Below are 40,703 nucleotides of genomic sequence, written 5' to 3' on the forward strand. Positions count from 1 at the left end.
CGCCGCAGATCTTCGCGCCCAGGCGCATGTAGGCCTTGAGCAGCGGCGGCAGCTCGGCGGTGAGGTTTTCCGGGACGTCCAGCGGCGGCAGCGGGTTCTTCGGCTCGGCCTGCAGGTAGTCGGTGCACAGGTAGCGTTCGCGCAGCCGCTGCATCACCGCCTTGGCCTGCATACCGCCGTCGCGCATGGGAATGCTGGCGCAGCCCATCAGGTAGCGGTAGCCGCCCTCGTTGAGGACCTCGGCGAGTTCGCCCCAGAGTACCGCGATGGTGGCGCCGTTGCGGTATTCGGGAGCGACGCAGGTGCGGCCGATCTCCAGGACCGGGCCGTGCAGGGCGTCGAGGCCGGAGAGGTGGAACTCCTCTTCGCTGTAGAAGCGCCCGAGGCGTTCGGCGGCGCGATGGTCGAGCAGCCGGGTGGTGGCCACCAGGGCGCCGCTGTCGAGGTCGCGGACGCCGATGTGTGCGCAGTGACGGTCGTAGTCGTCGCGGTCGAGGCCGTCTTCGGCGCCTTCGAGCTTGGCGTCGAACTCGGCGCTGAATACGCGGTAGCGCAGGGCCTGGGCCTCGCGCAGGGCGCGGGCGCCGTTCAGGCGCTCGGCCTTCAGGCGGCGTCCGGCGACGGGTTCGCGGGTAATGGCGGTCTGGGTCATGCCTGGGCCTCCTTGGGCCGGCGCCGCGGGTTGCGGCCGCTCGGCTTTGTTGTGCAAGCTCAGGCTAGGAAGGCGCGGTGTCACCCCTGTGACAGGGGCGTGATGCTTGTATGACATTGTCGCCGGATGTAACGCGCCGTTGTTCAACGCTGGCACCCTCGGCAGGATGCCGGTTCCGACACATTCCACACTGGAGTCCGCCATGTCCTGGCAACGCTTGCTCGGCCCGCTCGACCGCCTGCCCACCGAAGGCTCCCTGGAAGACTGGCACGCCGCCGCCCTGGCGCGCGCCGACGGTCTTGGCACCCTGGAGCGGGCGGTGCTCGGCGGACGATTGGCGGCGAGTCCGGGCCTGGCCTTCCTCGCCGGCTACCAGGCGGCCCTGCGCGCGCTCTGGCCGGCGGCGCCGGAAGGTCTCGGCGCGCTGTGCGTGACCGAGAAGCGCAGCGTGCGCCCGGCGGACCTGCAGACCCGCCTGGAGGGGCTGGTCCTGCATGGACAAAAGGATTTCGTCACCGCTGGCGACAGCGCCTCCTGGTGGCTGGTGGCCGCCCGCGACGAGGCACCGGGGCAGCCGCCGCGACTGTCGATGACGGTGGTCCTGGCCGGCGCCCCGGGGGCGCGCCTGGAGGCGTTGCCGGCGCTGCCGCTGATGCCGGATGTGCCGCATTCCCGCCTGTTGCTCGACGGTGCCCATTGCGAGCGCCTGCCCGGCGATGGTTGGGACGACTACGTCAGGCCGTTCCGCCTGCTGGAGGATGTCCATGTGCTGGCGGCGCTGGTCGGCTGGCTCTATGGGGTCGGCCATGAATGCGGCTGGCCCTCGCCGCTGCTGCTGCGCCTGGCCGGCATCCTCGGCGGCTGCGCCGAGGTCGCGCGGCATCCGGTCGCCTGCGTCGGCACCCAGGCGGTACTGGCTGGGCTGTTCGAACAGTTCTCGGCGCTGGAGGGGCAACTGGATGCCGCCTTCGCCGCCAACGCCTCGACCTGGGAGGCATTGTGGCAACGCGATCGCGGCTTGCTGGCGATTGCCAACGGGGCCCGCAAAGTTCGCCTGGAGAAGGCCTTGACCCGCCTCGGGCTTGACCCAGGTCAGTGAGGCGCCGCGCCGCAGGCGCTTACCCTGCGCAGCATCCGGCGAGGAATGCTCCTCGGCGCCTGCACAGAGTAGATTTCACCGACCATGCGACGCGAACCGATCGTGCTGTTCGACAACGGCAGCCACCAGTGCCTGTGTTTCGATGACCTCGTCAGCGGCGAAGGGGTCCAGTCCAACCAGTTCCTGATCGTCGACAACGGCCAGTACCTGCTGCTCGATCCCGGCGGCGACCTGACCTACACGCCGCTCTCGCTGGAATTGTCGAAACGCTTTCCGCTGCAGGAGCTGGACTACATCTTCGCTTCGCACCAGGACCCGGACATCATCGCCGCCCTCGACAAGTGGCTGCTGCACACCCGCGCCCGGGTGATCTGCTCCAAGCTGTGGGCGCGCTTCCTGCCGCACCTGACGGCCAACTACCTGGCGGTCAGCCATGGCATCAACACCTACGACCGGGTCATGCCGTTGCCCGACCGCGGCCAGGCGATCGCTCTCGGCGACTGCTCGTTGAAGGCGATCCCCGCGCATTTCCTGCATTCGGTGGGCAACTTCCAGCTCTACGACCCGGTGAGCAAGATCCTTTTCTCGGGCGACATGGGCGCCTCGCTGGTGGACGACGCCGCGCCGGTCAGCGATTTCGCCGCGCATATCCAGTACATGGACGGATTCCATCGCCGCTACATGGCGGCGAACAAGATCTGCCGCCTGTGGGCGCGGATGGTCCGGGACATGGATGTGGAGATGATCGTGCCGCAACACGGGCGGCCCTTCGTCGGCAAGGAAATGATCAGCGCCTTCCTCTACTGGATCGAGAACCTCGAGTGCGGCATCGACCTGCTCGGTCCGGACGACTACCGCATGCCCGGCTGAGTCCGCGCTTCCTGGCGTCATCGACGCCATGCTAGGGTTGCCCCTCGACCGTCGAGAGGGCCCGCCGATGCCCGCTTTGCCGTTGTCCCGCCGCGCCCTCGCCGCGCTGGCTCTGGTATTCGCCCTCCCTGCCCTGGCCGAAGACTGGCCCGACACCGACTGGCCCCGTGCCCAACAGCCCGCGGGGCCGGCGCTGGAGGCATTCGAGCGCTATGTCTTCGGCCGTCGCGACGATGTTCGTCGCAAAGGCATCCGCACCGACGCGGTAGTGGTGATCCGCGACGGTCGCCTGCTCTATGAGCGCTACGCCGGCCCGAGCCGTGCCGAGACCCCGCACCTTACCTGGTCGGTGAGCAAGAGCCTGCTCGCCACGCTGCTTGGCGTCGCCGAGGGCGAAGGGCGCTTCCAGCTCGACGACCCGGTGGCGCGCTACTACCCGCCGTTCGCCCGTCATCCCCAGGTGACGTTACGCCACCTGCTGAACTGGTCTTCCGGGCTGGACTGGCAGGAGGACTACGAGTTCGCGCCATTGAAATCCTCCGTGGTGGCGATGCTTTACACCCGTGGGCGTGACGACATGGCCGGCTTCGTCGCCGAGACCCCGCAGGCCCGGCCGCCGGGCCGGCGTTTCCGCTACTCCAGCGGCGACAGCAACGTGCTGGCGGCGGCCCTCCACGGCATGCTCGGCGCGGACTATGCCGAGTACCCCTGGCGCGCGCTGTTCGAGCCGCTGGGCATCCGTTCGGCGGTATGGGAGCGAGACGCCGCCGGCACGTTCGTCGGCTCGTCGTACGTCTACATGAGCGCCCGCGACCTGGCGCGCGTCGGCCTGCTGATGCAGCGCCACGGGCGCTGGCGCGAGCGGCAACTGCTGCCGCTGGCATGGGTCGAGTTCAACCTGACGCCCTTCGCCCGCTACCGGCCGAGCGCGGAAGAGGAGGGCGAGGCGGTGCCGGGCGGCCAGTGGTGGTTGAACCGTGCGGTGAAAGGCGCGCGGGCGCCCTGGCCGGACGTCGCCGAGACCGCCTTCGCCGCGCTCGGCCACTGGGGCCAGGCGCTCTACGTGCTGCCCGAGGAGAAGCTGGTGATCGTGCGCTACGCCGACGACCGCGACGGGCGTTTCCGTCACAACGAATTCCTGCGCCTGGCGCAGGCGGCGTTCGTCGGGGAGGCGCGGCCATGATCCGTCGCCATCCCTTGCTCTTCCTGTTCGTCCTGGGGCTGCTCGCCGCCCTCGCGTGGGCCTGGCAGAACCGCATCCACCTGGCGGCCTTTCCCGCCATCATCGGCGCCTACACGGCCAAGGAGTACTGCTCCTGCCGCTACGTGATGGGGAACTCCGCGGACTATTGCCGGGCCTATACCCAACAGTACGTGCCGATCAGCGGCTTCTTCGACGACGAAGCCCGCCGCCGGGTGACCGCCCGCGGCCTCGGCAGTACGCAGACGGCCGCCTGGCTGGGCCCGCGCGAGGGATGCCGGCTCATGCCCGAGGCGGACAGGCTGCCGGACTGACCGGCGGCGCATGTCGGGGCGCGGGGCGAGGGACGGCGCCGGCCCGAAGCCGGAGGTGGAATGCCTGTTGTATTGTGTGTCCTGTTGTTGCTCCTCAGCCCGCTGCTGTCGGCGGCGGAATGGCAACTGGAGCCGGATTACTCGCGGATCAGCTTCGTTTCCGTGAAACGCGCGAAGATGGCCGAGGTGCAGCGCTTCGACCGTCTCAGCGGCCAGATCGACAAGCAGGGCGTCGCGCGCATCGTGGTGCCGCTGGGCACCCTGGACAGCGGCCTGGCCCTGCGCGACGAGCGAATGAAGGACAACTTCTTCGAAACCTCGCGCTTCCCCGAGGCCACCGTGGAGAGCCGCCTGGACATGGCCGGCTTCGACGACCTGCGGGTCGGTCAGTCGCGGGTCGAGAAGCTCGACTTCACCCTCGACCTGCACGGCCAGCAGCGCCGCCTGAAGGCCGACGTGCTGGTCACCCGCCAGGGCGAAGGGCTGGTCCAGGTGGCGACCCTGGAGCCGGTGCTGCTGAAGCTGCTCGACTTCGACCTGGAAGAGAAGCTCAAGCCCTTGAAGGACATGGCCAATATTCCCTCGATCACTCCCGAGGTACCGGTGTTCGCCGTGCTGAACTTCCGCGAAGTGCCGCCGGAACAGTTCTGACGCGCCGGCGCAGGGCGGCGCGGGCCTTGGGTTCCACCCAGTGGAACCGCCTTCCGTTGTCCTTCGCCGCGCGCCGCGCTTAGCTGTGACCACGCCCGGCCGGCCTTGCGTCCGGGCCTCCCGCCAACAAGACCGGAGCGCAATCCGGCCAGAGGAGAGACGGCATGGCTCGACATCGACACATCGTGGCCTGGCTCGAGGAGGTCGCCGACGACCTGCGTAGCCTGCGCCAGGACATCCACGCCCATCCCGAACTGGGCTTCGAGGAGCGACGCACCGCCGCGCTGGTCGCCGAGTGCCTGCGCGGCTGGGGCTACGAAGTGCACGAAGGGATCGGCCGCACCGGCGTGGTCGGCGTCCTCCGCCAGGGCGACGGTACGCGGCGGCTCGGCCTGCGGGCGGACATGGATGCGCTGCCGATCGTCGAGGCCACGGGGCTCGGCTACAGCAGCTGCCACGGCGGGCGCATGCACGCCTGCGGCCACGACGGACACACCGCGATGCTGCTCGGCGCGGCACGCTACCTGGCGGCGACGCGGCGTTTCGACGGCACCCTGGTACTGATTTTCCAGCCCGCCGAGGAAGGCCAGGGCGGCGCCGAGGCGATGCTAGCCGACGGGCTGCTGGAGCGCTTTCCCTGCGATGCGCTGTTCGGCATGCACAACATGCCGGGACTGGAGGCCGGGCACCTGGGCTTCCGCGCGGGACCGATGATGGCTTCCCAGGACCTGCTGAGCGTCACCCTGGAGGGCGTCGGTGGCCACGGTTCGATGCCGCACTTGAGCGTCGATCCGCTGCTCGCCGCGTCGAGCGCGGTGATGGCCCTGCAGAGCGTGGTGGCGCGCAACGTCGATCCGCAGAAGGCCGCGGTGGTCACGGTCGGTGCATTGCAGGCCGGCGAGGCGGCCAACGTCATACCCCAGCGCGCCGTGCTGCGCCTGAGCCTGCGGGCGCTCGACGGCCAGGTGCGCGAGCAGGTGCTGCAGCGGGTTCGCCAGATCATCGAGTTGCAGGCCGCCAGCTATGGGTGCCAGGCCAGCATCGAGCACTACCCGGCCTATCCGGTGCTGGTCAACAGCGTCGAGGAAACCGAGTTCGCCCGCCAGGTCGGGGTCGAGCTGGCCGGCGCGGAGCAGGTCGACGGCGACACGCCGAAGCTGATGGGCAGCGAGGACTTCGCCTGGATGCTACAGCGCTGCCCCGGCAGCTACCTGTTCATCGGCAACGGCAGAGGACGGCCGATGGTGCACAACCCGGCCTATGACTTCAACGACGACATCCTGGTCCGGGGCGCGGCCTATTGGGGCGCGCTCGCCGAGACCTGGCTGGCCGCCCCCGCGGCGTCCGGCCTTCGACTGACTGCCGCCAATAACGGCGCGGCCTGAGTCGCGCCGGCATTCCCCCGGTTACCAGGAGATTCCCATGCACGCTTGCCCGAGCGGTACCTCGCGTACCCGCCAGGTGGCGGCTGCCGTGATCGGCAACGCCCTGGAGTGGTACGACTTCATCGTCTACGGCTTCCTTTCCAGCCTGATCGCCAGGCTGTTCTTCCCTTCCGGCGACGAGTACACCTCGCTGTTGATGGCCCTGGCCACCTTCGGTGTCGGTTTCTTCATGCGTCCGGTCGGTGGGGTCCTGCTCGGCCTGTATGCCGACCGCAGGGGACGCAAGGCGGCGATGCAACTGATCATCCTGCTGATGACGCTGTCCATCGCGATGATCGCCTTCGCCCCGACCTACGCGGCGATCGGCGTCGGCGCACCGTTGCTGATCGTGATCGCGCGAATGCTGCAGGGTTTCGCCACCGGCGGCGAGTACGCCAGCGCCACGGCTTTCCTGGTGGAAAGCGCGCCACCGCACCGGCGCGGTCTCTACGGTTCCTGGCAATTGTTCGGCCAGTGCCTGGCGGTGTTCGCCGGTGCGGGGATGGGCGCGCTGGTCACCCATTGCCTGGACGCCGAGGCCCTGGAGAGCTGGGGCTGGCGGGTGCCGTTCCTGTTCGGTCTGCTGATCGGTCCGGTGGGATTGTGGATCCGCCGCTACATGGGCGAGACCGAGGCCTTCCTCGAAGCCATCCGGGAGCCCGGCGAGCGCCAGGGGCTGCTCGGCGTGCTGCGCGAATACCGGCGCAGCGTGCTGGTGAGCATGGGCCTGACGGTGATCGGCACGGTGTCCTTCTACGTGGTGCTGGTGAATATGCCGACCTTCGCCCACAAGCAGTTGGGCCTGCCGCTGGACGAGGTGTTCATGGTGCAGATGGCTGCGGTGGCGCTGATGACCCTGGTAATCCCGTTGGCTGGGGGACTCTCCGACCGGGTCGGGCGGCGCCCGGTGCTGTTGGTCGCGACCCTGGCCTTCATGTTCATGGTCTATCCGCTGTTCGCTTGGGTCGCCGCGGCGCCGAGCCTGGGGCGCCTGCTGCTGATGCAACTGTTGCTGTGCACGGCGATCGGCGGCTTCTTCGGCCCGGCGCCGACCGCGGTGGCCGAGCAGTTTCCGGTGCGGGTGCGTTCCACCGGCCTGGCGGTGGCGTATAACCTGGCGGTGATGCTGTTCGGCGGTTTCGCTCCGTTCATCGTCACCTGGCTCACCGAGGTCGGCGGCTCGCCAGTGGCGCCGGCGTTCTACGTGCTCGGCGCGGCCTTCCTCGGGCTGCTCGCCACCCTCTATCTGCGGGAGGGCGCGACGCCCGCCCCGCGCCCCCGTGAACCGGCCCTGGGCAAGCCGGCAAGGAGTCTGTGAATGAGCGCCACCCGCCATCGAAGCGACGGCCACGAGGAAATCGTCGCGCTTGACGCGCTGCCGCTGTCCGCGGCGATCCGCCGACGCGAACTATCCTGCCGCGAGGTCATGCAGGCCTACCTGGCGCAGATCGAACGGTTCAACCCGCGGGTCAACGCCATCGTCTCGCTGCAGGCGGAAAGCCGTCTGCTCGCCCAGGCCGACGAGCGCGACCGGCAACTGGCGCGCGGCGAACGGCTGGGCTGGATGCACGGCATGCCGCAGGCGATCAAGGACCTCGCCGCCACCTCCGGCATTCCTACCACCCTGGGTTCGCCGCTGTTCGCCGGGCAGGTGCCGGAGCACGACGCAATCGTCGTCGAGCGGGTGAAGAGCAGCGGTGCGATCGTCATCGGCAAGACCAACGTACCGGAGTTCGGGCTCGGCTCGCAGACCTACAACCCGCTGTTCGGCACCACCCGCAATGCCTACGATCCGGCGCGGATCGCCGGCGGCAGCAGCGGTGGGGCGGCGGTGGCGCTGGCGCTGCGCATGCTGCCGGTGGCCGACGGCAGCGACATGATGGGTTCGCTGCGCAACCCCGCCGCCTACAACAACGTCTACGGCTTCCGCCCGTCCCAGGGACGGGTGCCGCACGGCCCGCAAGCGGAACTGTTCGTTCAGCAACTGGCCACCGAAGGCCCGATGGGGCGCAGCGTGGCCGACCTGGCCCGGCTGCTGGCCACCCAGGCCGGCTACGATCCGCGCTGTCCGCTGTCGTTGCGCGACGATCCGCGCAGGTTCGCCGACGACCTCGGGCGCGACTTCCGCGGAGCCCGGCTCGGCTGGCTCGGCGACTACGCCGGCTACCTGCCGATGGAGGAGGGCGTGCTGGAGCTTTGCGAAGCCGCGCTGGGCGATTTCGCCGAGCTGGGCTGCGACGTCGAGGCGTGCCTGCCGGACTATCCCCTGGAGCGCCTGTGGCGCACCTGGCTGGTCCATCGCCAGTGGCTGGTGCAGGGCTCGCTTGGCGAGCTTTACGCCGATCCCGCACGGCGCGTCCGACTCAAGCCGGAGGCGCAGTGGGAAGTGGAGTCCGGGCTCGGCCTCGGCGCCGCCGAGGTCTATCGCGCCTCGCTGGATCGCAGCGACTGGTATCGGGCGCTGGCGCGTCTGTTCGAACGTTACGATTTCCTCTTGCTGCCCAGCGCCCAGGTGTTTCCTTTCGATGCAGAAACGGCGTGGCCGCGGCAGGTCGCCGGGCGGCCGATGGACACCTATCACCGCTGGATGGAGGTGGTGATCGGCCCGACCCTGGCCGGTTTGCCGGCGATCAGCGTACCTATCGGCTTCGGCGCGGCGGGCCTGCCGATGGGATTGCAGATCATCGGCCCGGCGCAGGCCGACCTGGCGGTGCTGCAACTGGCCCATGCCCACGAGGGCCTGACCCGTTGGGTCAGCCGCCGTCCGCCGGCGATGCTCGAGGCTCCAGGGGGAATCGACTAGGCCGCGGAGCAATGCTGCCGTATTCGCAGATTCTTCCTACATGACCTGGGCCTGCATCTTGCTTTGCCATAACGGTCTGTCGACGGTGGAGGTGTCGTCATGCCGGAAAGAGAAGAGGCGGGAACCGTGCGTTCGGTGGAGCGGGCGCTGGCGATCCTCGATCTGCTGGGCCAGCACCAGGCGCTGGGGCTCGAGGAACTGCATTACCTGACTGAGCTGCCCAAGGCCACGGTGTCGCGGCTGCTGCATACCCTGCTGGAGCAGGGCTGGCTGTACCGCGGCTTGACCGACCGGCGCTACCGGCTGCGTTCCACCCGCCTCTACGGTGACGCCGCCGAGCGCTTCCGCTGCCAGGTGGTGGAGCGTTCCGCGCCGCTGCTGGTGGAGTTGAGCGAGCGCACCGGGCTGGTCGCCGATTTGTCGATTCTCGACGGCGACCGCCTGCTGGTGGCGGAAAGCTCGGTGCCCGGCGTCCTGCGCAAGCGCTACCCGGCCAACCGGCTGGTGGTCGGCCAGCACGCCAGCCTGTTCCATTCGGCCATGGGCAAGGCCTGCCTGGGCGAACTGGCAGACAGCGAGGTGCGCCGCCTGGCGCGCCAGCACCAGGTAGACGAGGACCTCTGGCTGCGCACCCGCGAGCAGGCCCACGGCCAGGGCTACGGCGAGCGTACCGAGGGACACTGGGAGTATCCGGTGCGCCTGCCGTTCCTGATCCGCGCGGTGGCCTTGCCGGTACGCGCCCAGGGTCGCCTGCTCGGCAGCGTGGCGCTGCACTGGCCGCGCGACCAGGATTGCGTCGAACGGGTGCGCCGCCGGCATCTGGGAACCCTGGCCGATACCGTCAGTCAGTTGCAGCACGCGCTCGACTGACGCGGGAGTTTGCCTGCTCCCAGGCGGCCGGTTTAAGGTGGCGCCGGACGCAAAGGGAACCCTCATGCACAAGTTGATCTGCCTCGGCCTGGCCCTCCTGGCCTTGCCGGTCCAGGCCGCCTGGTACCTGGACTACGAGTCGTCGCGACTCAGTTTCATCTCCACCAAGAACGCTACCCTTTCGGAAGTCGGCCGCTTCCTGGTCATGCACGGCAAGGTCGACGACAAGGGGCAGGCGCGCCTGCGCGTCGAGCTGGACTCGGTGAGCACCGACATCCCGCTGCGCGACGAACGCATCCGCGAGCATCTGTTCGAGACCAAGCGCTTCGCCGAGGCGGAGATCACCGCCCAGCTCGACCTGGCGCCGATCGTCGAGCTGGCCGACGGCGTGCAACTGGAAATGCGCCAGCCGGTGACCGTCAGCCTGCACGGCAAGCGCAAGAGCTACGCCAGCGACCTGTTGGTGACCCGCCTGGACGAGCATCGCTTCCAGGTGGTGACCCTGTCGCCGCTGGTGCTGGACGCCGCCGACTTCGACCTCGCCCCCGGCATCGAGACCCTGCGCAAGCTGGCCGGCGCCGGCAGCATCGGGCTCTCGGTGCCGGTCGGCGCCGTGCTGATCTTCACTTCGCGGTGAGCGGCCCGGTCTTTCCCTGGCGCAGCGACAACCGCTTCGCCCTGCTCAATGACGGCGTGCGGTTCTTCCCGCGCATGCTGCTGGCCATCGAGGCGGCGCAGCGGAGCATCGAGCTGGAGCTGTACCTGGTGGAAGACGGGCATTGCGCCGAACTGTTTCTCGTCGCCCTGCTGGATGCCCGCCGCCGGGGCGTCGCCGTGCGCTGCCTGTTCGACGGCTTCGGCTGCCTAGGCCTGGGCAGCGCCTGGATCCAGCGCCTGCGCGAGGCCGGCGGCGAACTGCGGCTGTACAACCCGCTGCGCTGGAAGCTGACTGGCGGCAATCTCTACCGCGACCATCGCAAGCTGCTGCTGGTGGACGGGCGCCTCGGTTATGTCGGCGGCGCCGGGATCACCGACGAATTCTGGGAACCGGTCAGCGACGTCAGCGCCTGGCGCGAGGTGATGGTCGAGATGGACGGCCCGGTGGTGGCGGACTGGGCGGCGCTGTTCGAGCGGCAATGGCTGGCCTGTCTCGAAGAGAAAGCCTGGAAGCCCCGCGAGGGCATGACCCTTACCCGCCTTCCGCCGCAGCCGGGGGCGGCCCGTGGGTTGGGCCGGGTGGCCTACGCCGACGCCCGCCAGCACCGCGACATCCTGCAATCGCTGGTCCGCGCGCTGAACGGCTCGCGCCGACGGATCTGGCTGGCGACGCCGTACTTCCTGCCGACCTGGAAGGTTCGCCGGGCCCTGCGCAAGGCCGCCCAGCGCGGCGTGGAGGTGCGCCTGCTGCTGGCCGGGCGGCTCACCGACCACGCCCCGGTGCGCTATGCCGGGCAGCGCTACTACCCGCGCCTGCTGCGCGCCGGCGTGCGCATCCACGAATACCAGCCGCGCTTCCTGCACCTGAAGATGGTCATGGTCGACGATTGGGTGAGCGTCGGCTCCTGCAACTTCGATCATTGGAATCTACGCTTCAACCTCGACGCCAATCTCGAGGCCCTCGACCCGGACTTCACCAATGAGGCGGCGGCGAGCCTGCTGGCGGACTTCGCCGACAGCCGCGAGGTGACCCTGGCGATGTGGCGCGCGCGACCCCTGTGGATGCGCCTGCACCAGCGCCTGTGGGGTTGGCTGGACCGGGTAGTGGTGAATTTCCTCGACCGCCGGCGCTAGGGCGCGGCCGTTCGTAGCCGCTGGCCGGCCCGGTGAAACTTGCCGGGGAGCTTGCGGGTCTACCCCGGACCGCCCATTACAATGACAAAGGAGAGATGCGTGGCAACGCCCGACTCCAAGGAACGTTTCATCGGACTGGAATGGTTGCGCTTCCTGCTCGGCCTGTACGTGGTGGTGTACCACACCCTGCATACCTATCCGAAAGAGCAGAAGTTTCCCGGTCTCGACGAACTGACCAGCCTGGGGTTCTTCGCCACCAGTACCTTCTTCGTGCTTTCCGGCTTCCTCCTGGCCCATGTCTACGCACGCAGCGGCCGGTTGCGCGAAAGCGCCCGCAGCTTCTGGACCAAGCGACTGTCCAATCTCTATCCGCTGCACCTGTTCTCCCTGCTGCTGTCGATCCTGGTGCTGCTGGCCCTCAGCCACCTGGGAATCGGTCCCGAGCTGGACAAGGCCACCCCGCGCTTCGTCATCTACGACACCAACGAAGTGCTCGGCCGCACCCACCCGGAACTCTTCCTGCACTGGATGAGCAACACCGAACTGTTCGTCAACAGCATCCTGCAGATCCTCCTGCTGCAGGCCTGGAATCCCTATTACCTGACCTTCAACGCGCCGTTGTGGTCGCTGTCGACGCTGATGTTCTTCTACCTGGCGTTTCCCTTCGTCGCCCCGCGGCTGATGCGCAGCCGGCACAAGTGGAAGGTGCTGGCGCTGGTCTGGCTGGTCTACCTGATCCCGCCGGCGCTGGTAGTGGCCAGCGAGAGCTACGGGATCCCCTGGACCGGCCTGCTGCACCGCAATCCGTTGCTGCGCCTGCCGGAATTCCTTGGCGGCATCCTGGCCTACGGGTTGTTCCGCGGCTACCGCGACCGCGGCATGGTGCCGGGACGTGGCCTGCTGGCCGCGCTGGTGGCGCTGGTGGTGGCGGCCTTCCTGGTGGCCGACTACCTGTTCACCCAGGGCGCCAAGCATTGGTACTTCCTGCTGCACAACGGCCTGCTGCTGCCGGCCCAGTTGCTGCTGGTGTGCCTTTGCGCGCTGCCCGCCGACCCGAAGAGCGCTTTCGTCCGCCACTGGTCGCCGCGCCTGGGGGCCGCCTCGCTGTCGCTGTTCGCCCTGCATGTGCCGATGTTCACCCTGTTCTCCCGTAGCGAGCGCCTTATCGCCGTGCCGGGGCGTTGTCTCGACGACTGGCGCGCCTGCACCGAGGCGGCGGCCGCGCTGCCATCGTCGCTGCTCTACTACCCGCTGTTCCTGGTCCTGCTGGTGGCGTTCTGCGTACTGTTCCAGGAGCGCGGCGTGGTGCCGGTGCGCAAGTGGCTGGTGCGCCGGCTGATGCCGACGCCGGCGCTGGCCAAGGTGCCGCGCCCGGCCTGAGGCCGTTCTCCCGGAGAACCGGACTTTCGACGGGTGGCAGGCCCGACCCGGCTGGTTATGCTGCGCGGATAACCATAAGAAGAGGGATGGAGCATGCTGCGCAGCCTGTCGCTGGCCCTGTCGATCGTCGCGAGCCTGGTCGGCTGCAGCACGCCCGGCGCGTTCTTCGGTGCGGTGGACGGACCGGCCTTCGTCGCCCATCCGAGCGCCGATGCCAGCCACGCCACCGTCTACCTCTACCGTCCGCGGAGCCAGTGGGCGGACGAGGAACTCGAGGCGCCGGGGATCTTCCTCAACAACGAACTGATCGGCAGCCTGCCGAGCAACGGCTACCTGGCGTTCGAGTTCGAGACCGGCAGCTACAAGCTGGAAATGCGCCGGCCGCTGGCGGGCAGCTTCTGGACCCTGTTCGCCGACGGTCCGATGGATTTCACCCGCATCGCCAGCTTCATGCTCGAGGCCAGGGCCGGCTCGGTCTACTACCTGCGCTACGACGAACTCAACCCGCCACCGAAGAGCGAGAACCCGGCGGGTGAGGGCGATGGCCCGCTGCAATTGGTGGCGGCCGATCTCGGCGCTGCGGAAATCGGCGCTACCCACCAGGTCCAGGAGCCCATGCAGTTCGCCGCCAGCGGCTACCGGAAACGCGTGCAGCGCTCGTTCTGGGAAGGCGTCGGGCGGGCCCTGGACAAGATCGGCATCTGAACCCGGCACGCGTGTAGTAACCGTCTATTACCCGCGTCCCCCTGCGGATTGGCTACCTTAGGTGCATCCCCGGTATGACCGGGCCCTGCCCGAAGGAGTGCGCGTGATGGCTGCGAAGAAGATCCTGATGCTGGTCGGCGACTATGCCGAAGACTACGAAACCATGGTCCCGTTCCAGGCCCTGCAGATGGTGGGCCACCAGGTGCATGCGGTGTGTCCGGACAAGCGGGCCGGGCAAAGCGTGCGCACCGCCATCCACGATTTCGAAGGCGACCAGACCTACAGTGAGAAGCCGGGCCACAACTTCACCCTCAATGCCGACTTTGCCCAGGCCCGCGCCGAGGATTACGATGCCCTGCTGATCCCCGGCGGCCGCGCCCCCGAATACCTGCGCCTGAACGAGCAGGTGCTGGCTCTGGTGCGTGCCTTCGACGCCGCGCGCAAGCCGATCGCCGCGGTCTGCCATGGCGCCCAGCTGCTGGCCGCCGCCGGCGTCCTGCAAGGGCGGGCGTGCAGCGCCTATCCGGCCTGCGCCCCGGAGGTGCGGCTGGCCGGCGGCGAGTACGTCGACATTCCGTCGGACCAGGCCCACGTCGACGGCCACCTGGTCACTGCGCCGGCCTGGCCGGCGCATCCGGCGTGGCTGGCGCGCTTCCTTGAGGTGCTCGGCACCCGTATCAGCCACTGAGACCCAGGAGACCCCCGCGCATGTGCGAACTCTATGTGAAAGCCGACCCGATCCTCTATGAATCGCGCTCGCGTTCCTTGCGCATCCGCGGGGTGGTGACCACCCTGCGCCTGGAGAACCAGTTCTGGGACATCCTCCGGGAAATCGCCGAAGGCGAGGGCCTGAGCACCAACCAGTTGATCACCAAGCTCTACGAGGAAGTGATGGACTATCGCGGCGAGGTGCTCAACTTCGCCTCCTTCCTGCGTGTCAGTTGCACCCGCTACCTGGCGCAGCGGCGCGAGAAGGTCGCCGAGCTGAGCCTGGTCGGCCAGCGCGCCCAGGCCTGAGGGGAGGGAAGACGCGACCGGGGTGAAACGTTTAGGCTGGTCGCACTTCCTCCCCGATCCGGCGTCGCCTCGTGAAATACTCCCTGCCCACCACGGCCACCGCGCCGTTCTGTCCCTCGGCGGTCAGCCACAGCGTGGCGGTGCCGGCCGACGCCTCGCCGCTGCGCAAGCTGGCGCTGTTCGTCGGCCCCGGCCTGCTGGTCTCGGTCGGCTACATGGACCCCGGCAACTGGGCCACCGCCATCGAGGCGGGCTCGCGCTTCGGCTACGCGCTGCTGTTCGTGGTGGTGCTGGCGAGCTTTTCCGGGATGCTCCTGCAAAGCCTCTGTTCGCGCCTGGGGATCGCCACCGGCCGCGACCTCGCGCAGCTCTCCCGGGAGCGCTATCGCCCTGGCGTGGCGCGTGGCCAATGGCTGCTGGCGGAACTGTCGATCGTCGCCACCGACCTTGCCGAGGTGCTCGGCGCGGCGCTGGCCTTCCACCTGCTGCTGGGCGTCTCGATTACCACCGGGGTGGTCCTCACCGCCTTCGATACCCTGATCGTGCTGGCCCTGCAGGGCGCCAACTTCCGCCGCCTGGAGGCCATAGTGCTGGGGCTGATCGCGACCATCGGCGCGTGTTTCTTCGTCGAACTGGTGCTGATCGGCCCCTACTGGCCGGATGTCGCCGCCGGCCTGCGGCCATCCTGGGACACCCTGAGCAGCCAGGAGCCGCTGTACCTGGCGATCGGCATCCTCGGCGCGACGGTGATGCCGCACAACCTCTACCTGCATTCGTCCGTGGTGCAGACCCGGGTCAGCGGCGACGACGCGGCGAGCAAACGCTCGGCGATCCGCTTTTCCCGGCTCGACACCATCGGCTCGCTGTCCCTGGCGCTGCTGGTCAATGCGGCGATCCTGATCCTCGCCGCCGCGGCTTTCCACGGCAGCGGCCACACCGAGGTGGTGGAGATCCAGGACGCCTACCACCTGCTCGACCCGCTGGTGGGCGGCGCCCTGGCCAGCTTCCTGTTCGGCTTCGCCCTGCTGGCGGCGGGGCAAAGCTCGACCTTCACCGGCACCATTGCCGGGCAGGTGGTGATGGAGGGTTTCCTCCGGGCGAAGATTCCCTGCTGGCAGCGGCGCCTGATCACCCGCGGCCTGGCCCTGGTGCCGGCCTTGATCGGCGTGCTCTGGCTGGGCGAAGGCGCGGTAGGCAAGCTGCTGGTGCTCAGCCAGGTGGTGCTCAGCCTGCAATTGCCGTTCGCCCTGTGGCCGCTGATTCGCTTCAGCAGCGACCGGAACCTGATGGGGGAGTTCGTCAACCCGCGCTGGGTCAGCGCGCTGGCCTGGTCGTTGTTCGGCCTGATCTCGGCGGCGAACCTGACCTTGCTGTATTTCTGGTTCGGCTGAACCAAGGCGCCTGCGGCGCTGCCAGTCCAGGCTCCGGCCAGTGGCCGTACGAAAAAGCCCGGCGCGGGGCCGGGCTTTTCCAGGGACGGAGCAGGCTTACTTGACCTCGACCGCCAGGCTTTCGGCGATCTTCTTCTGCCAGACCGCCGGGCCGGTGATGTGCACCGACTCGCCGTTGGTGTCAACCGCGACGGTGACCGGCATGTCCTTCACCTCGAACTCGTAGATCGCTTCCATGCCCAGTTCGGCGAAGGCCAGCACCTTGGACTTCTTGATTGCCTGGGCGACCAGGTAGGCGGCGCCGCCGACGGCCATCAGATATACCGCCTTGTTGTCCTTGATCGCCTCGATGGCGATGGGACCGCGCTCGGACTTGCCGATCATGCCCAGCAGGCCGGTCTGTTCGAGGATCTGGCGGGTGAACTTGTCCATCCGGGTGGCGGTGGTGGGACCGGCCGGGCCGACCACCTCGTCGCCGACCGGATCGACCGGGCCGACGTAATAGATGAAGCGGCCTTTCAGGTCCACCGGCAGCGTTTCGCCCTTGTTCAGCATGTCGACCATGCGCTTGTGCGCGGCGTCGCGGCCGGTGAGCATCTTGCCGTTGAGCAGCAGGGTCTCGCCCGGTTTCCAGCTTTGCACCTCTTCCGGGGTGATCTTGTCCAGGTCGACGCGGCGCGCGGACGGGCCGGCTTCCCAGACGATCTCCGGGTAGGCGTCGAGCGACGGCGCTTCCAGTTCGGCGGGGCCGGAGCCGTCGAGCACGAAGTGGGCGTGGCGGGTCGCGGCGCAGTTGGGGATCATGCACACCGGCAGCGAGGCGGCGTGGGTCGGGTAGTCCATGATCTTGACGTCGAGCACGGTGGTCAGGCCGCCCAGACCCTGGGCACCGATGCCCAGCTGGTTGACCTTCTCGAACAGCTCCAGGCGCAGTTCCTCGATGCGGTTCTGCGGGCCGCGGGCCTTCAGTTCGTGGATGTCGATCGGGTCCATGAGGACTTCCTTCGCCATCACTGCTGCTTTCTCCGCGGTGCCGCCGATGCCGATGCCGAGCATGCCCGGCGGGCACCAGCCGGCGCCCATGGTCGGTACGGTCTTCAGCACCCAGTCGACGATCGAGTCGGACGGGTTGAGCATGGCCATCTTCGACTTGTTCTCCGAGCCGCCGCCCTTGGCCGCGACATCGACTTCGACCTTGTCGCCGGGAACGATGGAGTAGTGGATCACCGCCGGCGTGTTGTCCTTGGTGTTCTTCCGCGCGCCGGCCGGGTCGGCCAGGATCGAGGCGCGCAGGACGTTCTCCGGCAGGTTGTAGGCGCGGCGCACGCCTTCGTTGATCATATCGTCGACGCTCATGGTAGCGCCGTCCCAGCGCACGTCCATGCCGACCCGGACGAACACCGTGACGATCCCGGTGTCCTGGCAGATCGGGCGGTGGCCGGTGGCGCACATGCGCGAGTTGATCAGGATCTGCGCCATGGAGTCGCGGGCAGCCGGCGATTCTTCGCGCAGGTAGGCCTCATGCATGGCCTGGATGAAATCGACCGGGTGGTAGTAGGAGATGAACTGCAGGGCATCGGCGACGCTCTGGATCAGGTCGTCTTGCTTGATCACGGCCATGGAGCACGGTCCTCTTCAGGCGGGTAATTCGGATGCGGGGCAGGGTCACGGAGCCGGCCGCAGCCGAGGAGCGCGCCGGTCAGGCACCGGCGCAAAAAAGGCGCGACAGTATAGCCGTTCCGGCGAGACGGGCGCACGCGCCGACGATCAGACCTTGGTCGGCCAGCCGGCTGGTCGGCCGATAAATCCGCGGTCCGCTAGCTGGCAGTTCGTTCGACTAGGCAACCCGCAGGGGGCAGGGTACATTGCGGCCAGGTGCCATTACGGGACGGAGCCCATGCGCACAGACAAGCCTCCTCTGAAACAGCGTGCGCTGCAAAAGCTCTTGCTCCGCCGGTTCGGCATGGCCGCAGGCACCTACCTGCTCGGCCTGGTCCTGCTCTGGCTGGCGCTACTCAGCGGCTTCTACCGCGCAGCGCCGACCACCGCGGCAGCCAGCACCACCCTGGTGGTGGCTTGCCAACTGGCCTTCCTCTGGCTGTTCGCCAGCGGTCGCAACCTGCGTTACGCCGATCCCAGCCTGACCGAGCCGCAGGTGCTGGTGGCGATCGCCTGGCTGACCTATTTCCTCTATCACGTCGACAGCCTGCGCGGCACCTTCATGGTGTTCTACGTGCTGGCCCTGCTGTTCGGCGTGTTCCAACTGCCGCCGCGGGTCTTCGCCCGCTGTGCGGCGCTGGCGTTCATCGCTTTTTCCGGCATCTACCTGGTAGAGGCCTTGCAGCAGCGTCTCGAGCTGCCGGGCCGGGCTGCATTGCAGGTGCTCGTGATGTTCATCGTAATGGTCTGGCTGAGCCTGTTCGCCAGCTACATACAGGCGATGCGGCAACGCATGCGCCAGCGCCGCTATGCCTTGCAGGCGCACCAGGACACGCTGCGCGGCATGATGCGCCAACTGGAAGACCTGGTGGCCACCGACGAACTCACCGGGCTGTTCAACCGCCGGCATTTCATGCGCCTGGCCAGTCGGGCGCTGGAAGACCTGCTGCCGAACCGGCAGCACGGCCTGGCGCTGATCGACCTCGATCACTTCAAGCGGATCAACGACCGCCACGGCCACGCCGCCGGCGATCGGGTCCTGCAGACCTTCGCCGCGGTGGCGCGTTCCTGTCTGCGCGATGGCGACGTCCTGGCCCGTTACGGCGGCGAGGAGTTCGTCCTGCTGCTGCCCCACGCCGACGCGGAACAGCTGGAAAGCTGTTGCGAACGCCTGCGCCTGGCGTTCGAACAGGCGGAACCGGTCGGGGTCACGGTGGATACCCTGAGCCTTTCGGTGGGCATGACCCTGCTGTATGCCGACGACGATCTCGACGAGGCCTTGCAGCGGGCCGACCAGGCGCTCTACCGTGCCAAGCGTGGCGGACGAAACCGCTGCGACGCCACCTGGGAGGTCACCAGTGCCTGACATACGGGTCGGCGAGCGACGCCTTGCCGTCGCCGCCGGCAGCAACCTGCTGGATGCGCTGCTCGCCGGCGGCATCGCCGTGCCCCATAGCTGCCGCGCCGGCAGTTGCCACGCCTGCCTGGTGCATTGCCTGCAGGGCGAGGTGGAAGACACCCTCCCGGAGGCGCTCGATCCGGTACGGCGCGAAGCGGGCTGGCGGCTGGCCTGTCAGTGCCGGGTGCTCGGCGACCTCATGTTGCAGCCTTTCGATCCTGAGCGCGACGGGCTGCCGGCCAGGGTCGTCGCCTGCCACTGGCTGGGCGATGTGCTGCGCCTGCGCCTGGAGCCGGAGCGGCCCTTGCGCTATCGCGCCGGGCAGCACCTGCTGCTGTGGAGCGACGATGGCGTGGCGCGTCCCTATTCGCTGGCCAGCCTGCCTCACGAGGACCCATGGCTGGAGTTCCACATCGACTGTAGCGCTCCCGGCGCGTTCTGCGACCGCGCCCGGCGCCTGGCGCCTGGCGCGCTCCTGCGTCTGGGCGAGTTGCGCGGCGGGGCGTTGCGCTACGAGCCGGACTGGCAGGAGCGACCGCTGTTGCTGATGGCCGCCGGCACCGGGCTGGCGCCGCTCTGGGGGATACTTCGCGAAGCCTTGCGCGCGGAACACCAGGCGCCGATCCAGCTGCTGCACCTGGCGCGCGACCACTACCTGGCGAGCGAGTTGGCGGAGTTGGCCGGGCGTCATCCGCAACTGCGCGTCAACCTGGTGTCGGCGGCGCAGTTGCCCTCTGCCTTGGCCGATCTCCGCCTTGTTCCGCGGCGCAGCATGGCCTTACTCTGCGGCCAACCCGTCAGCGTCGAACGCTTCGCCCGGCATCTCTACCTGGCCGGCGTACCGCGTAGCCAGACCCTGGCGGACCTGTTCCTGCCCCACGCCTGACGCGGCGCCGGTGGCGGTGCCTTGCAGTCATTGCCGCGGCCTTGCGCCGCATCCCTGGAGTGACGATGAGCGAGCTGATTCGGGTCGAACGCGAAACAGGGCTGCTGACCCTGCGCCTGGACCGCCAGGACAAGAAGAACGCGCTGACCCGCGCGATGTACAGCCGGATGGCCGAGGCGCTGCTGGAGGCGCAGGCCGATACGGCTGTGCGGGTAGTGCTGATCACTGGCGGCGATGCCTGCTTCACCAGCGGCAACGACATCCTCGACTTCCTCGAACAACCGCCATCCCTGCGCGACAGCCCGGTCGGCCGCTTCATGAGCGCCCTGCTGGAATTCCCCAAGCCGGTGATCGCCGCGGTGAACGGACCGGCGGTGGGTATCGGCACCACCCTGCTGCTGCATTGCGATCTGGTCTTCGTTGGTCGCAACGCGCGATTGAAGATGCCGTTCGTCAACCTCGGCCTGACACCGGAGTTCGGCTCGAGCCTGATCCTGCCGCGCATGCTCGGTCATGCCAGGGCTGCGGAATTGCTGATGCTTGGCCAGGACTTCAGCGGCGAGCAGGCGGCGGCCTGGGGCCTGGCCAATGCGGCGCTGGAGGATGGCGCCACGGTGCTGGAGCACGCCCGCGATGCGGCCCGGCGCTTCCTGCACCTGGCGCCCTCGGCGGTAGTGGAGAGCAAGCGCCTGATGAAAGCGCCGTTTATCGAGGAGCTTCGCCGGGTGATCGCCGAGGAAGGCGATATCTTCAGTACCCGACTGCGCTCGCCCGAGGCGATCGAGGCGCTCAGCGCCTTCATGCACCGGCGCCAGCCGGATTTCTCCAGGTTCGCCTGAGCACACCGCTGTTGGGCCAGCGGAGCGACGATCCGTAGGGCGGATAACGCCCCAGGCGTTATTCGCCGCGATGCGGCTGAAACGGCGGATAACCGCGTAGCGGTTATTCGCCCTACACCACGTTGAGTTAGCGGAGCGCCGGTCCGTAGGGCGGATAACGCCACGGGCGTTATCCGCCGCGACGTGCGCTTATACCAGCAGGTCGCCGACGTGCAGCACCTTCATGGTGTTGGTGCCGCCCTGGGCGGTGTAGCTGTCGCCCTTGGTCAGGATCACCCAGTCGCCCTTGGTCACCACGCCGCGCTTGAGCAACTCGTCGACCGCGGCCTGGCTGACCTTCTCCGCCGGCAGCGCCGCCGGGTCGAAGGGGATGGTTTCCACGCCGCGGAACATCGCCACGCGAGCCTGGGTCTCGCGGTGCGGGGAGTAGGCGTAGATCGGTACCGACGAGCGGATGCGCGACATGATCAGCGGGGTGAAGCCGCTTTCGGTCAGGCAGATGATCGCCTTGATCCCCGGGAAGTGGTTGGCCGTGTACATCGACGCCAGGGCGATGCTCTCGTCGCAGCGGTCGAAGGTCTGGCCGAGGCGGTGGCTGGATTTCTGGCTGGTCGGGTGCTTCTCGGCGCCCTGGCAGACGCGGGCCATGGCTTTCACCGCTTCCACCGGGTACTCGCCGGCGGCGCTTTCCGCCGAGAGCATCACCGCGTCGGTGTAGTCGAGCACGGCGTTGGCCACGTCGGAGACTTCCGCGCGGGTCGGCATCGGGCTGTGGATCATCGACTCCATCATCTGGGTCGCGGTGATCACCACTTTATTGTTGCGGCGAGCGTGCAGGATGATCTTCTTCTGGATGCCGACCAGCTCGGCATCGCCGATTTCCACGCCGAGGTCGCCACGGGCCACCATCACCGCGTCGCTGGCACGAATCAGGCCGTCGAGGGCGTCGTCGTCGGCGACCGCCTCGGCGCGCTCGATCTTGGCCACCAGCCAGGCCTTGCCTCCGGCCTCGGTGAGCAGGCGGCGGGCGTATTCCATGTCCTTGGCGTCGCGCGGGAAGGAAACGGCCACGTAGTCCAGGTCCATGTCCGCGGCCAGCTTGATGTCGGCCTTGTCCTTGTCGGTCAGCGCCGGCGCGGTGAGACCGCCGCCGCGGCGGTTGATGCCCTTGTGGTCGGACAGCGGGCCGCCGATCAGCACCCGGCAGCGCAGTTCGTCGGCGGCGACTTCCTCGACCACCATCACCACCCGGCCGTCGTCCAGCAGCAGTTCATCGCCGACCCCGCAGTCCTTCACCAGGTCCGGGTAGTCGATGCCGACCACTTCCTGGGTACCGGCGTCGCGGGCGTGGCTGGTGGAGAAGCGGAACTTGTCGCCGACCTGCAATTCGATGCGCTTGTTGGCGAACTTGGCGATGCGGATCTTCGGTCCTTGCAGGTCGCCGAGCAGGGCGACGAAGCGGCCGTGCTTGGCCGCCAGTTCGCGCACCAGCCTGGCGCGGGCGCGGTGTTCATCGGGGGTGCCGTGGGAGAAGTTGAGGCGGGCGACGTCGATCCCGGCCAGGATCAGTTGCTCCAGCACTTCCGGGGAATTGCTGGCTGGGCCGAGGGTGGCGACGATTTTGGTGCGGCGAACGGACATGCAAAGGACTCCTTGGATAACGCTGGCGTGCAGGCTACCACCGGCGAGGCTCGGCGGCGACTGCGGAGTCATACTATCTGCATCAGATGTCATTTGTCGGTTTGAGCACCAGCAGGTCGCATTCCACCTCCTCCAGGACGCGTTCGGCGGTTTGCCCGATCAGCGCGTTGTCCAGGTGCCCCCGGGCGACCGCGCCCATCAGCAGCAGGTCGATGTCGTTGGCCCGGACGAAGTCGGGGATCGCCTGCTCGGCATAGCCGGCCAGCAGGTGGCGGCGCTCCGCGGCGATCTCCGGGTAGGCTGCCAGCAGGTCGTCGAAGGCCTGGCGGTGACGTTCCTCATGTTGCAGCACGAAACGCTCGTAGCCGGCGAGCATTTCCGCGTCGAACAGCAGGCTGCGCGGCATCGCCGCGTGGGTATGCAGGTAGTCGGCGCGCAGCCCCAGGCTGGCTTCGAGCTGGCGGGCGGCGGCGATCAGCCGGTGATCGAGGGCGGCCGGCTTGTCGCTGGCATGCAGCGGGTCGAGCGCCGCGCACAGGCGCTGGCCGCGCCAGGCGTCGTGATGGACCAGCCAGAGCGGCTGCGGGCAGTGGCGGATCAATTGCCAGTCGCTGTTGCCCAGTAGCAGGCGGCGCAGCAGGTTGTGCTTGCGGGTGCTCTTGAGGACCAGGTCGGGCCGGGTTTCGCCGACCCGTTGCAGGACCATCCGGTCCAGCGGCTTGCCCCACTGGGCCTCGACCTGAGTGCGGATGCCGGCCTGCTGCAGCGGCATGGAAAGCTGCTCCAGCCAGGTGACCCGTTCGTCCAGGTAAAGGTCGCGGGCACGCTGCAGCGAGTGACTGTCGAAGAACAGCCCGCCGTCCAGCGCCGGGTTGAAGTCGCACAGCAGCAACTCGACGCTGGCGCCGCTGCGTTCGGCGATCCACTGGGCACGGGTAAGGGCCGGCTGTTCGTCGCTGCTCGGGTCGACGACCACCAGCAGGTTATGCAGGTTCATGGCAACGCTCCTGGCACTGGGCGGGAATGCCATTGCAGACCAGGCGCCGCGACGGGCGCTTGATCTGGGTCAGTCCGGCGGGGATCAGCGAGGTTGCACGTTGAGCGCCTGGTCGAGGTGCCGGCTGGCCTTGTTCGACAATTCGCCTTCAGGATAGTCGAGCAACTGGCGGCGCAGGTATTCGATGGCCTTGTCGCGGTTCGGGTGCGGGTTGTCCGGCGCCAGGTACATCAGGCCGAGCTGGTAGAGGGCCTTTTCCTTTATACCGGCAGGAATCGCCGGATCGTTGACCGCCAGCAGGTAGAGCTCGGCGGCTTCGTCGACGCGATCCTTGAGCACCGCGCGGCGCGACAGCAGGGTCATGTCCGGGTCGAGGCTGGTCTTGTAGAGGTCGAGGTTCTGCTGCGGCTTCCAGGTGGCGAGCAATTCGCGGGCGCTCTTCTGCACCGGCTCCCTGGCTCGCTGGCGCATCGCCAGCAGGCGCGCCTGGGCATGCTCGGCGGCGTGGGTGCCGGGGAACTCGCGGACCACGCGCTGGAAGTAGTCGGTGGCCTTGGCGTCGTCGCGCTGGTCGTTGTAGCGGCTCATGTAGATCAGGCCGATCTGGTACAGCGAGATACCGCGCACCTCGGCGCTGTAGCGGCTATTGTCGTAGCCGGTGAGGTAGAGCTTCTCCGCCTCGGCGCTCCTGTTGTCGCGGATCGCCATGGCGCTGTAGGTCAGCAGGTCGCCTTCCTCCTCGATGGCGGCGGTCATGCGGTTGCTCTTCATCTGCTTGTATTCGGCGACTTCGCCAGTGGTCACCTGGGCGACGAACAGCGGCGTGGTCGGCGAACAGGCGGCCAGCAGCGACAACAATGGGAGCAGGACGAGACGGCGGGCGAAGCGCATGGCATCTCCTTGGCGCCAGGGCGAGAGCCACCCCAGTCTAGTCAGGCCCTTCAGTCACGCCAATACGCGCCGATACAGTTCCCAACGGAGGATATGCCTATGCGAAGCTTGATCGTTGCCTGCCTGGCGCTGAGTGCCACCGGTTGTAACAGCTGGTCGCTGAACAGCGACCTGAACGGGGCCTACCGCGCCTACGACAAAGGCGATTGCGCACAGGTGATGCTCGACCTGTCGCGGGCCGAACGGCGGATTCGCGCGCGGCCCTACCTGCAGCCGGAAATCTCGCTGCTGCGCGGCCAGTGCCTGGAACGCCAGAGCCTGTTCGTCGACGCGGCGCAGACCTACCACTTCATCATCGCCCGTTACCCCACCAGCGAATATGCCTACCGTGCCAAGGCGCGGCTGGAGACCTTGCGCCAGCTGGGCCGGCTGAATGAGACGCCGGCCTCGGCCAGCGCCGTGCCGACCCGCCTGTAGGCGGCCGGGAGACTGGACGGGCGTTCAGGCTGACCGTCGGTCGCATGGGACCCCGGTCGATCCGGTAAGCTTCGTCCTGGATTTCACGGAGGAGGTTCGCATGCGTGCCCTGTGGTTCTGTGTCGCCCTGATGCCCGTGCTGGCACAGGCGGACATCTATCGCTGGACCGATGCCCAGGGCAAGGTACACTTCTCCGCCACGCCACCGGCCGGCGCGCAACGCGTCGAAGTCAGGCCGCAGGTGGTGGAACGTGACGCCGCGACCCGCCAGCGCGAGCAGCGCACCCAGGAGTATTTCGATGCTCGTCGCGAGGAACGCACCGCCGCCGCCGAACGTGCCGGCCAGCGCCAGGCTGCGCTGGCCGAGGAATGCGGGCGCTTGCGGCAACAGTTGTCCCAGCTCGAACGCGGCGGCCGCTTCTATCGGCAGGACGCCGGCGGCGGGCCGGTTTACCTGAGCGATGCCGAGCTGGACGCCATTCGTCGCGAACTGGCCTCGCGGGAGTCCGAACGCTGCCGCTGAGCTTGTTCCCCGAGCGCCGGCATCGTCATACTGGACTGCAAATCATAGCGAAATGCCATTATGGGTCTTCAACGACATATCCAGCGCCATCAGTTGCCCAGCTACCTGAAGGTGTTCAATCGCATCACCGACAAGCCGATGGGCTACATCGGCAACGTCTCCGAGGACGGCCTGCTGCTGATCAGCCAACTGCCGATGCTGGTCGGCGCGCGTTTCGAACTGCGCCTGAAGGTTCCGGGACTGGGCGGTCGCCCGCAATGCATCGATTTTTCCGCCGACTGCCGGTGGACCTGCGAGGACGTCACGCCCGGTCATTTCGATTCCGGCTTCCACCTGCTGGCGCCGCCCGCCGAATTCCTCGAACTGGTGGAGGCGCTGCGCCGCTACTTCAGCTTCCCCCGCCAGCCGCAGTCGGTCTGATCCGTCAAAGCACGCCGGCGCGCTTCCAGCCCAGGTAGCGGCTGATCAGCTCCGGCCCGAGTTCGCTGGGACGCGCATCGAGCACTGGCACGCCGTGGGCCGCGAGCTTCTCGTGGAGGCCGTTGCGCGCATTCAGGTAGTCGATGGTGCCGGTGTAGGCGAGCGCCTGCTCGTAGCGGGCGACCGGCTCCTGGCGCAGGGTGTCGAGCACTTCCTCGCGCAGGCTGGCGACCAGCACCCGGTGTTGGCGGCCCAGGCGTTTCACCGCGCCGAGCAGTTCTTCGTCGTCCTCGTCGCGCAGGTTGGTCACCAGGATCACCAGGGCCCGCCGCCGCTGGCGGGACAGCACCGCCTGCACGGCTTCCGGGAAGTCGGCGGGACGCTGGCTGGTCTGCAGGTCGTAGACGGTGTTGAGCAGCGCGCCGAGCTGGGCGCTGCCCTTGCCCGGCGGGAGGTGCCGGCGGTCGTCGCCGGCGAAGGTCATGGCGCCCACCGCATCGCCCTGGCGCAGGGCCACGTAGGCCAGCAGCAGGCTGGCGTTGAGGGCATGGTCGAAGTGCGACAGGTCGCCGTCCTGGCTGCGCATGCGGCGGCCGCAGTCGAGCAGGAAGAGGATCTGCTGGTCGCGTTCGTCCTGGTATTCGCGGGCGATCGGCGTGCGTTTGCGAGCGGTGGCCTTCCAGTCGATCTGGCGCAGGGTGTCGCCGTCGCGGAATTCGCGCAACTGGTGGAACTCCAGGCCGAGGCCGCGGCGCTGGCCGCCGCGTACGCCGATCTGGTTGAGCCAGTGGTCGACCGCCATCAGTTCGGCGCCGTAGAGGCGGGCGAAGTCCGGGTAGACGCGGGTCTCGCCACGTGCTTCCAGGTAGCGGCGCTGCCGCCACAGGCGCAGCGGGCTGGGCAGTTCCAGCTCGCAGCGGGGAAACACGAAGTGACCGCGGTTGAGCGGCCGCACCCGGTAGCCGACCTCGGTGCTTTCGCCCGGGCGCAGTTCGACCTCCTGCGGCAGGTACTCGAAATCCATGCCGGCCGGCAGGTGATCGAACAGGGTCAGGCGAACCGGACGCCGATAGGTGTGCTGCAGATGCAGGCGCACTTCGCTCCAGCGCCCCAGCGGCAGGTTGCCGCTGAGCTGGCGGCTCAGCTTCGGCACCGCCTGGCGGCGCGCCCACAGGGCGTCCAGCAGGCCGAGCAGGAGCAGCGCGGCGAGCACCGCCCACCAGAATGTATGCAGTTGCGCAGGCAACCGCTGGCCGAGCGCCGACAGGCTGCCCAGGCCGATGGCCAGCAGCAGGAGCGCGGCGAACAGCGCCAGCAGGGCGCGCGATGGCTTCATACGCGGGGGGCCGGTACCTGGTCGAGCAACTGTTGCAGGACCTGGTCCACCGACAGCCCCTCGATGTCCAGCTCCGGAGACAGCCGGACCCGATGGCGCAGGACCGCCAGGGCACAGCCCTTGATGTCGTCCGGCACCACGAACTCGCCGCCGCGCAACAGCGCCCGCGCCCGGCCGCAACGGACCAGGGCGATCGACGCGCGAGGTCCGGCGCCGAGGGCCAGGCCCGGCCAGTTGCGGGTGGTGCGGGCCAGGCGCACGGCATAGTCGAGGACCTGGTCGTCGATCGGCAGGTCGCTGGCGATCCGCTGCAGGGCGAGAACGTCTTTGTCCTTCAGCAGCGGCCGCAGGTTGGCCACGTCGAGCATGTCGCTGCGCGCGGAGCGGGTCACCTGGCGCACCAGGGTCTGTTCCTCGGCTTCGGCCGGGTAATCGATGCGCAGCTTGAGCATGAAGCGGTCGAGTTCGGCTTCCGGCAGCGGATAGGTGCCTTCCTGCTCGATCGGGTTCTGCGTCGCCAGCACCATGAACGGCTGCGGCACCGGCAGGGCGCGTCCTTCCAGGGTGACCTGGCGCTCCTGCATCACTTCCAGGAGGGCGGCCTGGGTCTTGGCCGGCGCGCGGTTGATCTCGTCCGCCAGCAGCAGGTGGGTGAACACCGGCCCCTTGCGCAGCTTGAACTGCTCGCTGGCGAGGTCGTATACGGCGTGGCCGGTGACGTCGCTGGGCATCAGGTCGGGGGTGAACTGGATGCGCGCGAAGCCGCCGTCGAAGCAGCGCGCCAGGGCGCGTACCAGCAGGGTCTTGCCGAGCCCCGGCACGCCTTCCACCAACACGTGGCCGCCGGCGAGCAACGCGGTGAGCACATCGTCGATCACCGCGCCCTGGCCAATCAGGGCTTTCTGCAGTTCGCTGCGCAGGGCCTGGGCCAGCTGGCTGGCGCGCTGGCGCTGGAGCGCCGGGTTGGGCGCGGTGCTCGGTTGTTCGGGCGTCTGTTCGCTCATAGGGCATTCCTGAGGCTTTGCAGGTGGGCGACCTGGCGGGTGAAGTCGGCAGCGGAAAGGCGCTGCGCCGGATATGGGCGCATGGCCTGGCTGATGGCGCTGGGTGGCAGGCGGGTCATGCGACCGAGGATCTGCCATTGCTCGGCGACGCCGAGCTGTTCGAAACCGGGGTGGCGACGCCGCGCCCTGCGCAGGATGTCGCGTTGCAGACCGTGCAGCAAGGCGACGTGGCCGCGCTGGCGGAGGAGGAAGTCGGCGCCGGCGCGCAGGTGTTCCTCCAGTTGCCGGCGCGAACGGCTGGCCACCGGCTGCAAGGGACCCTGGCGCAGCCCTGCGCGCCACAGGCCAGCGAGCAACAGCAGCAGCGCTGCCGCCAGGGCCTCGGGGAAGTGGCGGGCGAGCAGGGTGGCGAGGCTGTCGCGTTCGGCGCGGTAGAGCAGGGTCACCTGGTTGTCCTGGGTCAGGTACCAGAGCAGCCAGGCGTTGTCGTACTGCTCGATGTTGCGGTTCTGCCAGATCCAGGCGTCGGTGAGCACCGTGACCAGGCCCTTGCCGTGCTGCATCTGCAACAGGTGGGTGGCGTCGCCGCTGTTGGCCCAGGCGTAGGCGTGGTTCTGCGGATCGTAGAGGTGGTAGTCGGGATCGAAGCCGATGTAGGCCGGCGAGCGCTCGTTTTCCAGGTACAGGCGGGTCAGTGCGGAATAGTCCGGCACGCTGTCGGCGGGCTCTTCTTCCTCGCCGGCGGCTTCCTCCGGCGGCGCTTCGGTCGCATGGTCGTCGACGCTACCTTCGTCGGCGTCGGCGTCGGCGTCGGCGGTTTCCTCTCTGGCCCGGTCCTGGCTGTCGTCGAAGTCCTCGGTCAGGTACTGGCGGATATCCAGGCTGTCGAGCAGCAGGTCGCCGCTCTTCTTCTCGTCCTCGTCCCACAGGCGTTCGGCGATCAGCACCAGATGCCCGCCCTGCTCGCTCCATTGCAGCAGGCGGCGCGCCTGGCCGGGAGTCATGCCGGAGCGGCTGCCGAGCAGGAGCAGGGTATGCCCGGAGGGCGGCAGTTCCTTGAGGACCTCAAGGCCGTCGGCGCGGCTCACCGTGACCCCCTGCTTGCGCAGGAACAGTTCGGCGGCCAGGTAGGGATTGCGCCGGGCCTCCGGCGATGGGCCGAGGTCGATCGTCTCCGTATAGGGTTGCAGGCGGCTGGCCAGGAAGATCGCCAGCAGCCCGGCCAGCAGCAGGAGCACGGCAAGCAACAGGAAGCGCGCGCGCCGGCTCATCATGGCTTGGCTCCCGCGGCGAAAAGGCTGCGCCAGCCATCGCAGAGGCGCTGGCGAGCGTCGTCGGCCGGCAGCCGGTGGCCGTAGGCGAGCGCCTGCCATTGGGCGGTCAGCAGTTGGCTGTAGTGCAGCAGCGGCCGTTGTTGCTCCAGTCCTTCGACCAGGCGCAGGACCTCGCCCTCGGTATGGGAGCCCTTCAACGGCAGGCGGTAGTCATGCAGCAGTCGGCTGAGCAGCCCGCGGTAGAGCAGGCCGAGGGCTTCCCGTGGTTTCTCGTTCCAGAGCCGTTCGGCGTTGCCGGCGATGTCGTCGGGCAGGCTTTCCGGACTGAGATCGAGGCCGAACATCACCGTCGGCGCTTCGCGGCGGGCCCGTTGCGGCAAGCCCAGGTTGCCGACGAACAGGCGCAGCCATTCTCGGTAGCGCCAGACCAGCAGGAACACCGCGCTGAACAGCAGAGCCCAGAGCAGCACTTCGATGACCTGCGCCGCGTGACGGAACGGCACCCAGTTGGCCAGGGCCTCGAAGAATGCCTTGAGCCGCTCTTCGTCCTCCTTGCGGCTGTCCTTTTTCTCGGTCTTGTCGCCGAAGCGCCAGCCCGTAACGGTCTCGCTGTTCTTGAACGGCGCGCCGTCGACGATCGCCCGGATCTGCTTGCCGGCCTGTTCGCTGTTGAGTTTCTGCCGCAGCAGGCGGGCCTGCTCGGGCGGCAGCTCGGCGTCGCCGGCGCTGGCGGCGCTGGCGGCGGCCGCCGGCTCGGCGTAGGCGGAAGGGGCGGGCAGCCAGGCCAGCGAAGCGGCCAGGCCGAGCAGCAGGACATAGGCGCTGCCGACCAGACGCTGGCGCAGGCGGCGGAACACCAGCTCGATGTCCCAGGCCTCCAGTTCGGTGCGCCGGTTCAGGTAGAGGGTGAAGCCGCAGGCCACGTAGATCGGCTCCCAGACTACCAGCACCAGGACGTAGAGCAGGTTCGAGAGGTGCTCCAGCCAGAGCCACTCGCCGGCTTCCGGGTCGAGCAGGCTCTGCCAGTTCCAGTCGATCTCGTTCTGCGCCGGGATCAGCAGGTAGAGAAGCATGGCGAAGCCGGCCCAGAGCGCCATTTCCAGGTGCACGCCGACCACGGTCAGCCAGGTCGCGCCGCCGGCGTTGCGCTGGGACAATACGATCAGGCGCTGGCTGCGGGGCTCCCCGGCGAGCCCTTCCAGTTGCAGGACCGGCAGGTCGAAGCTGCGCGTCGGACTGAAGCGGCGCCACAGCAGGCTGGCCGGCAACTGTTTCCTCAGCAGGGCGGGATAGGCGCGCAGGGCCTGCTTCAGGGTTGGCGTATCGCCGAACAGGGCGTGCGAGAGAATGTACAGCGGCAGTCGTTCGAAGGCCGGCTTGAGCCACCAGAAGATCAGGATCGCCAGGGTCGGATGCTGCCACAGCAGGAGGCTGAGCACGGCGAACAGCGGCAGGGTCAGCAACGCCCAACTGCCCATCAGCAGGCGCGCATGGCGATGCGCCAGGAGGATGCCGAGGTCGAGCGCTTCCCAGGCGCTGCGCGGTCGAATCGCCACGCTGGCGTCAGTCAGGCGCATGGCGGCTCCGTCCGGCGAACAGGAAGTAGCTGCCGACCAGCAGCCAGAGGACCGCGCCGACCGCGTACTTCACCCGCGGCTCGAAATGACTGATGGAAGACCAATAGGCCTCGGTGAAGGCCGCCAGCAGCAACAGCACGATCACCCCGGCGATCAGTTGCACGCTGCGCCGGGCCGCCAGCCGCAGGGCTTCGCCGCGGGTCAGGCGACCTGGCGCGAGCAGCGCCCAGCCGAGCTTAAGGCCGGCGGCGCCGGCGAAGGTGATGGCGGTCAGTTCGAACGCGCCGTGGCCGATGACGAACGGCCAGAAGGTCTGCACGTAGCCGATCTGCGTCAGGTGGCCGGCCACCGAACCGATCATCAGGCCATTGAACAGCAGGAAGAACAGGCTGCCGAGTCCCAGCAGCACGCCGCTGGCGAAGGTCTGAAAGGCGATGCCGATGTTGTTCATGATGTAGAAGCCGAACATTTCCCAGTCGTCGCTGGTGTCGCGTGCCCCCAACGGACCCAGGCGGGTGGTTTCCGGGGCGTACATAGACTCCATCTCGCTGACCTTGTCCGGGCTGACCACGCTGTAGATCAGGTCGGGAAAGTGATAGACCAGCAGCCCCATGAGCAGGGCGCTGCCGTAGAACAGCAGGCTGGCCACGGCGATGCTGCGCCATTCCTCGCGGACCAGGCGCGGCAGGCCGGCGAGCAGGAAGCCGAGGGTGCGGCTGCCGAGCTGGCTGCGGTGCCGGTAGAACTGCTGGTGGCCGCGCATCGCCAGTTGCTGCAACTGGTCGATCAGGTGACTGCTGTAGCCGCGCTCCTGGGCCAGCGCCAGTTGCTGGCAGAGGCGCCGGTAATCGGCGGCGAAGTCGTCGCTGGAGCCTTCCAGCTTCTTGCCTTTCTCGAGAAAGGCGAGGCGTTTGTCGAAGCGTTGCCAGGCGGCCTGGTGGCGCTGTTCGAAGAGGCTCTGTTTCATGCGCTCTCCTGACGCAGGCCGAGAAAGCCGCGGGCGATGCCGTTGATCTCGGCCTGGGCGCGTACCGGCTCGACGCCCAGCGGTTCGGCGAGAATGCCCGCCAGTTCCTCGCGGCGTGCCGAGGAAAGCGCCGCGCCGCGTTCGGCGAAACCGAGGAAGGCGCGCTGTTCTTCCAGGCTCATGGGGAAGGGCGGCAGTTGCGGCTCGACGTCAGGCAGGCTGGGCCGGCTCAGTTCGGGTTCGCGGTAGACCACCAGGGTGCCGGCGGCGATGTCGCCCAGGCGCTTGAAGGCCGGATGGTTCAGGCAACAGAGCAGACCGAGGGCGTAGCCGAAGGGCAGGATGTCGGCGAAGCGCAGCAGGTTGCGCAGCAGCGACGCGGCCCAGCCCACCGGAGTGCCGTCGTCGTGGACGACGCGCAGTCCCATCATCTGCTTGCCGGGCGAGCGGCCCTGGTTGAGCACCTCGAAGAGGACCATGTACCACCAGGTCATGACGAAGGTCAGCAGCAGGCCGAGGCCGGCGCCGAGCTTGCCGAGGAACGCCAGGCCGAGCATCAGCACCAGCATGATCAGGCCGCGGATGCAGAGGTCGATGGTATAGGCCAGGGCCCGGGGGACGACGCCGGCGGGACGCAGGAGCAGGTCGATGCCTTCCGGCGTTTCCACGTGGTAGTGGGTGTCGAGGACCTCGGCGCCTGGCCGGGGGGCGGGCGCGACGAGGCGGGCGGCTGCGTTCGGTGGCATCGGGGGGCCGTGTCGGGGAAAGTCAGATGCTAGCCAGCGTGGCGTCATCAGGCAACCGGGCCGCCGCGACGGCCCGGTCTGCACCTCAGTTGCCCAGCGGGCGAACGCCGAAGATGGTGCGGTAGAGAATACCCATGGAAACGACGAACAGCGGGCCGGTCCAGATCAGGCCGATGAACAGCGGGATCATGCTCACCAGCATCAGCAGGCTCAGCACCAGCAGCAGGCCGAACACCTTGAACCAGTGGCGGCTGATGGCCTTGCGCGAGGTTTCCAGGGCCTGCCAGGGCGTCAGGCCGCGCTCGGCCACCAGCGGCAGGGCGAGCATGTAGGCGACGCTCAGGTAGAGGCCGGGGATGATCAGCAGGAAGAAGCCGACGTAGACCATCAGCATCATCAGCAGGCCGGTGAGCAGCAGCGGCACCAGCATGCCGAAGTAGTTGAACATTTCGTTGAAGGTCGCCGGCTGGTCGGCGGCGCGGCGGATGCCGATCATGGTCAGGCCGGTGAAGAACGGGTAGCCCACCGCCGTGGCGACCAGGCTGGCGATCATCTGGCCGACCGCGAAGGCGATGGGATCGGCCTCGCTCATCAGGCCGATACCGCCGAAGAGCAGGGTGAGGATGAAGGTGATGGTCTGGATCACCACGCTGTAGACCACGAAGGCGCCGATCAGGATGCCTTTGACGCCCTTGATCTTGGCCCAGGCTTCGCTGATCACGTCGCCGATGCGGAAGTCGTAGTCGCCGATGACCGGCGGCACCGCCTGGGTCGGTTGCAGGGCGCTGGCGGGGGTGGCGTAGGGATTGCTGGTGTCGTTCATGGTGCTGTCCTTGTCAGTGAAACGGGCATCCGTGCGAGCGGAATGCTAGCGAGGGCGGAGGGGACAACGCAAGGTTCGGATGGCAGATATGCGCACTGACGCGCCCTGGCGGGCTGTGCCTACGGCGCTTTCCGTGAGTTCGTTGGAAAACCTGGAAATCCCCGAAGTGGGTCGCGAGCTTCGCGGCAGTCACTGGTAGACTGCCCGGTGCCGCCAGAAAGGGAATGACCGTGAACGCGAGTATTTTTTGGTACGACTACGAAACCACCGGCATCGACCCTCGCCGCGACCGGCCGTTGCAGATCGCCGGGATCCGCACGGACGAGGCGCTGAACGAGATCGGCGAGCCGATGAACCTGTATTGCCGTCCCAGCGACGATATCCTGCCTCACCCTATGGCTTGCCTGATCACCGGCATCACTCCCCAGCGGCTGGCCGAGCGGGGGCTGTCCGAGGCCGACTTCATGACCCGGGTACACGCCCAGCTGGCGCAGCCGGCGACCTGCGTGGCCGGCTACAACTCCCTGCGCTTCGACGACGAAGTGACGCGCTACAGCCTGTACCGCAACTTCTTCGATCCCTACGCCCGCGAGTGGCAAGGCGGCAATAGCCGCTGGGACCTGATCGACATGGTCCGTACCGCCTATGCCCTGCGCCCGGAGGGCATCCAGTGGCCGCAGCTGGACGGCCGGCTGTCGCTGAAGCTGGAAATGCTCACCGCGGCAAACGGCCTGGAGCATGGCCAGGCCCACGACGCGCTTTCCGATGTCCGCGCCACCATTGCCCTGGCCCGCCTGATCCGTCAGCGCCAGCCGCGCCTGTACGATTACCTCTACCAATTGCGCAGCAAGCACAAGGTGCTCGACCAGGTGCGCCTGCTGCAGCCGCTGGTGCATGTCTCCGGACGCTTTTCCGCGGAGCGCCATTTCCTCTCGGTGGTCCTGCCGCTGGCCTGGCACCCGCGCAACCGCAATGCCCTGATCGTCTGCGACCTCTGCGCCGATCCCGCGCCGCTGCTGGAGTTGTCGGCCGAAGACTTGCGCAGGCGCCTGTATACCCGTCGCGACGAACTGGCCGAGGGCGAGTTGCCGGTGCCGCTGAAGCAGATCCAGGTCAACCGTTGCCCGGTGGTGGCGCCGCTGTCGGTATTGCGCGCCGAGGATCGCCAGCGAACCGGCATCGAACTCGAGGAGTGCCAGCGAAAAGCCGAGCTGTTGCGCCAGCATCAAACCGTCTGGGCGGACAAACTGACAGCGCTATATGGCGAAGAAAGTTTCTCCGCCAGCGACGACCCCGAGCAACAGTTGTATGACGGATTTATTGGCGATCGAGATCGACGCCTTTGTGAACAGCTGCGCCTTGCCGAACCGGAGCAATTGGCCAAAGAACAATGGCCCTTCGACGATGCCCGTTTGCAGGAGTTGTTCTTCCGCTATCGTGCGCGAAATTTCCCGGAAACTTTAAATGTGGACGAGCGCCAACAATGGGAAAGCTTCTGCCGCAATCGTTTGTCCCATGAAGAATACGGCGCACCGAATACTTTGCCGGCCTTCGAGGCGGCGCTGGAGGCTTGTCGGCAAGAGCAGGGCGGCACATTGCCGGCGGTACTTGCGGCCTGGCGCGATTACGCCGCGGAACTGCGTCAACGCTATTCGCTGGAGACTTGAGGACGCAGGCAGAGGAGTCGGTACGATCCGGCGGAAATGAAAAACGCCAGCACTGGGCTGGCGTTCTTCGTGGAACTGACTGGTTTAGCCGAGCAGGGTGGCCCAGCTCTCGACGGCCTCGGGGCCCCACTTGGCTTTCCACTCTTTCAAAGTCTTGTGGTTGCCGCCCTTGGTCTCGATGACTTCGCCGGTGTGCGGGTTCTTGTACTGCTTGACCTTGCGCGCGCGCTTGCCGGCAGGCGCCTTGGCGGTGCGGGTGCTCTTGCCGATCTTGGCGTCCGGATCGAGCAGGGAAATCACGTCACGCAGGGACTTCTGGTAAGTGCCCATCAGCGTGCGCAGCTTCTCTTCGAATTCCAGTTCTTTTTTCAGTTTGTCGTCTTGTTCCAGGGACTTCAGGCGCTCCTGAAGTTCCTTGATGGCTTCTTCCGTGGCGCGATATTCGTTGATCAGGGACATGTCAGGTACCTTGTCTGTGCTGAGTGGCGGTGGCGGGCATGTAAGTAGATTCAATAATAGTCAGGGCGAAACTGTAAGTAAACCGCGATGAAAACTTTTCTCGATGAAATTCAAAGTAATTAATTCCGCATCGGGATTGCCCTGTTGTGCGGGTTTATTCTCTCGCGCAACAGCCTGTCGAAAGGCCTTCGCCGAGGCTGAACTTTTCCCGCCATGCCGCTAGAATGGCGGCCTTTCGCGATGTTTCTGGAGTATACCCATGCGCACTTTTCGGCTGGTGATCGCCTGTCCCGACGGGGTCGGGATCGTTGCCAAGGTGAGTAACTTCCTGGCCACCTACAATGGCTGGATCACCGAAGCCAGCCATCATTCCGACAACGATAACGGCTGGTTCTTCATGCGCCACGAGATCCGTGCCGACTCTCTGCCGTTCGACCTGGATGGCTTCCGCCAGGCTTTCGCCCCGATCGCCCGCGAATTCTCCATGGAATGGCGGATCACCGATTCCGAGGTGAAGAAGCGCGTGGTGCTGATGGCCAGCAAGGAGTCCCATTGCCTGGCCGATCTGCTGCACCGCTGGCACAGCGGCGAACTGGACTGCGAGATTCCCTGCGTGATCGCCAACCACGACGACCTGCGCAGCATGGTCGAGTGGCACGGTATCCCGTATTTCCACGTTCCCGTCGATCCGCAGGACAAGCAGCCGGCTTTCGATGAAGTTTCCCGGCTGATCGACGAACATGGCGCCGACTGCATCGTCCTGGCTCGCTACATGCAGATCCTGCCGCCGGACCTGTGCCGCAAGTACGCCCACCAGGTGATCAACATCCACCACAGCTTCCTGCCGTCCTTCATCGGCGCCAAGCCGTATCACCAGGCGTCGAAGCGCGGGGTCAAGCTGATCGGCGCGACCAGCCATTACGTGACCGAGGAACTGGATGCCGGTCCGATCATCGAGCAGGACGTGGTGCGGGTCACTCACCGCGACAACGTCGAAGACATGGTGCGGCTGGGCAAGGATGTGGAAAAACTGGTGCTCGCGCGCGGACTGCGCTATCACCTGGAAGACCGCGTACTGGTACACGGCAACAAGACGGTGGTGTTCGACTGAGTCGGCTTCCCTGGAATGCCGGCCGGGGCCGGCACCCGGAGGAACGAACATGAGCGATCCCAGGTCGGCGGGCACCGCCAGCCCGCCACCGACCCTCGGCGAGGGTTGCACAAGCCGTTACGACATCGACGCCCTCGGCGACGAGGACGGAACCGAGTTTCCCGGCGCGGCCGAACTCTGGCGGCGTATCCAGGAGAGCGCCAGCGAGACGGGCGAGGCTGACGCCGAGGATACGCTCAGGAAGAAGCCTCGCGACTGCTGATCAGCTTCTTCAGCAGCGGGCGTCCGGCGAGCACTGCGAACACCGGGCCGCCGGCGACGAGGTAGAAATAGAAGGTCACCGCTCGCCAGATGACGATGGCCGCCGCCGCCGTCGACTTGCCGATCATGGGGGCCAGCAGGGCCGCCGAGGTCAGCTCGGTGCCGCCGGCGCCGCCGGGGATCAGCGAGAGCTGTCCGGCGCTGAGCGAGACCATCTGGATCAGGAAGGTCCAGGCCCACTGGATATCCACTCCCAGGCCGCGCAGGGTCAGATCGAGCACGCTGAAGCGCAGTAGCCAGTGCGTACTGCTGAGAAGGAAGACCGCCAGCAGGCGTCGTTTCGGCAGGCGCAGGCTGTCGTGCAGGGCAATGCGGAAATGCAGGATCTTGCGGCCCCAGTGCAGGCGCTTGCGCGATGACACGCCGAGCCGCGCCAGAACCCGCCCGTTGAAGCGGATCACCTGGTGCAGGTAGCGGATCAGCATTACCGCGCCGACGAACAGGCCGACCAGGAATACCGCGCTGAAGATCAGGCTCGATTCCATGTTCGGGCTCAGCGAATGGCTGAGGGCATAGATCAGGATCGCGCCGAGGGCGCAGAGGAAGAACGTCAGGTCGGCCAACTGGTCGACCGCGAACACCGCGCTGGTCTGTGCCGGGCGCAGGCCGCGCCGGGCCAGCAGCGCCATCAGGGTCAACGGCCCGCCGCTGCCGCCCGGAGTGGCGCAGAAAGCGAATTCGCTGGCCATGATGATGCCGACGCTCTGCAACTGCCCGAGCTTGCCGGCGCGCCCGGCGAGCAGCAGCCGCAGGCGCAGGCCGTTGATGAACCAGCAGACCACGATCATGCCGAACATCAGCAGCAGGCTGTCCAGCGGGAAGGCGCGCAAGCGCGAGAACATGTCGCTGCCGCCGAGCACCAGCGGAATCAGCGAGGCACCGATCAAACCGAACAGCAGTAACCAGCCTCGACTCATGCCGCGTGGTCCAGGGCGAGGCGGCGCTCCAGCCAGTCGATCTTGGTCAGCGGCTGGCGCCCCTCGGACAGCAGGGTGCGCAGGGTACGCAGCCAGTATTCGCGGGAAAAGCGATGGCGCATGTCGACCGGATGGAGTCCGAGGCGGATCACCGGCGCTGCGCGCCAGGCCCGCCGGCGCTGCTCGCTGAGCGCCCAGGAGAGGCCGCGACGCCAGGCACTGCGCGCGCTCCAGACCAGACCGGGGGCCTCGATCGGTTGCAGGTGGGGAAGCCGATACAGGTTGGACGGGTCGCTGGTGTAGCGCAGTCCGCTCTCGCCGAGCGCCTGGCGGGTGCCGGCGCTCATCAGCCAGGCCGGCGCGACGAAACCGTGCAGCGGCCATCCGCGGCGGCGGAACAGTTCGATGCCGGCGGCCAGGCGGGCCTTGGCCTCGGCGTGGTCGAGGGCATAGAACTCTCCCTCCCAGGTGTAGATGCGACGCATGAAGTATTGCCCTGGAGTACGCGGTGGTGGGGCGTCATCGTAGTGATAGAAGCCGTGGAGAGCCAGTTCGTCACCCCGGGCCACCCGCCGCGAGAGCAGTTCGCAGAACTTTTCGTCGGCTTCCAACGGGTTGCGATGGTGGAAATCGGGCACTACCAGCCAGGTCATGGGGACCTGGCCGAGCGCGTCCACGGCCTCGACGAAGGGCCGGTAGTCCGGCCAGGTTTCCGGGGCCACGTCGTGCAACACCAGCAGCAGGCTGCGTTCAGCCATAGCGCGGGAACCTCGCCTCGCTGTCGCCGAGTACCGCGTGGTAGTGCAGGAGCAGGCCGGCGACCACCGCGTCCCAGGCATGCTGGCGCTCGACGTGACGGCGGGCGCGCTGGCCGCGCAGCTCGACGTCGTGGCTGAACAGTTCGCGCACCGCGCAGGCCATGGCGTCGCCGTTGTTCGGCGCGCAGAGCACGCCGCAACGCTCCGGGACTATTTCCGCCAGTGCCCCGGCGCGCACCGCCACCACCGGAATGCCGCTGGCCATCGCTTCGAGTGCGACCAGGCCGAAGGTCTCCTGGTCGCCGGCGTGCAGCAGCGCGTCGCTGCTCGCCAGCAGGCGGGCGACTTCGCGGCTGTCGCAGAAATGGTCGACCACGCTGGTGTTGCGCGGTACCCGGGTCGGCATGTTGGAACCCACCAGCAACAGGTGATAGCCGTCGCCGAGGCGCTGGATGGCGTCGAGCAGTACCGGCAGGTTCTTTTCCCGCGAACCGCGCCCGGCGAACACCAGCAGGCGGGTTTCCTCGTCCAGGCCGAGTTCCTGGCGCAGCCCCGGATCTCGGTTGCTCGGATGGAAGGTGACGAGGTCGACGCCCAGCGGTTGTACATGCACGTCGGCGACGCCCAGGCGCATCAGCTTTTCCGCCATCACCCGGCTGGGGGCCAGGACCCGGTCGAAGTGGCCGTACAGCTTGCTGACGTAGTTGTCCGCGTTGGTGCCGAGCCAGGCGCCCATGCGATTGCTCACCAGCAGCGGCAGGTCGGAGTGGTAGAAACCGATCACCGGCACGTCCAGCCGACGCCGTGCGTCGAGCGCCGCCCAGGCGGTGAGGTAGGGGTCGCCGACCTCGATCAGGTCCGGTTGCAGATTGCGCAGCACCTTGCGCCAGGGGCCGCGACGGAGAGGGAAGCGGTAGCCATTGCCGAATGGCAGCGGCGGCGCCGGCACCTCGTGGATGCCGTTCGCCTGGCGATAGCCGGCGCCAGGAACCAGCACGCTGTGGCGAATGCCGGGATAGTGCCAGAGATGGCGATGCTTGGCTTCGAGATAGGTGCGTACCCCCCCGCTGGCAGGCGCGTAGAACATGGTCATATCGGCGATGTGCACGATGGGCCTTCCTCCGTTGAGCTTGTTCCTTCTGCCACTCAGTGGACCACCGGCGCCGGCAGTCGTTCGAACGGTGTGCGGGAGCCATGGGTAGCTTCAAGTCTAGGAAAGAAAGCGCGAGCCGGCGCGTTCGGGGCAGCCAGCGCGGGAATAGGTCGCAGAGGGAGCGGGCGGAGAGGAAGGCATGCCTCGGGAGGCATCCTGGCAGGATAAGGGTGAACAACGCCGTTGGCGTTGTTCACCCTACGAATGGCCGGGGGCAGGGCGGATAGCCGCGGCGCGATTATCCGCCGGTTCGGCTACGGCTCGGGCAGTGCTCAGATCTTGAAGCTGTCCACCAGCTGGCGCAGGCGCCCGGCCTGGGTTTCCAGCTCGCCGCAGGCGCGCAGGGTGGCCTGGAGGTTCTCCACGCCTTCCTGGTTGAGGGTGTTGATCACGGTGATGTCCATGTTCAGCGAAACGACCACCGCGGTCTGCTCCTCGGTGGCGGTGGCCACCGACTGGTTCATCCCGGCGATCTCGGCGATCCGTCCGGTGACACTGCTCCGGCGTTCGCCGGCACGGTTGGCGATCTCCACGCTCTCCAGGCTGTAGCGCTGACTCTCGGTCATGGTGCTGACCGCTTCCTGGGCGCCGATCTGCAGTTCCTCGATCATCTTCTGGATCTGCTGGGCCGACTCCTGGGCGCGGTGGGCCAGGTTGCGCACCTCGTCGGCGACCACCGCGAAGCCGCGT

General features: G+C 67.6%; 42 protein-coding genes (1 of these 42 cut by a window edge). 25 read left to right on the forward strand and 17 right to left on the reverse strand.

Annotated elements, in window-relative coordinates:
• Positions 1 to 652, reverse strand: partial view of an L-ornithine N(alpha)-acyltransferase gene (gene olsB, locus LT948_RS19400; RefSeq protein WP_003093970.1) — the 5' portion only. It extends 104 nt beyond the left edge of the window; 652 of the gene's 756 nt are visible here — the first part of the coding sequence; it begins with the start codon at positions 650 to 652; its stop codon lies off the left edge, out of view.
• A 202-nt stretch (positions 653 to 854) separates the two neighbouring features.
• On the opposite strand from olsB, the gene LT948_RS19405 reads away from it, so the two are divergent.
• The 16 genes from LT948_RS19405 (at position 855) to LT948_RS19480 (ending at position 16,168) form a co-directional block, all read left to right on the forward strand.
• Entirely contained in the window at positions 855 to 1,751 is an 897-nt protein-coding gene (locus tag LT948_RS19405) for an acyl-CoA dehydrogenase family protein (RefSeq protein WP_003093969.1), read from the forward strand.
• 84 nt (positions 1,752 to 1,835) lie between these two features.
• Positions 1,836 to 2,621, forward strand: a complete 786-nt coding sequence (locus tag LT948_RS19410; RefSeq protein ID WP_003093967.1) for an MBL fold metallo-hydrolase — start codon at positions 1,836 to 1,838, stop codon at positions 2,619 to 2,621.
• 67 nt (positions 2,622 to 2,688) lie between these two features.
• On the forward strand, positions 2,689 to 3,804 hold the full coding sequence (locus LT948_RS19415; protein WP_033991151.1) for a serine hydrolase domain-containing protein: 1,116 nt from the start codon (positions 2,689 to 2,691) through the stop codon (positions 3,802 to 3,804).
• Positions 3,801 to 4,136 (forward strand): hypothetical protein, encoded by a 336-nt coding sequence (locus tag LT948_RS19420; protein ID WP_003093963.1) that lies wholly within the window; start codon positions 3,801 to 3,803, stop codon positions 4,134 to 4,136. The genes LT948_RS19415 and LT948_RS19420 overlap by 4 nt, the downstream gene beginning before the upstream one ends.
• A 60-nt stretch (positions 4,137 to 4,196) precedes the next feature.
• Positions 4,197 to 4,787, forward strand: coding sequence for a YceI family protein (locus LT948_RS19425; RefSeq protein ID WP_003093959.1), 591 nt, complete (start codon positions 4,197 to 4,199; stop codon positions 4,785 to 4,787).
• Between the two features lie 164 nt (positions 4,788 to 4,951).
• The gene (locus tag LT948_RS19430; RefSeq protein ID WP_003101134.1) at positions 4,952 to 6,172 is read left to right on the forward strand and encodes a M20 aminoacylase family protein; all 1,221 of its coding nucleotides are present in this window, start codon (positions 4,952 to 4,954) and stop codon (positions 6,170 to 6,172) included.
• A 37-nt stretch (positions 6,173 to 6,209) separates the two neighbouring features.
• Positions 6,210 to 7,529, forward strand: coding sequence for a citrate-proton symporter (locus LT948_RS19435; protein ID WP_003141238.1), 1,320 nt, complete (start codon positions 6,210 to 6,212; stop codon positions 7,527 to 7,529).
• Complete coding sequence (locus tag LT948_RS19440) at positions 7,530 to 9,014, forward strand: amidase (RefSeq protein WP_033991152.1); 1,485 nt, start codon at positions 7,530 to 7,532, stop codon at positions 9,012 to 9,014.
• 99 nt (positions 9,015 to 9,113) lie between these two features.
• Complete coding sequence (locus LT948_RS19445; RefSeq protein ID WP_003093951.1) at positions 9,114 to 9,884, forward strand: IclR family transcriptional regulator; 771 nt, start codon at positions 9,114 to 9,116, stop codon at positions 9,882 to 9,884.
• 64 nt (positions 9,885 to 9,948) lie between these two features.
• Positions 9,949 to 10,521 (forward strand): YceI family protein, encoded by a 573-nt coding sequence (locus LT948_RS19450; protein WP_003093949.1) that lies wholly within the window; start codon positions 9,949 to 9,951, stop codon positions 10,519 to 10,521.
• Positions 10,522 to 10,595: 74 nt separating this feature from the next.
• A complete protein-coding gene (locus LT948_RS19455; protein WP_003120863.1) occupies positions 10,596 to 11,675 on the forward strand; it encodes a phospholipase D-like domain-containing protein in 1,080 nt (359 codons plus the stop codon).
• Positions 11,676 to 11,774: 99 nt separating this feature from the next.
• On the forward strand, positions 11,775 to 13,055 hold the full coding sequence (locus LT948_RS19460; protein ID WP_023092837.1) for an acyltransferase family protein: 1,281 nt from the start codon (positions 11,775 to 11,777) through the stop codon (positions 13,053 to 13,055).
• Positions 13,056 to 13,148: 93 nt separating this feature from the next.
• On the forward strand, positions 13,149 to 13,760 hold the full coding sequence (locus tag LT948_RS19465; protein WP_023092836.1) for a DUF2846 domain-containing protein: 612 nt from the start codon (positions 13,149 to 13,151) through the stop codon (positions 13,758 to 13,760).
• Between the two features lie 103 nt (positions 13,761 to 13,863).
• Positions 13,864 to 14,448, forward strand: coding sequence for a DJ-1/PfpI family protein (locus tag LT948_RS19470; RefSeq protein WP_019485779.1), 585 nt, complete (start codon positions 13,864 to 13,866; stop codon positions 14,446 to 14,448).
• A 20-nt stretch (positions 14,449 to 14,468) separates the two neighbouring features.
• Positions 14,469 to 14,777: a ribbon-helix-helix domain-containing protein gene (locus LT948_RS19475; RefSeq protein WP_003093942.1), complete on the forward strand. Its 309-nt coding sequence runs from the start codon at positions 14,469 to 14,471 to the stop codon at positions 14,775 to 14,777.
• Positions 14,778 to 14,860: 83 nt separating this feature from the next.
• Positions 14,861 to 16,168 carry an Nramp family divalent metal transporter gene (locus tag LT948_RS19480; RefSeq protein WP_073651059.1) on the forward strand — a complete coding sequence of 436 codons (1,308 nt, stop codon included), beginning with the start codon at positions 14,861 to 14,863 and terminating at the stop codon, positions 16,166 to 16,168.
• A gap of 96 nt (positions 16,169 to 16,264) precedes the next feature.
• Here LT948_RS19480 and LT948_RS19485 read toward each other — a convergent pair whose 3' ends face one another.
• On the reverse strand, positions 16,265 to 17,788 hold the full coding sequence (locus tag LT948_RS19485) for a fumarate hydratase (protein ID WP_003093938.1): 1,524 nt from the start codon (positions 17,786 to 17,788) through the stop codon (positions 16,265 to 16,267).
• Positions 17,789 to 18,065: 277 nt separating this feature from the next.
• Here LT948_RS19485 and LT948_RS19490 point away from each other — a divergent pair, with 277 nt between their 5' ends.
• From LT948_RS19490 to LT948_RS19500, 3 genes are all read left to right on the forward strand, one after another.
• The gene (locus LT948_RS19490) at positions 18,066 to 19,193 is read left to right on the forward strand and encodes a GGDEF domain-containing protein (protein ID WP_003093937.1); all 1,128 of its coding nucleotides are present in this window, start codon (positions 18,066 to 18,068) and stop codon (positions 19,191 to 19,193) included.
• Positions 19,186 to 20,112, forward strand: coding sequence for an iron-sulfur-binding ferredoxin reductase (locus LT948_RS19495; RefSeq protein WP_033991153.1), 927 nt, complete (start codon positions 19,186 to 19,188; stop codon positions 20,110 to 20,112). Before LT948_RS19490 ends, LT948_RS19495 begins: the two co-directional genes overlap by 8 nt.
• 65 nt (positions 20,113 to 20,177) lie before the next feature.
• Positions 20,178 to 20,951, forward strand: a complete 774-nt coding sequence (locus LT948_RS19500) for an enoyl-CoA hydratase (RefSeq protein WP_003110043.1) — start codon at positions 20,178 to 20,180, stop codon at positions 20,949 to 20,951.
• A gap of 189 nt (positions 20,952 to 21,140) precedes the next feature.
• On the opposite strand, the gene pyk is transcribed toward LT948_RS19500, so the two are convergent.
• The 3 genes from pyk to LT948_RS19515 form a co-directional block, all read right to left on the reverse strand.
• Complete coding sequence (gene pyk, locus LT948_RS19505) at positions 21,141 to 22,592, reverse strand: pyruvate kinase (protein ID WP_003093930.1); 1,452 nt, start codon at positions 22,590 to 22,592, stop codon at positions 21,141 to 21,143.
• A gap of 82 nt (positions 22,593 to 22,674) precedes the next feature.
• Positions 22,675 to 23,589, reverse strand: coding sequence for a universal stress protein (locus tag LT948_RS19510; protein ID WP_003093926.1), 915 nt, complete (start codon positions 23,587 to 23,589; stop codon positions 22,675 to 22,677).
• 84 nt (positions 23,590 to 23,673) lie between these two features.
• Positions 23,674 to 24,480 (reverse strand): tetratricopeptide repeat protein, encoded by an 807-nt coding sequence (locus LT948_RS19515; protein ID WP_003093924.1) that lies wholly within the window; start codon positions 24,478 to 24,480, stop codon positions 23,674 to 23,676.
• 93 nt (positions 24,481 to 24,573) lie between these two features.
• Between LT948_RS19515 and LT948_RS19520 the strand changes: the two genes are divergently transcribed.
• The 3 genes from LT948_RS19520 (at position 24,574) to LT948_RS19530 (ending at position 25,900) form a co-directional block, all read left to right on the forward strand.
• Positions 24,574 to 24,957: a tetratricopeptide repeat protein gene (locus LT948_RS19520; RefSeq protein ID WP_003141224.1), complete on the forward strand. Its 384-nt coding sequence runs from the start codon at positions 24,574 to 24,576 to the stop codon at positions 24,955 to 24,957.
• A 100-nt stretch (positions 24,958 to 25,057) separates the two neighbouring features.
• Positions 25,058 to 25,480, forward strand: coding sequence for a DUF4124 domain-containing protein (locus LT948_RS19525; RefSeq protein WP_003093901.1), 423 nt, complete (start codon positions 25,058 to 25,060; stop codon positions 25,478 to 25,480).
• A 60-nt stretch (positions 25,481 to 25,540) separates the two neighbouring features.
• Entirely contained in the window at positions 25,541 to 25,900 is a 360-nt protein-coding gene (locus tag LT948_RS19530) for a PilZ domain-containing protein (RefSeq protein WP_003093898.1), read from the forward strand.
• A 4-nt stretch (positions 25,901 to 25,904) separates the two neighbouring features.
• On the opposite strand, the gene LT948_RS19535 is transcribed toward LT948_RS19530, so the two are convergent.
• From LT948_RS19535 to LT948_RS19565, 7 genes are read right to left on the reverse strand one after another with little or no spacing between them, the layout of a single operon-like run.
• Positions 25,905 to 27,236 (reverse strand): DUF58 domain-containing protein, encoded by a 1,332-nt coding sequence (locus LT948_RS19535; RefSeq protein WP_033991154.1) that lies wholly within the window; start codon positions 27,234 to 27,236, stop codon positions 25,905 to 25,907.
• Complete coding sequence (locus LT948_RS19540) at positions 27,233 to 28,240, reverse strand: AAA family ATPase (protein ID WP_003093896.1); 1,008 nt, start codon at positions 28,238 to 28,240, stop codon at positions 27,233 to 27,235. Before LT948_RS19540 ends, LT948_RS19535 begins: the two co-directional genes overlap by 4 nt.
• Positions 28,237 to 29,514 carry a DUF4350 domain-containing protein gene (locus tag LT948_RS19545; RefSeq protein ID WP_031636616.1) on the reverse strand — a complete coding sequence of 426 codons (1,278 nt, stop codon included), beginning with the start codon at positions 29,512 to 29,514 and terminating at the stop codon, positions 28,237 to 28,239. The genes LT948_RS19540 and LT948_RS19545 overlap by 4 nt, the downstream gene beginning before the upstream one ends.
• Positions 29,511 to 31,091, reverse strand: a complete 1,581-nt coding sequence (locus LT948_RS19550) for a DUF4129 domain-containing protein (protein ID WP_023092833.1) — start codon at positions 31,089 to 31,091, stop codon at positions 29,511 to 29,513. Before LT948_RS19550 ends, LT948_RS19545 begins: the two co-directional genes overlap by 4 nt.
• Positions 31,078 to 32,058, reverse strand: coding sequence for a stage II sporulation protein M (locus LT948_RS19555; protein ID WP_023092832.1), 981 nt, complete (start codon positions 32,056 to 32,058; stop codon positions 31,078 to 31,080). The genes LT948_RS19550 and LT948_RS19555 overlap by 14 nt, the downstream gene beginning before the upstream one ends.
• Positions 32,055 to 32,852, reverse strand: a complete 798-nt coding sequence (locus LT948_RS19560) for an RDD family protein (RefSeq protein WP_003134638.1) — start codon at positions 32,850 to 32,852, stop codon at positions 32,055 to 32,057. Before LT948_RS19560 ends, LT948_RS19555 begins: the two co-directional genes overlap by 4 nt.
• A 37-nt stretch (positions 32,853 to 32,889) precedes the next feature.
• On the reverse strand, positions 32,890 to 33,627 hold the full coding sequence (locus tag LT948_RS19565) for a hypothetical protein (protein ID WP_003101171.1): 738 nt from the start codon (positions 33,625 to 33,627) through the stop codon (positions 32,890 to 32,892).
• 224 nt (positions 33,628 to 33,851) lie between these two features.
• Between LT948_RS19565 and sbcB the strand changes: the two genes are divergently transcribed.
• The gene (gene sbcB / locus LT948_RS19570; RefSeq protein WP_009878058.1) at positions 33,852 to 35,294 is read left to right on the forward strand and encodes an exodeoxyribonuclease I; all 1,443 of its coding nucleotides are present in this window, start codon (positions 33,852 to 33,854) and stop codon (positions 35,292 to 35,294) included.
• An 84-nt stretch (positions 35,295 to 35,378) separates the two neighbouring features.
• Here sbcB and mvaT read toward each other — a convergent pair whose 3' ends face one another.
• Positions 35,379 to 35,753 (reverse strand): histone-like nucleoid-structuring protein MvaT, encoded by a 375-nt coding sequence (mvaT, locus tag LT948_RS19575; RefSeq protein WP_003093888.1) that lies wholly within the window; start codon positions 35,751 to 35,753, stop codon positions 35,379 to 35,381.
• 259 nt (positions 35,754 to 36,012) lie between these two features.
• Between mvaT and purU the strand changes: the two genes are divergently transcribed.
• Together purU and LT948_RS19585 are read left to right on the forward strand one after the other, a co-directional pair.
• A complete protein-coding gene (gene purU / locus LT948_RS19580; RefSeq protein ID WP_003101174.1) occupies positions 36,013 to 36,864 on the forward strand; it encodes a formyltetrahydrofolate deformylase in 852 nt (283 codons plus the stop codon).
• 49 nt (positions 36,865 to 36,913) lie between these two features.
• Positions 36,914 to 37,126: a hypothetical protein gene (locus LT948_RS19585; RefSeq protein ID WP_003101176.1), complete on the forward strand. Its 213-nt coding sequence runs from the start codon at positions 36,914 to 36,916 to the stop codon at positions 37,124 to 37,126.
• On the opposite strand, the gene LT948_RS19590 is transcribed toward LT948_RS19585, so the two are convergent.
• The 4 genes from LT948_RS19590 to LT948_RS19605 form a co-directional block, all read right to left on the reverse strand.
• Positions 37,101 to 38,102, reverse strand: a complete 1,002-nt coding sequence (locus LT948_RS19590; RefSeq protein WP_003093885.1) for a lysylphosphatidylglycerol synthase transmembrane domain-containing protein — start codon at positions 38,100 to 38,102, stop codon at positions 37,101 to 37,103. The genes LT948_RS19585 and LT948_RS19590 overlap by 26 nt on opposite strands.
• Positions 38,099 to 38,860 (reverse strand): DUF2334 domain-containing protein, encoded by a 762-nt coding sequence (locus tag LT948_RS19595; RefSeq protein WP_003093883.1) that lies wholly within the window; start codon positions 38,858 to 38,860, stop codon positions 38,099 to 38,101. The genes LT948_RS19590 and LT948_RS19595 overlap by 4 nt, the downstream gene beginning before the upstream one ends.
• On the reverse strand, positions 38,853 to 39,968 hold the full coding sequence (locus tag LT948_RS19600) for a glycosyltransferase family 4 protein (RefSeq protein WP_003110035.1): 1,116 nt from the start codon (positions 39,966 to 39,968) through the stop codon (positions 38,853 to 38,855). Before LT948_RS19600 ends, LT948_RS19595 begins: the two co-directional genes overlap by 8 nt.
• A gap of 317 nt (positions 39,969 to 40,285) precedes the next feature.
• Positions 40,286 to 40,703, reverse strand: a 418-nt coding sequence (locus tag LT948_RS19605) for a methyl-accepting chemotaxis protein (protein WP_232197112.1), incomplete at its 5' end; no start/stop codon positions are given.

It is taken from the genome of Pseudomonas sp. CP-1, assembly GCF_021213715.1.
GTDB lineage: Bacteria > Pseudomonadota > Gammaproteobacteria > Pseudomonadales > Pseudomonadaceae > Pseudomonas > Pseudomonas aeruginosa.

Bases quoted from the DNA above. Each gene is read 5' to 3' on its own strand.
- LT948_RS19405 (WP_003093969.1), top strand. From the start codon at position 855: ATGTCCTGGCAACGCTTGCTCGGCCCGCTCGACCGCCTGCCCACCGAA.
- LT948_RS19410 (WP_003093967.1), top strand. From the start codon at position 1,836: ATGCGACGCGAACCGATCGTGCTGTTCGACAACGGCAGCCACCAGTGC.
- LT948_RS19415 (WP_033991151.1), top strand. From the start codon at position 2,689: ATGCCCGCTTTGCCGTTGTCCCGCCGCGCCCTCGCCGCGCTGGCTCTG.
- LT948_RS19420 (WP_003093963.1), top strand. From the start codon at position 3,801: ATGATCCGTCGCCATCCCTTGCTCTTCCTGTTCGTCCTGGGGCTGCTC.
- LT948_RS19425 (WP_003093959.1), top strand. From the start codon at position 4,197: ATGCCTGTTGTATTGTGTGTCCTGTTGTTGCTCCTCAGCCCGCTGCTG.
- LT948_RS19430 (WP_003101134.1), top strand. From the start codon at position 4,952: ATGGCTCGACATCGACACATCGTGGCCTGGCTCGAGGAGGTCGCCGAC.
- LT948_RS19435 (WP_003141238.1), top strand. From the start codon at position 6,210: ATGCACGCTTGCCCGAGCGGTACCTCGCGTACCCGCCAGGTGGCGGCT.
- LT948_RS19440 (WP_033991152.1), top strand. From the start codon at position 7,530: ATGAGCGCCACCCGCCATCGAAGCGACGGCCACGAGGAAATCGTCGCG.
- LT948_RS19445 (WP_003093951.1), top strand. From the start codon at position 9,114: ATGCCGGAAAGAGAAGAGGCGGGAACCGTGCGTTCGGTGGAGCGGGCG.
- LT948_RS19450 (WP_003093949.1), top strand. From the start codon at position 9,949: ATGCACAAGTTGATCTGCCTCGGCCTGGCCCTCCTGGCCTTGCCGGTC.
- LT948_RS19455 (WP_003120863.1), top strand. From the start codon at position 10,596: ATGCTGCTGGCCATCGAGGCGGCGCAGCGGAGCATCGAGCTGGAGCTG.
- LT948_RS19465 (WP_023092836.1), top strand. From the start codon at position 13,149: ATGCTGCGCAGCCTGTCGCTGGCCCTGTCGATCGTCGCGAGCCTGGTC.
- LT948_RS19475 (WP_003093942.1), top strand. From the start codon at position 14,469: ATGTGCGAACTCTATGTGAAAGCCGACCCGATCCTCTATGAATCGCGC.
- LT948_RS19485 (WP_003093938.1), bottom strand. From the start codon at position 17,788: ATGGCCGTGATCAAGCAAGACGACCTGATCCAGAGCGTCGCCGATGCC.
- LT948_RS19490 (WP_003093937.1), top strand. From the start codon at position 18,066: ATGCGCACAGACAAGCCTCCTCTGAAACAGCGTGCGCTGCAAAAGCTC.
- LT948_RS19500 (WP_003110043.1), top strand. From the start codon at position 20,178: ATGAGCGAGCTGATTCGGGTCGAACGCGAAACAGGGCTGCTGACCCTG.
- pyk (WP_003093930.1), bottom strand. From the start codon at position 22,592: ATGTCCGTTCGCCGCACCAAAATCGTCGCCACCCTCGGCCCAGCCAGC.
- LT948_RS19510 (WP_003093926.1), bottom strand. From the start codon at position 23,589: ATGAACCTGCATAACCTGCTGGTGGTCGTCGACCCGAGCAGCGACGAA.
- LT948_RS19515 (WP_003093924.1), bottom strand. From the start codon at position 24,480: ATGCGCTTCGCCCGCCGTCTCGTCCTGCTCCCATTGTTGTCGCTGCTG.
- LT948_RS19520 (WP_003141224.1), top strand. From the start codon at position 24,574: ATGCCTATGCGAAGCTTGATCGTTGCCTGCCTGGCGCTGAGTGCCACC.
- LT948_RS19525 (WP_003093901.1), top strand. From the start codon at position 25,058: ATGCGTGCCCTGTGGTTCTGTGTCGCCCTGATGCCCGTGCTGGCACAG.
- LT948_RS19530 (WP_003093898.1), top strand. From the start codon at position 25,541: ATGGGTCTTCAACGACATATCCAGCGCCATCAGTTGCCCAGCTACCTG.
- LT948_RS19535 (WP_033991154.1), bottom strand. From the start codon at position 27,236: ATGAAGCCATCGCGCGCCCTGCTGGCGCTGTTCGCCGCGCTCCTGCTG.
- LT948_RS19540 (WP_003093896.1), bottom strand. From the start codon at position 28,240: ATGAGCGAACAGACGCCCGAACAACCGAGCACCGCGCCCAACCCGGCG.
- LT948_RS19545 (WP_031636616.1), bottom strand. From the start codon at position 29,514: ATGATGAGCCGGCGCGCGCGCTTCCTGTTGCTTGCCGTGCTCCTGCTG.
- LT948_RS19550 (WP_023092833.1), bottom strand. From the start codon at position 31,091: ATGCGCCTGACTGACGCCAGCGTGGCGATTCGACCGCGCAGCGCCTGG.
- LT948_RS19555 (WP_023092832.1), bottom strand. From the start codon at position 32,058: ATGAAACAGAGCCTCTTCGAACAGCGCCACCAGGCCGCCTGGCAACGC.
- LT948_RS19560 (WP_003134638.1), bottom strand. From the start codon at position 32,852: ATGACGCCACGCTGGCTAGCATCTGACTTTCCCCGACACGGCCCCCCG.
- LT948_RS19565 (WP_003101171.1), bottom strand. From the start codon at position 33,627: ATGAACGACACCAGCAATCCCTACGCCACCCCCGCCAGCGCCCTGCAA.
- sbcB (WP_009878058.1), top strand. From the start codon at position 33,852: ATGACCGTGAACGCGAGTATTTTTTGGTACGACTACGAAACCACCGGC.
- mvaT (WP_003093888.1), bottom strand. From the start codon at position 35,753: ATGTCCCTGATCAACGAATATCGCGCCACGGAAGAAGCCATCAAGGAA.
- purU (WP_003101174.1), top strand. From the start codon at position 36,013: ATGCGCACTTTTCGGCTGGTGATCGCCTGTCCCGACGGGGTCGGGATC.
- LT948_RS19585 (WP_003101176.1), top strand. From the start codon at position 36,914: ATGAGCGATCCCAGGTCGGCGGGCACCGCCAGCCCGCCACCGACCCTC.
- LT948_RS19590 (WP_003093885.1), bottom strand. From the start codon at position 38,102: ATGAGTCGAGGCTGGTTACTGCTGTTCGGTTTGATCGGTGCCTCGCTG.
- LT948_RS19595 (WP_003093883.1), bottom strand. From the start codon at position 38,860: ATGGCTGAACGCAGCCTGCTGCTGGTGTTGCACGACGTGGCCCCGGAA.